This window comes from Rhodococcus sp. 15-725-2-2b, assembly GCF_002259075.1.
In the GTDB taxonomy this organism is placed as follows: Bacteria; Actinomycetota; Actinomycetes; order Mycobacteriales; family Mycobacteriaceae; genus Rhodococcoides.
On the sequence record NZ_NPFL01000007.1, the window covers coordinates 55721 to 113391 of the forward strand.

General features: G+C 65.1%; 50 protein-coding genes (2 of these 50 running past the window's edge). 23 read left to right on the forward strand and 27 right to left on the reverse strand.

Going from position 1 to position 57671, the window contains the following annotated elements:
- The 3 genes in view from CH306_RS10100 to CH306_RS10110 are tightly spaced (at most 5 nt apart) and all read right to left on the reverse strand, a layout consistent with a single transcriptional unit that may run on beyond the window.
- A protein-coding gene (locus CH306_RS10100) for an acyl-CoA dehydrogenase family protein (RefSeq protein ID WP_094631921.1) crosses the window boundary here: on the reverse strand, positions 1 to 1130 show its 5' portion. It extends 37 nt beyond the left edge of the window; the window shows 1130 of its 1167 coding nt (coding positions 1–1130); its start codon is at positions 1128 to 1130; its stop codon lies off the left edge, out of view.
- The gene (locus tag CH306_RS10105) at positions 1127 to 3121 is read right to left on the reverse strand and encodes an acetyl/propionyl/methylcrotonyl-CoA carboxylase subunit alpha (RefSeq protein ID WP_094646588.1); all 1995 of its coding nucleotides are present in this window, start codon (positions 3119 to 3121) and stop codon (positions 1127 to 1129) included. The genes CH306_RS10100 and CH306_RS10105 overlap by 4 nt, the downstream gene beginning before the upstream one ends.
- 5 nt (positions 3122 to 3126) lie before the next feature.
- The gene (locus CH306_RS10110; RefSeq protein ID WP_094646501.1) at positions 3127 to 4704 is read right to left on the reverse strand and encodes a carboxyl transferase domain-containing protein; all 1578 of its coding nucleotides are present in this window, start codon (positions 4702 to 4704) and stop codon (positions 3127 to 3129) included.
- Positions 4705 to 4818: 114 nt separating this feature from the next.
- Here CH306_RS10110 and CH306_RS10115 point away from each other — a divergent pair, with 114 nt between their 5' ends.
- Positions 4819 to 5421 (forward strand): SACE_7040 family transcriptional regulator, encoded by a 603-nt coding sequence (locus tag CH306_RS10115; protein WP_094646502.1) that lies wholly within the window; start codon positions 4819 to 4821, stop codon positions 5419 to 5421.
- An 80-nt stretch (positions 5422 to 5501) separates the two neighbouring features.
- Here CH306_RS10115 and CH306_RS10120 read toward each other — a convergent pair whose 3' ends face one another.
- Positions 5502 to 6554 (reverse strand): DUF3068 domain-containing protein, encoded by a 1053-nt coding sequence (locus tag CH306_RS10120; protein WP_176459415.1) that lies wholly within the window; start codon positions 6552 to 6554, stop codon positions 5502 to 5504.
- Positions 6555 to 6740: 186 nt separating this feature from the next.
- Here CH306_RS10120 and CH306_RS10125 point away from each other — a divergent pair, with 186 nt between their 5' ends.
- The 3 genes from CH306_RS10125 to CH306_RS10135 are packed head-to-tail and all read left to right on the forward strand — an operon-like array spanning position 6741 to position 10408.
- Positions 6741 to 8102, forward strand: a complete 1362-nt coding sequence (locus tag CH306_RS10125) for an MFS transporter (protein WP_094646503.1) — start codon at positions 6741 to 6743, stop codon at positions 8100 to 8102.
- 27 nt (positions 8103 to 8129) lie between these two features.
- Positions 8130 to 9254, forward strand: coding sequence for a HoxN/HupN/NixA family nickel/cobalt transporter (locus CH306_RS10130; protein ID WP_094646504.1), 1125 nt, complete (start codon positions 8130 to 8132; stop codon positions 9252 to 9254).
- Positions 9255 to 9307: 53 nt separating this feature from the next.
- The gene (locus CH306_RS10135) at positions 9308 to 10408 is read left to right on the forward strand and encodes an alpha/beta hydrolase family protein (RefSeq protein WP_094646589.1); all 1101 of its coding nucleotides are present in this window, start codon (positions 9308 to 9310) and stop codon (positions 10406 to 10408) included.
- Here CH306_RS10135 and CH306_RS10140 read toward each other — a convergent pair.
- The 4 genes from CH306_RS10140 to CH306_RS10155 are packed head-to-tail and all read right to left on the reverse strand — an operon-like array spanning position 10405 to position 14880.
- Positions 10405 to 11220 (reverse strand): SDR family oxidoreductase, encoded by an 816-nt coding sequence (locus tag CH306_RS10140; protein WP_094631926.1) that lies wholly within the window; start codon positions 11218 to 11220, stop codon positions 10405 to 10407. The genes CH306_RS10135 and CH306_RS10140 overlap by 4 nt on opposite strands.
- On the reverse strand, positions 11217 to 12818 hold the full coding sequence (mhpA, locus tag CH306_RS10145) for a bifunctional 3-(3-hydroxy-phenyl)propionate/3-hydroxycinnamic acid hydroxylase MhpA (RefSeq protein ID WP_094646505.1): 1602 nt from the start codon (positions 12816 to 12818) through the stop codon (positions 11217 to 11219). Before mhpA ends, CH306_RS10140 begins: the two co-directional genes overlap by 4 nt.
- Positions 12815 to 13750: a fumarylacetoacetate hydrolase family protein gene (locus tag CH306_RS10150; RefSeq protein WP_032395480.1), complete on the reverse strand. Its 936-nt coding sequence runs from the start codon at positions 13748 to 13750 to the stop codon at positions 12815 to 12817. The genes mhpA and CH306_RS10150 overlap by 4 nt, the downstream gene beginning before the upstream one ends.
- A complete protein-coding gene (locus CH306_RS10155; RefSeq protein WP_032395479.1) occupies positions 13747 to 14880 on the reverse strand; it encodes a VOC family protein in 1134 nt (377 codons plus the stop codon). The genes CH306_RS10150 and CH306_RS10155 overlap by 4 nt, the downstream gene beginning before the upstream one ends.
- A gap of 124 nt (positions 14881 to 15004) precedes the next feature.
- Here CH306_RS10155 and CH306_RS10160 point away from each other — a divergent pair, with 124 nt between their 5' ends.
- The gene (locus CH306_RS10160) at positions 15005 to 15658 is read left to right on the forward strand and encodes a TetR/AcrR family transcriptional regulator (RefSeq protein WP_032395478.1); all 654 of its coding nucleotides are present in this window, start codon (positions 15005 to 15007) and stop codon (positions 15656 to 15658) included.
- Positions 15659 to 15677: 19 nt separating this feature from the next.
- Here the strand turns inward: CH306_RS10160 and CH306_RS10165 are convergent, their stop codons facing one another.
- The 4 genes from CH306_RS10165 to CH306_RS10180 are packed head-to-tail and all read right to left on the reverse strand — an operon-like array spanning position 15678 to position 20081.
- A complete protein-coding gene (locus tag CH306_RS10165; RefSeq protein WP_094646506.1) occupies positions 15678 to 16511 on the reverse strand; it encodes an SDR family NAD(P)-dependent oxidoreductase in 834 nt (277 codons plus the stop codon).
- Complete coding sequence (locus CH306_RS10170) at positions 16508 to 18043, reverse strand: flavin-containing monooxygenase (RefSeq protein WP_094646507.1); 1536 nt, start codon at positions 18041 to 18043, stop codon at positions 16508 to 16510. Before CH306_RS10170 ends, CH306_RS10165 begins: the two co-directional genes overlap by 4 nt.
- A 17-nt stretch (positions 18044 to 18060) precedes the next feature.
- The gene (locus CH306_RS10175; RefSeq protein ID WP_256981122.1) at positions 18061 to 19149 is read right to left on the reverse strand and encodes a PDR/VanB family oxidoreductase; all 1089 of its coding nucleotides are present in this window, start codon (positions 19147 to 19149) and stop codon (positions 18061 to 18063) included.
- A 17-nt stretch (positions 19150 to 19166) separates the two neighbouring features.
- Positions 19167 to 20081 carry a metal-dependent hydrolase gene (locus CH306_RS10180; RefSeq protein WP_032395475.1) on the reverse strand — a complete coding sequence of 305 codons (915 nt, stop codon included), beginning with the start codon at positions 20079 to 20081 and terminating at the stop codon, positions 19167 to 19169.
- 113 nt (positions 20082 to 20194) lie between these two features.
- Between CH306_RS10180 and CH306_RS10185 the strand changes: the two genes are divergently transcribed.
- The gene (locus tag CH306_RS10185; RefSeq protein ID WP_045198105.1) at positions 20195 to 20767 is read left to right on the forward strand and encodes a TetR/AcrR family transcriptional regulator; all 573 of its coding nucleotides are present in this window, start codon (positions 20195 to 20197) and stop codon (positions 20765 to 20767) included.
- A 12-nt stretch (positions 20768 to 20779) separates the two neighbouring features.
- Here the strand turns inward: CH306_RS10185 and CH306_RS10190 are convergent, their stop codons facing one another.
- The gene (locus tag CH306_RS10190) at positions 20780 to 21391 is read right to left on the reverse strand and encodes a TetR/AcrR family transcriptional regulator (RefSeq protein ID WP_094646591.1); all 612 of its coding nucleotides are present in this window, start codon (positions 21389 to 21391) and stop codon (positions 20780 to 20782) included.
- A 138-nt stretch (positions 21392 to 21529) separates the two neighbouring features.
- On the opposite strand from CH306_RS10190, the gene CH306_RS10195 reads away from it, so the two are divergent.
- From CH306_RS10195 to CH306_RS10210, 4 genes are read left to right on the forward strand one after another with little or no spacing between them, the layout of a single operon-like run.
- A complete protein-coding gene (locus tag CH306_RS10195; RefSeq protein ID WP_094646508.1) occupies positions 21530 to 22957 on the forward strand; it encodes a flavin monoamine oxidase family protein in 1428 nt (475 codons plus the stop codon).
- On the forward strand, positions 22939 to 23418 hold the full coding sequence (locus CH306_RS10200; protein WP_094646509.1) for an SRPBCC family protein: 480 nt from the start codon (positions 22939 to 22941) through the stop codon (positions 23416 to 23418). The genes CH306_RS10195 and CH306_RS10200 overlap by 19 nt, the downstream gene beginning before the upstream one ends.
- The gene (locus CH306_RS10205; protein ID WP_094646510.1) at positions 23415 to 24350 is read left to right on the forward strand and encodes a carbohydrate kinase family protein; all 936 of its coding nucleotides are present in this window, start codon (positions 23415 to 23417) and stop codon (positions 24348 to 24350) included. The genes CH306_RS10200 and CH306_RS10205 overlap by 4 nt, the downstream gene beginning before the upstream one ends.
- On the forward strand, positions 24350 to 25012 hold the full coding sequence (locus CH306_RS10210) for a class II aldolase/adducin family protein (RefSeq protein ID WP_094646511.1): 663 nt from the start codon (positions 24350 to 24352) through the stop codon (positions 25010 to 25012). Before CH306_RS10205 ends, CH306_RS10210 begins: the two co-directional genes overlap by 1 nt.
- A 4-nt stretch (positions 25013 to 25016) precedes the next feature.
- On the opposite strand, the gene CH306_RS10215 is transcribed toward CH306_RS10210, so the two are convergent.
- The 7 genes from CH306_RS10215 to CH306_RS10245 all read right to left on the reverse strand — a co-directional run bounded on the left by CH306_RS10215 (position 25017) and on the right by CH306_RS10245 (position 34362).
- Positions 25017 to 26507 carry an aldehyde dehydrogenase family protein gene (locus tag CH306_RS10215; RefSeq protein WP_094646512.1) on the reverse strand — a complete coding sequence of 497 codons (1491 nt, stop codon included), beginning with the start codon at positions 26505 to 26507 and terminating at the stop codon, positions 25017 to 25019.
- The gene (locus tag CH306_RS10220; RefSeq protein WP_094646513.1) at positions 26504 to 28051 is read right to left on the reverse strand and encodes an acyl-CoA synthetase; all 1548 of its coding nucleotides are present in this window, start codon (positions 28049 to 28051) and stop codon (positions 26504 to 26506) included. Before CH306_RS10220 ends, CH306_RS10215 begins: the two co-directional genes overlap by 4 nt.
- Before the next feature lie 132 nt (positions 28052 to 28183).
- Complete coding sequence (locus CH306_RS10225) at positions 28184 to 28813, reverse strand: TetR/AcrR family transcriptional regulator (RefSeq protein WP_306436613.1); 630 nt, start codon at positions 28811 to 28813, stop codon at positions 28184 to 28186.
- Positions 28814 to 28841: 28 nt separating this feature from the next.
- Positions 28842 to 31016, reverse strand: coding sequence for a 3-hydroxyacyl-CoA dehydrogenase NAD-binding domain-containing protein (locus CH306_RS10230; RefSeq protein ID WP_094646592.1), 2175 nt, complete (start codon positions 31014 to 31016; stop codon positions 28842 to 28844).
- 35 nt (positions 31017 to 31051) lie between these two features.
- Positions 31052 to 32260 carry an acetyl-CoA C-acetyltransferase gene (locus CH306_RS10235; RefSeq protein WP_094646514.1) on the reverse strand — a complete coding sequence of 403 codons (1209 nt, stop codon included), beginning with the start codon at positions 32258 to 32260 and terminating at the stop codon, positions 31052 to 31054.
- A 37-nt stretch (positions 32261 to 32297) separates the two neighbouring features.
- Positions 32298 to 33491 (reverse strand): acyl-CoA dehydrogenase family protein, encoded by a 1194-nt coding sequence (locus CH306_RS10240; RefSeq protein ID WP_094646515.1) that lies wholly within the window; start codon positions 33489 to 33491, stop codon positions 32298 to 32300.
- Positions 33492 to 33663: 172 nt separating this feature from the next.
- A complete protein-coding gene (locus tag CH306_RS10245; protein ID WP_045198123.1) occupies positions 33664 to 34362 on the reverse strand; it encodes a FadR/GntR family transcriptional regulator in 699 nt (232 codons plus the stop codon).
- 194 nt (positions 34363 to 34556) lie between these two features.
- Between CH306_RS10245 and CH306_RS10250 the strand changes: the two genes are divergently transcribed.
- The 7 genes from CH306_RS10250 (at position 34557) to CH306_RS10280 (ending at position 43767) form a co-directional block, all read left to right on the forward strand.
- Positions 34557 to 35927 carry an SLC13 family permease gene (locus CH306_RS10250; protein WP_094646516.1) on the forward strand — a complete coding sequence of 457 codons (1371 nt, stop codon included), beginning with the start codon at positions 34557 to 34559 and terminating at the stop codon, positions 35925 to 35927.
- Positions 35928 to 36139: 212 nt separating this feature from the next.
- Positions 36140 to 37339 carry a CaiB/BaiF CoA transferase family protein gene (locus CH306_RS10255; protein WP_094646517.1) on the forward strand — a complete coding sequence of 400 codons (1200 nt, stop codon included), beginning with the start codon at positions 36140 to 36142 and terminating at the stop codon, positions 37337 to 37339.
- The gene (locus CH306_RS10260; protein WP_094646518.1) at positions 37336 to 38853 is read left to right on the forward strand and encodes a carboxyl transferase domain-containing protein; all 1518 of its coding nucleotides are present in this window, start codon (positions 37336 to 37338) and stop codon (positions 38851 to 38853) included. The genes CH306_RS10255 and CH306_RS10260 overlap by 4 nt, the downstream gene beginning before the upstream one ends.
- Before the next feature lie 49 nt (positions 38854 to 38902).
- Positions 38903 to 39655, forward strand: a complete 753-nt coding sequence (locus tag CH306_RS10265; RefSeq protein ID WP_094646593.1) for an IclR family transcriptional regulator — start codon at positions 38903 to 38905, stop codon at positions 39653 to 39655.
- A gap of 66 nt (positions 39656 to 39721) precedes the next feature.
- A complete protein-coding gene (locus CH306_RS10270) occupies positions 39722 to 40897 on the forward strand; it encodes a 4-hydroxybenzoate 3-monooxygenase (protein WP_094646519.1) in 1176 nt (391 codons plus the stop codon).
- A gap of 140 nt (positions 40898 to 41037) precedes the next feature.
- The gene (locus CH306_RS10275) at positions 41038 to 42240 is read left to right on the forward strand and encodes an MFS transporter (RefSeq protein ID WP_094646520.1); all 1203 of its coding nucleotides are present in this window, start codon (positions 41038 to 41040) and stop codon (positions 42238 to 42240) included.
- Positions 42241 to 42282: 42 nt separating this feature from the next.
- Entirely contained in the window at positions 42283 to 43767 is a 1485-nt protein-coding gene (locus tag CH306_RS10280; RefSeq protein ID WP_094646594.1) for an amidase, read from the forward strand.
- Here the strand turns inward: CH306_RS10280 and CH306_RS10285 are convergent.
- Complete coding sequence (locus CH306_RS10285; protein WP_179273019.1) at positions 43764 to 44816, reverse strand: NAD(P)H-binding protein; 1053 nt, start codon at positions 44814 to 44816, stop codon at positions 43764 to 43766. The two genes, CH306_RS10280 and CH306_RS10285, sit on opposite strands and share 4 nt — an antisense overlap.
- 86 nt (positions 44817 to 44902) lie before the next feature.
- On the opposite strand from CH306_RS10285, the gene CH306_RS10290 reads away from it, so the two are divergent.
- A complete protein-coding gene (locus tag CH306_RS10290) occupies positions 44903 to 45703 on the forward strand; it encodes an alpha/beta fold hydrolase (RefSeq protein WP_094646522.1) in 801 nt (266 codons plus the stop codon).
- Positions 45700 to 46848: a PP2C family protein-serine/threonine phosphatase gene (locus tag CH306_RS10295; RefSeq protein ID WP_094631960.1), complete on the forward strand. Its 1149-nt coding sequence runs from the start codon at positions 45700 to 45702 to the stop codon at positions 46846 to 46848. The genes CH306_RS10290 and CH306_RS10295 overlap by 4 nt, the downstream gene beginning before the upstream one ends.
- Here CH306_RS10295 and CH306_RS10300 read toward each other — a convergent pair.
- From CH306_RS10300 to CH306_RS10320, 5 genes are all read right to left on the reverse strand, one after another.
- Positions 46825 to 47184 (reverse strand): STAS domain-containing protein, encoded by a 360-nt coding sequence (locus tag CH306_RS10300; protein WP_032395449.1) that lies wholly within the window; start codon positions 47182 to 47184, stop codon positions 46825 to 46827. The two genes, CH306_RS10295 and CH306_RS10300, sit on opposite strands and share 24 nt — an antisense overlap.
- 67 nt (positions 47185 to 47251) lie before the next feature.
- The gene (locus CH306_RS10305) at positions 47252 to 48583 is read right to left on the reverse strand and encodes an MCE family protein (protein WP_045198138.1); all 1332 of its coding nucleotides are present in this window, start codon (positions 48581 to 48583) and stop codon (positions 47252 to 47254) included.
- A gap of 130 nt (positions 48584 to 48713) precedes the next feature.
- The gene (locus CH306_RS10310) at positions 48714 to 49169 is read right to left on the reverse strand and encodes a hypothetical protein (RefSeq protein ID WP_094646523.1); all 456 of its coding nucleotides are present in this window, start codon (positions 49167 to 49169) and stop codon (positions 48714 to 48716) included.
- A gap of 61 nt (positions 49170 to 49230) precedes the next feature.
- Entirely contained in the window at positions 49231 to 50496 is a 1266-nt protein-coding gene (locus CH306_RS10315; protein ID WP_256981123.1) for a DUF6745 domain-containing protein, read from the reverse strand.
- Positions 50497 to 50624: 128 nt separating this feature from the next.
- The gene (locus tag CH306_RS10320) at positions 50625 to 51608 is read right to left on the reverse strand and encodes a sugar-binding transcriptional regulator (protein WP_094631965.1); all 984 of its coding nucleotides are present in this window, start codon (positions 51606 to 51608) and stop codon (positions 50625 to 50627) included.
- A gap of 121 nt (positions 51609 to 51729) precedes the next feature.
- On the opposite strand from CH306_RS10320, the gene CH306_RS10325 reads away from it, so the two are divergent.
- The 3 genes from CH306_RS10325 to CH306_RS10335 are packed head-to-tail and all read left to right on the forward strand — an operon-like array spanning position 51730 to position 55801.
- A complete protein-coding gene (locus CH306_RS10325; RefSeq protein ID WP_094646524.1) occupies positions 51730 to 52584 on the forward strand; it encodes an MIP/aquaporin family protein in 855 nt (284 codons plus the stop codon).
- On the forward strand, positions 52581 to 54098 hold the full coding sequence (gene glpK / locus CH306_RS10330; protein WP_045198146.1) for a glycerol kinase GlpK: 1518 nt from the start codon (positions 52581 to 52583) through the stop codon (positions 54096 to 54098). Before CH306_RS10325 ends, glpK begins: the two co-directional genes overlap by 4 nt.
- Positions 54095 to 55801: a glycerol-3-phosphate dehydrogenase/oxidase gene (locus CH306_RS10335; protein WP_032395443.1), complete on the forward strand. Its 1707-nt coding sequence runs from the start codon at positions 54095 to 54097 to the stop codon at positions 55799 to 55801. The genes glpK and CH306_RS10335 overlap by 4 nt, the downstream gene beginning before the upstream one ends.
- A 5-nt stretch (positions 55802 to 55806) precedes the next feature.
- Here CH306_RS10335 and CH306_RS10340 read toward each other — a convergent pair whose 3' ends face one another.
- Positions 55807 to 56367 carry a TetR/AcrR family transcriptional regulator gene (locus CH306_RS10340; RefSeq protein WP_094646525.1) on the reverse strand — a complete coding sequence of 187 codons (561 nt, stop codon included), beginning with the start codon at positions 56365 to 56367 and terminating at the stop codon, positions 55807 to 55809.
- A gap of 122 nt (positions 56368 to 56489) precedes the next feature.
- Here CH306_RS10340 and CH306_RS10345 point away from each other — a divergent pair, with 122 nt between their 5' ends.
- Positions 56490 to 57671: the 5' portion of an FAD-dependent oxidoreductase gene (locus CH306_RS10345; protein WP_094646526.1), read on the forward strand. Its footprint extends 252 nt past the window's final position; the window shows 1182 of its 1434 coding nt (coding positions 1–1182); the start codon lies at positions 56490 to 56492; its stop codon lies beyond the right edge, outside the window.

The following is a 57671-nucleotide window of genomic DNA, read 5'->3' on the forward strand; positions in this document are numbered from 1 at the left end:
ACCTCGGTTGTACCCTCACCGATTTCGAGGATCTTGCTGTCGCGGTAGTGACGGGCGACGACGTATTCGTTCATGAAACCGTAGCCGCCGTGGATCTGCGTGGCGTCGCGCGCGTTGTCCATGGCCGCTTCGGAGGCGACGAGCTTGGCGATGGACGCCGCCTTCTTGAACGGCTTGCCCGCCAACATCAGTGCTGCCGCGTCGTAGTACGCGGTGCGCGCGGTGTGGGCGCGTGCCTCCATGCGCGCGATCTTGAACGAGATCGCCTGATTGCGCGCGATCGGAGCGCCGAACGCCTCACGTTCCTTGGCGTACTTCACGCTCTCGTCGACGCAGCCCTGCGCGGCACCGACCGATACCGCGGCGATCGCGATCCGGCCCTCGTCGAGGATGTGCAGGAAGTTCGCGTACCCGCGACCTTCCTGCCCGAGCAGGTTCTCCTGGGGTACGCGCACATCGGTGAAGCTGAGCGGATGCGTGTCGGAGGCGTTCCAGCCGACCTTGTTGTATGCCGCTTCGGCGACGAACCCGGGGGTGTTCGTGGGAACGAGGATCGACGAGATCTGCTTGCGTCCGGTCGCCTCGTCGACGCCGGTCACCGCGGTGACGGTGACGAGCTCGGTGATATCGGTGCCGGAGTTGGTGATGAATTGCTTGCTGCCGTTGATGATCCAGTCGCCGCCGTCACGCTTGGCGGTGGTCTTGGTGCCGCCCGCGTCGCTGCCGGCACCGGGCTCGGTCAGACCGAACGCGGCCAAGGCCTTGCCTGCGGTGAGCTTGGGCAGCCACTGCTCCTTCTGCGCGTCGTTGCCGAAGCGGTACACCGGCATGGCACCGAGCGAGACGCCGGCTTCGAGCGTCATCGCGACGCTCTGGTCGACCTTGCCGAGCTCCTCGAGGGCAAGGCAGAGGGCGAAGTAGTCGCCGCCCATTCCGCCGTACTCCTCGGGAAACGGCAGACCGAACAGGCCCATCTCGGCCATCCCGGTGACGACCTCGTACGGGAACGAGTGCTCGGCATCGTGTTTCGCCGAGACCGGGGCCACGACCGTCCGGGTGAAGTCGGCGACGGACTTCACCAGTTGCTGGTACTCGTCGGGCAGATTCGCGGATGACAGGTGATCGGTCATGGCTGGTCCTCTTCGGTGGGTGTGGGAACGATTCGGGCGAGGATCTGATCGACGCGGACCTGATCGCCCACTGCGACAGTGAGTTCGACCGTGCCGTCGATCGGGGTGGTCAGAGTGTGTTCCATCTTCATCGCCTCGACGACGACCACGGCGGTGCCCGCGGTGACCGCACTGCCGGTGGTCGTTCCGATCGCGATGATCGAACCCGGCATCGGCGAGAGGATTTCGGCGTCACCGGAGTGCGCATCGTCCTCGCGGACGCTCGCCTCGGCAATCCGATCGATGCGCCAGGTGCCGCGAGAACTGGAAATCCAGGTGGCCGAGCCGCTTCGGGCGAAGGTCATCGACTCGCGTAAACCGTCGATCACCAGATTCACGGAATCCTCGGTGGCCGTTGCCCGGAGGGTGCGCGGCAATCCGTCGTCGACGACGACCGTCGCCGCGTCGAGTGATCCGGCGATGGACACGTGCGCCGTCCGACCTCCGGACGCGACGCGACGGTGGAACGAAGCCTTCGCGCCGACTCTCCAAGCCGATGGTGTTGCCCAGATATCCTGTCCCGCAGCCTGCCACGCGTCGAGCCACTGCACGGCGGTGGCGGCGATCAGCGCCTCGTCGGTCGCCTCGGCCGCTGCGAAGTCCTCGACGCGACGGTCGAGCAGTCCGGTATCGAGATTGCCGGCACGAACATCGTTGTCGGCGAGCAGGAACCGGGCGAACTCGATATTGGTGACGACGCCGAGTACCGCGGTGTCGGCCAGTGCACGATCGAGGCTGCGCAGTGCGGTTGCTCGATCGGGTCCGTGAGCGATGACCTTCGAGAGCATGGGGTCGTAGTTGCTACCCACCTCCGTGCCGACGGCAAGACCGGAGTCGACTCGAATCCCCGGCGCCGACGGCTCGCGCAGTCCGACAACGGTGCCGCCGGTGGGGAGGAATCCGCGGCCGGGATCCTCGGCGTAGACGCGGGCCTCGATCGCATGTCCGGTGAGCGTGATGTCGTCCTGCGCGAGAGTCAGGGGCTCGCCCGATGCCACCCGCACCTGCCATTCGACCAGGTCGAGGCCGGTGACCATCTCGGTGACCGGGTGCTCGACCTGCAGGCGAGTGTTCATCTCCATGAAGAAGAACTCGTCGGGGCGGTCGGCCGAGACGATGAATTCGACTGTGCCGGCACCGGAGTAGTCGACACTGCGGGCGGTGTTGCAGGCCGCCTCACCGATGCGTGCACGGGCTGCTTCGTCGAGCAAGGGGGACGGTGCCTCCTCGATGACCTTCTGGTGCCTGCGCTGCAGGCTGCATTCGCGTTCGCCGAGGTGGATGACGTTGCCGTGTTCGTCGGCGAGAATCTGCACCTCGATGTGCCGAGGCCGCAACACGAATCGCTCGAGGAAGAGGGTGTCGTCGCCGAACGACGACGCCGCTTCCCGGCGGGCGCTGGTCAATGCGGCGGGTAGGTCCTCGGCACGCTCGACCAGACGCATACCTTTTCCGCCGCCACCGGCGGAGGGTTTGACCAGCACCGGGAATCCGACGTCGGGAGCACCGGCGATGAGGTCGGCGTCGGTGAGGCCGGGACGGGAGATACCGGGGACGACGGGGACCCCGAAGGCGCTGACCGCGGCCTTGGCGGCGATCTTGTCGCCCATCACTTCGATGGCTTTCGCCGGCGGCCCCAGAAAGGCGATTCCGGCTTCGGCACAGGCGGATGCGAACTCGGAGTTCTCGGAGAGAAATCCGTATCCCGGATGAATGCCCTGCGCTCCTGTGGCTTTCGCGGCCGCGATCACCTTGGCGATGTCGAGGTAGCTCTCGCGAGCGTTGGCGGGACCGAGGCGTACCGCGGTATCGGCCTCGTGGACGTGGCGGGCGTCGACGTCGGCGTCGCTGTAGACGGCAACGGTGCGAATCCCCATGCGGCGCAGCGTTCGCGCCACCCGCACGGCGATCTCGCCGCGATTGGCGATCAGAACGGTGTCTATCGTGGTCATGTCCGTCACATCCTGAAAACGCCGTAGGAGACCGGCTCGAGCGGTGCATTGGCGCACGCTGCGAGGGCCAGTCCGAGTACCTGCCTGGTATCGGCCGGGTCGATGATGCCGTCGTCCCACAGGCGGGCCGTCGAATAGTAGGGGTTGCCCTGGCTCTCGTACTGCTCGCGAATCGGAGCCTTGAACGATTCCTGGTCCTCGTCGCTCCACGGTTTTCCCGCCGCATCGAGTTGTTCGCTGCGCACCGTCGCGAGCACCGACGCCGCCTGCTCGCCGCCCATCACCGAGATTCGCGCGTTGGGCCACATGAACAGAAAGCGCGGTGAATACGCTCTGCCGCACATCGAGTAGTTCCCTGCACCGTAGGAACCGCCGATGACGACGGTGATCTTGGGGACGCGGGCACACGCCACCGCGGTGACCATCTTCGCGCCGTGTTTTGCGATGCCGCCTGCCTCGTAGTCGCGGCCGACCATGAAGCCCGAGATGTTCTGCAGGAAGACGAGCGGGATACTGCGCTTGTCGCACAGTTCGATGAAATGTGCGCCCTTCATGGCAGATTCGGCGAACAGCACACCGTTGTTGGCGATGATGCCGACGGGATGACCGTGAAGGTGGGCGAACCCGGTGACGAGTGTCTTGCCGTATTCGGCCTTGAACTCGTCGAATTCGCCGCCGTCGACCACCCGGGTGATCACCTCACGCACGTCGTACGGCGTGCGAGGATCGGTGGGTACGACGTCGTAGAGCTCGGTCTGGTCGGCTACCGGGTCACGCGTCGTGACGACGTCCCACGGCCGGGGTGTGCGGGGCCCGAGCGTGGAGACGATGCGGCGTACGCGATGCAATGCGTCTCGGTCGTCCTCGGCGAGGTGGTCGGTGACGCCCGAGATCTTCGAATGGAGATCACCACCGCCGAGTTCTTCTGCCGTGACGACCTCGCCGGTCGCTGCCTTCACCAGTGGCGGTCCGCCGAGGAAGATGGTGCCCTGGTTCTTGACGATGATGGCCTCGTCGCTCATCGCCGGCACGTAGGCGCCGCCTGCTGTACACGAGCCCATGACGGCGGCGATCTGCGCAATTCCTTTGGCGCTCATGGTCGCCTGGTTGAAGAAGATGCGGCCGAAGTGATCGCGATCGGGGAACACCTCGTCCTGGCGTGGCAGGAACGCGCCGCCCGAGTCGACGAGGTAGATGCACGGCAGGGTGTTCTGTAGGGCGATCTCCTGCGCGCGCAGGTGCTTCTTCACCGTCATGGGGTAGTAGGTGCCGCCCTTGACGGTGGCGTCGTTGGCGACGATCACGCATTCGCGACCGGAAACGCGTCCGATGCCGGCGATCACTCCCGCGCCGGGGCACTCGTCGTCGTAGAGACCGTTGGCAGCCAGTGGTGCTATCTCCAGGAACGGGCTGCCTGGATCGAGCAGCTCGTCGACGCGGTCGCGGGGGAGCAGTTTGCCGCGCGCGATGTGTCGTTCCCGGGATTTCTCGCTACCGCCGAGCGCCGCCGCGGCGAGCCGTGCGGCCAGCTCGCTGGTGAGCAGCTCGTGATCTGCCCGGTTGGCAGCAATATCGATTGCCATGAGGTGCACGCCTTAGGGGTTGGACGCCGGTGTCACAGGAGTTCAGTTAATGGTTGATAACTGACGTCATAGTAAACTACGATTAACCGAGAGTCCAGGGTCGAGGGGGAGTCAGTGCAGGAGTTGGAGGCGAAGCCCACCACGGTGCGTGAGCAGCGCAAGGCCGAGCGTCGGCAGCAGTTGCTCGACGCCGCGGCGTCACTGTTCGCCGAACGCGGATTCACCTCGGTGCGCCTCGAGGATCTGGGCGCGGCAGTCGGTGTCAGCGGACCCGCCGTCTACCGTCACTTCCCGAACAAGGAGGCCGTGCTCGTCGAGCTGATGGTCGGGATCTCGGGGTATCTGCTCGACGGTGGCCGTGCGGTGGTCGATCGTGGTGGGGCTGCCGTGGACGCGTTGTCCGCGTTGGTCGAGTTCCACCTCGACTTCGCCTTCGACACACCGGCCTTCATCAGAATCCAGGATCGCGACCTGCAGAGTCTGCCCGAGGGCGCTCGACGCAAGGTACGCCGAATGCAGCGCGAGTACGTCGAACTGTGGGTCGAGGTCCTGTGCGCCGTCGACCCGACGTCGAACGAAGCCGACGCTCGCACTGCGGCACACGGCGTGTTCGGTCTGATCAATTCGACGCCTTACAGCGCGGGGCGCAGTCCGTCACGTACTGCCAGGCCCGTCTTGCGAGCAATGGCGCTGAGGGCGTTGGGGCTTCCTGCCTGACGCACCGACCTGAGTGTCCACAATGTGCCCACACGATCGCGATCCCGCTTTCGGATCCGAATTGTGGACGCCGAGCGCACCTACACCGACGCGCGCTCGGATTCGTCCGCCTGCTGTGGGGTGGGCTCGGGCGAACGCGCGCGACGGGATCCGATCACTCCGGCGGCGACGGCACCGACGAGACAGGCTCCACCGACCGCGTATCCCAGGAGTGGTCCGCGAGACGTCAACCAGGCCAGGCTGTTCGCAGCGTCGCGTGCCGAGGCGACCTGCTCCGAGCGACCCGTCTCGTCCAGAGCGAGTGACGCCTTGAAGATGGTGACCTCGGGGACCTTCGGATCTCTCGCGAAGTACTGGTACGGGGTTTCTCTGCCCCACACCAGGCTTCCGCTTCTGGGTTCGACGTAGATGTCGCGAACGTTGGAGTACCACCGCTTCATCGTGATCGGTTCGTCCCCGTCGCCCAGTCCCCACTTCGATGCCGGGAGGGTCACCGAGTTGATCGGTGACTGCGTCGTGGTCGACAGGTCGGCTTCGGTCACGATCGATCGGAAGTGATAGATCGGCAGACCTTCCATGGTGATCTCCTCGACGAAGTTCGCCTCGAAGCTCGTCCACGCCGTCGAGTCGTAGACCGTGTACGTGATCGGCTGGGTATCGAAAGGGAAGCGATGCTGTAATCCAGTGCGCGGCAGCGGAATAGCAGGTGAGTCGACGTTGGTCTGCAATGATCCCGCCGGCTCGACGGGTAGGCCGGTGCGTCGGTCGCTGGTCACTCGATCCACCGAGGCGGTCAGCAGGCCTTCATCGCCGTCGCGGTCGGCGCGTCGCACCGTGGCTCCGACCTGGAAGGTGACGCGGTCTGCGTCGGAGGGATCCTCCACGGTGATGTACCGCTGGAGAACGAGGGGAACATCGGTTGCGATCGACAAGGGCCCCGGGCCGGCGATCGTCTTCGAGTCGAGGACCTCGCCGCCCGCTCCGTCTGCCGTGGTGGCCACTGTGGTGGCGGCGATGTCGAGGGGAGTGACCGCCAGACGGTCGTACACGAGGGTGGGCAGAAGAAGCGCAACGACGATCGCGAAGGATCCCAGACCTGCGAGCAGGCACATCGCGATTCTCACCCGTGACATGAACTTCGTCCCCACTGTTTTCGGCTTCGGCCACCTCATCCTGCCGTGACGAAAGCGTCGAATGTCCGCTTCCGCGTTGTGAACTGTCAGCACGTTCGAGGGAAATGACAGAGACATCAACCGATGTTGAGATTGTGCCCGGCGGTGCACACTGGTTTCGAACGACGCTGAATCGAGGGACGACGCATGGCGACCGGTATCGATCCAGGCCCAGTGGTCGATCGCGGCAGCCGTTGGCGAACCATCGGGACACTGCGGTCCGGGCCCGGGTCTGCTCTTCTTCCCTTCGGCTGGGGACCGGCAATCGTGTTGGTCCTCGTGGCCTTCGTGGACCGGATCGAATTCAGCCTCGTTGCCGCCGTTCTCCCTCAGCTTCAGGCCGAATGGGGTTTCGGCGACGCGGTGGCGGGATCGCTGCCCAGTGCATCCGCGATCGCCGCGGGCGTTCTGGCGATACCGGCTGCGTACTTCGCCGATCGTCACGATCGCGGCAGGATCGTGACCTGGGTCGTCGTTCTGTGGTCTCTGGCGACGCTGGGTTCCGCGCTTGCGCCCACGTTCCTGATCTTCTACCTCGTGCGGGTCGGTCTTGCCGCGGCGGAGGCGGTGGACAACCCGGCGAGCGCGAGCCTGCTTGCCGACTTCTACCCGCCCGCAACACGATCCACCGCGTTCGGTTGGTGGCGAACCTCGGCGTATCTGGGCGGTGCGGGCATCGTTCTGGGTGGTGTGCTGGCGGACTGGCTGGGCTGGCGCGGGGCGTTCATGGTCATGACGATCCCGGGACTGTTTGTCGCAGTGCTCGTCTCACGTCTGAAGGAACCGGAACGCGGATACGCCGACAGGTTGGCGGCCCGCGCGGACCCGAGCCTGGAGGCTCCCACGCCGTCCGGCCCGCTTGCCGCCCAGCTCCGCCGACTGCTGCCCATCCGAACGCTGTGGTTCACCGGTGCGGCTCTGACGGTCATGAGCCTGTCGATCGGTGGCCTGACCTTCTGGCTTCCGAGTCTGCTGCAACGCCGGTACGGCCTGTCCGAATCGGCCGCCGCGACGGCGGGCGGTGGAATGACGCTTGTGGGAATCGTTCTCGGCACGCTCGTCGCGGCGATGGCAACCCGAAGGGCCGTGATCGGGAACAGCCTCGCCCAGTGGCGAGTAGTGCTGGGTGGTGGTGGAATTCTCCTCGGCAGTGTGTTCATGTCGATTGCGCTCGGCATGAACGCCACGGTGGTGTTCGTCGTACTTCTCACCGTCTTCGCCTTCTTCTCGGCTTTTGCCCTCCCCACGCTCACCGCATGTGTCGCCGACGTGGTCCCGGCCCGGGATCGGGGTCTGGGATTCGGCATGCTTCAGATCGCCGCGACCGCGGGCGGTGCCGTCGGGCCGCTTCTGGTCGGCGTGGTGTCCGACGCGGCCGATTCACTCACCGTCGGCCTGGTTCCGCTGCTACCGCTGTTGGCCGTCGGCGGGATCTTGGCCCTCCTTGCCTACTGGTCCGTCGAACCCGATGCGCGACGCGTCCTGGCCGCGGCCGCGCAGGAAGAGTAATTCGTTGTCGTCGGCCACAATGTCTCCATGACGATTGAGCTTTCGCGCGCCGAGGTCGGCCGACGGCAGAGTCGATTCACTCTCGACGAGATTCCCCGCCTGTTGGCGATGGCCGGCTTCGTAGCCGCTCTGCACGTGATCGGATGGGGGCTGTTCACGTACTACGACTCCATTCCGAGCATCCACGGACTCACCGGGGCCGACGGCACCCTCGTGTACGCCGGAGCAGGCGTGTTGGCGTACACACTCGGACTCAGGCACGCCTTCGACGCCGATCACATCGCGGCCATCGACGACACCACCCGCTTTCTGCTGCAGAAGGGCAAGCGGCCGTTGGCCGTCGGGCTCTTCTTCTCACTCGGTCATTCGACGGTCGTGTTCGTCTTCGTCGCCGCGATCGCCTTCGTCGCGTCCCAGGCCACGGCGTTCCAGGACGCATTCGCCGGAGTCGGCGGCATCATCGGCACGCTCGTGTCCGGAACGTTCCTGTATCTCATCGCAGCGTTGAACATCGCCGTGCTCGCGGGAATCGTCGGAGTCTGGCGACGCGCGAAACGAGGTGAGTTCACCGAAGCCGGCCTCGACGAGTTGCTGGCCAAGCGTGGGCTGATGAATCGACTGTTCCGCGGCCGCTACGACAAGCTGATCAACCACTCGTGGCAGATGTACCCGCTGGGTCTGCTGTTCGGGCTGGGATTCGACACCGCCACTCAGGTCGGTCTGCTTGCGATCGCAGGCACGACGGCCATGGCAGGCGGACTTCCGCCGATGGCGATCATCGCGCTGCCGGTTCTGTTCGCCGCGGGCATGACCACGATGGACACCATCGACGGCATCTTCATGTCCAAGGCGTACGGATGGGCGTTCGTGACGCCGGTGCGCAAGATCTACTACAACATGACGATGACGGGACTGTCCGTCTTCGTGGCATTGGTGATCGGCACGGTGCAGTTGTTGTCGCTGCTCGCCGAGCAGTTCGAGCTGACCGGCGGCCTGTGGGACGCGCTGGCCGTCATCGATCTCAATCTGGCCGGCCAACTCGTCGTCGGCACGTTCTTCGTCGTGTGGATCGGTGCGGTCGTGTATTACAAGGTGGCGCGCATCGACGAACGCGGTGGCTTCGCGCACTCGAACGGAATGGAGACCCAGTGACCTCTCGTCGTCGGATCGGTGCTCTCGCAGTTGCCGCGACTGTCGCGTCGAGCATGGTGACGGTGCTGCTGGCCGCACCTGCTTCCGCAGCACCGGCGATCACTCAGGAGATCGGCGACGTCGTCTCGACTCGTGATCTGCCGCAGGAACTGTGGGTTCCCGGCGCGGCCTCGGCCGAAGTGCTCACCTACGTCACCACCGACACGTTCGGCGACAAAGCGCTGAGCACCGGCACCGTCTTCCTGCCGCCCGGCACGCCGCCCGCGGGTGGTTGGCCGGTGATCTCGTGGGCCCACGGCACATCCGGTCTTGGGGATTCGTGTGCGCCGTCGATGATCGGTCCGGCGTACGCCGAGCGCGATCTGCCGTACCTGGGAAACTGGCTCGCGCAGGGTTACGCCATCGTGGCCAGCGACTATGCCGGCCTCGGAACACCCGGCTTGCCGACGTATCTCGACGGTCGAACCACGGCACACAACGTCGTGGACATGGTCAAGGCGGGCCGCAACCACAGCGAAGCCCTGTCGCGATCCTGGGTGGCCGTCGGCCAATCGCAGGGCGGCGGAGCAGCGATCTACACCGCGCGGTACGCAACGGAATTCGGCGGCCCCGAGCTCGACTACCGAGGGGCGGTCGGCACCGGTACTCCCGCGTACATCGAGAAATTGGTCTCGATCGGTGCACCGGGCGTTCCGCCGGTGGAGCTGCCGTCGGGACTGACCGCCTACGTCGCGTACATCGGCGCATCACTGCGCTACGCGCATCCCGAGCTCGGACTGGACAACATCCTGACCCCGCTCGGAAAGAAGTACGCAGACCTGGCCGAGACGGAGTGCGTATCGGACTTCGAGGAACAACTCGACGGTGTGACGATCGGCGACTTCTTCACCGCGCCACTGACGAGCCTGCCCAATTTCACGGCCGTGCTCGACGATTACATGGCGATGCCCGAAACAGGATTCGACAAGCCCTTCTTCATGGGAAACGGTCTCCAGGACATCGACGTTCCGTTTCCGACCACCGCGGCCTACGTCGCGCGTCTGACCGCCAACGGTCAGCCGGTGACGTTCCGGGCCTACAACACCGACCACAGTGGAGCCCTCGTCCAGTCACAGGCCGACACGATCCCGTTCGTCGCAGGACTGCTTCGCTAGCCGACCGGGCGTTTGCCGGGCAATCCGTATGCGCGGGCCGTGAACTTCTCGAGCACGGTGCGTGGTAACAACCGCTTGGCGAGAAACACTGCGGGCGCATTGCTGCCGACGGCGTAGATCGGGAGGGTCTTCTTGTCCTCGACCGCTCTCAGCACGGTCTTCGCGACCGTCTCGGCCGTGATGCCCTGTGCCTCCTTGGCGTCGAGCTTCGCGATCACCGTGGTGAAATCGCGTAGGTAGGGCGAATGCGGTCCGCAGTACTTGGTGCGACGGGCGGACAGGCCGGTGGCGATCGAGCCGGGTTCGACTGTGGTGATGTCGATTCCGTACGGTTCGAGCTCGAACCGTGCCGCTGTGCTGAAGCCCTTGATCGCGGCCTTGGTTGCGGCGTACGAGGAACGGTAGGCCAGGGGGAAGCTCGCGAGCATCGAGCCGATGTTGACGATTCTGCCGCGGCCGCGCTCACGCATGGCCGGCAATACGGCCTGGGTCAACTCGATCGCGCCGAACACGTTGAGCTGAAACAGTCGAGTGATCGCCTCGATGGGGAGTTCTTCGAGTGGACCGCACTGGCTTTCGCCTGCGTTGTTGATCAGCACATCGATCGGGGAGTCGCCGAGTTCGTCCACGAACGCACGGATCGATTGCGGATCCGTCAGGTCCAGATCGCGGTAGTCGACGCCCGGGATCGGGGCGGCCACCTTCGAGCTGTTACGGCTGGTGCCGATGACGTGATAGCCGCGGGCGATGAGAGTTTCGGCGACGGCCTCGCCGATTCCCGACGTCGCTCCGGTGACAAGTGCAGTGTTCATCTACGCCTCTTTGTTGCTGTGCGGGTAGGTCTCGGCTTCGTCGCAACGTGTGCCGGGCAGTCTTGCCGACGAAAAGCGGTGGTCGGTACCTTGGTGTGCAGGGAAGGTACCGAGGTGCCCGACGCCATGACGGTGCGGTCCGGTCGGACTATGGCAGCGACAGCATGCCCGCTGCGCAGCCAGGCCCCGAGATCCGACGACGCCGCCACCTCGACGACGACGGCTCCGCGACGTTCGACCTCTCGACGGTGCCCGATGGACAAGGGCGTCGACGAGACGAACAGGAATTGGCCGGGCGCGAGGTCGTCCAGGCGCATTCCATTGTCCAATGTGCTGTTGGGGCAGAGCTTTCCGGCCAGAGTGCGAACCGGCACGGGCGAACGCAACACGTACTGCGATCGGCCGAGTGACGGCGTGGTGCTGGCGGTGACCTTCGCGCCGATGAACGGCAGATATCCCAGAGCGGGTGCGATGTTCGTGCGCATGATGCCGGTGAGTCGGCTGCCGCCGGTCATGGCCCATCCGATCGCGACCGCCAACTCGATCATCTGCTTGGCGTGCGTCTTTCGTTCCGTCTCGTAGCTGTCGAGCGAGGTTTCCTTCAGATGCCCGTCGCGCACGCCGACGATCTTCCAGACCAGGTTGCGCGCATCTCGGAGCCCAGCGCCCATCCCCTGCCCGATGAAGGGCGGCGTCAGATGCGCGGAATCGCCCAGGAGGAAAACCCGGCGATCACGCCACCGGTCGGCCACCTGTGCCCGAAAGGTGTACTCGGCGCAGCGAATCAGCTCCATCTCGGGCTCGTCCACAGACTCCAGCCACGGCGCGATCAGTGGACCGATCGACGCCAGGTCGGTGAAGGCGTCCATGGTCTCGTCGTCGTGCAGACGGAATTCCCAGCGATAGCGGGTCGGGCCGATGCGCATGTAGGTCGCCGATCGCTCGGAATCGCACACCTGGTGCACGCCGTCCCACTGATCGAGGTCCGCATCGGTGGCGATGTCGACCACCAACCATCGCTGTGCGAAGCCGAGATCGTGCATCTTCGAACCGATGGAGGCTCGAACGATGCTGTTGGCCCCGTCGCAGCCGAGTACGTAGTCGGCGGTCACCCAGTGTGGGGTCCCGTCCACGGTCGAGTCGTACCGGACCCGCACCGAATTCTTGAGATTCTGGACGTCGGTGATCTCGCAATTGCCGCGCATCTCCACGCACTCGAATTGTGAGATGTGTTTGCGCATCAGCTGTTCGAGATCGGGCTGATCGAACATGTTGGCCTGCGGGTACCCGTGCGGTCGATCGTCGGGATCCCGCTCGAACTCGGCAAGCGTGCGGATCTGTTTGTCGCACAATCGCAGTCCGCGACCAGGGCGCGAGATTCCCGCGAAGTCCTCGGCCAGGCCGATATCGCCGAGAATGCGGAACACCTCGTCGTCGAGATGGACCGCGCGAGGCTGTGGGTAGACGTCCTCCCACCTGTCCAACACGAGGCAGGGCACGCCGTACCGACCCAGCAGCAACGCAGCGGTCATGCCCGTCGGACCGGCGCCGACGATCACCACGGGAAAGTGGCGACCGTCGGACGTGTTTTCGGTCATCGGTAGGAGACCCGGGTGCGCTGGACTCCCAGATCGAGGGCTCCGTCGGGAGTGGAGCACGTCAGTTCGAGCACGTCACCGTCCTTCAGAAACGCCGGATTCTTGGCCTGCTTCTTGAAGAAGACCTTCCACTTGACCGACGGCGGAACCAGCGATCCGATCATTTCGATCGGCTTGGCGGGGGCCTTCAGTGCGGTGCCCCCCGGCGTACCGGTGAGCAGTAGATCGCCCGGATCGATCCGCTGAAACTTGCTCAGCGCCTTCAGCGATTCGACCGGACGGTAGATCATGTCGGCGACCGTACTGTCCTGTCGGACCGAACCGTTGACGCGCAAGGTCAATGCGAGGTCTCCGAACCGGTCGAACTCGCCGGCCTCGAGCAGTACGAGGCGCGGCCCGACCGGCGTGAAGGTGGGGTACGACTTGCCCTCGTAGAACTGAGTTTTGGGCAACTGGACATCGCGCGCCGAGACGTCGTTGGTGATCACGAGCCCGGCCACGTACTCGGCCACGTTGGACGCGTCGATCTTGGTGCCGACGGTGAGGGTCTTGCCGAAGACCAAGCCGATCTCGATCTCGTAGTCCAGCAGCTTGACGTGCGCGGGCTTGATCACGTCGTCGGTGGGTCCACTGATCGAGCCCGAGGTCTTGCGGAAGAACGTCAGCGGCACCGTCTCGGGGTTCATTCCCGAGTCCTTCACATGCGAGACGAAGTTCGTCATGTTCGCCATGATTCGGCAGGGCGCGGTGACCGGCGAGATCGGCGACAACGTCTCCACGGCAACGACATCGGTGGACTCGCGCGCCGACTCGATGGCCGCTCGATCGGCGAGTAGCTCGGCGGTGGTGGTGGCCGAGGTATCGATTCGGGACGCCCCGGCCGGGGTCTCCACCCACCAGGCGTCGGCGGTGCGCAGTACAGCGATGCTCATGAGGAAGCCACTTTCATCAGGCCGCGAAGGCGTTCGGTGTCGAATTCGTTGTCGGTGCGTAGCGAGGAGATGATCGATTTGAGCTCGTGCAGAGACGCTTTGCTCGGCGCGATCCCGAGGAAGTCCTTGGACGCAGGCGGCCCCCACTGAGCCAGGCCGGATGCGGTCATCGGTGCCCAGCCGGGCTCGAGGGAGCTGTCGAACATATCGCCGTCGCTGAAATGTTCCACCAGGAAACCGTCGGGATCCCGCCAGTAGTCGAAGATCTGGCTGCCCTGGATGTGCCTGCCGATACCCCACGAATGCCGGTACCCGCGCTGGGTCAGGTATTCCCCGCCCGCGGCGATGGCATCGAGATCCGACACCTGGTATGCCGAGTGTACGTACCGGTTGGACGGACCGAGAGTCATTGCGAGAGTGTGATGATCGGCCGGAGTGTTGCCACGATCGCAGCGGATGAAGCTCATCACCGGACCGCGATCACGCTGGCCGTCGTAGTAGAGGAAGTCGCTGACGATCAGTCCGAGATGATGCAGGTACCAGTTCAGGTTCTCGAGGTAGCCGGTGCGCTGGAGCACCACGTGTCCCAGACGTTGGACTCGGGCGGGCTGACGCGGAGGCCGCTGCGTCGCGTTGAGTCGGTAGCGCGGGTCGCCGAAGTTGTAGGTGTGCGCTGGCTGGCCGGGCAGCTCGGGATGCTCGGTGTACCCGGACACCACCTGGACGGGTTGTCCACCCGGGTCGGTGAGATTCACGGCGACACCGCCGAGTGTGTCGGGTAGTCGTTGGACGCGCTGCCCGGTTGCCTCGGCCAGCCTCATCAGGTCGGCATCGTCTGCGGCGGCGAAGGCTGCGCCCACGAAGCGTGTTCGCTTGCCGCGACGGATGATCACGCACGGTGCGCCGACGTGCGTACCTCGCAGATGGATCTCCTCCGGAGTGCGAAGCGAGACGGTGAAACCGAAGGCCACGGCGAACGCCTCGGCCTTGGTCAGATCCGGCTTGCGAAACTCCAGCCACGCGATGTCCCGAACCTTGATGATGGGATCCTTCGCGCGACCGGGGTGCTCGCCGGTGAGCGCGCCTTGGTCCACGTGCATGTCCTTGTGGCCGTCGACGTCCTGTGCCATTGAGCCTCCCTCGTTGGTGACAATATCGTCACCTATGACAGTGCCGTCAGTCAATAGTATTGACAGAATCGTCAGCCATGAGGAAGAGTCAGGCCGTCGACCAGCGCAGACAGAAGTAGGGACCATGACCGAAACCCCGAATCGACTCGAGCGCCGCAAGGCCCGCACGCGTGGAGCGTTGATCGAAGCGGCGCAGGGCTTCATCGCCCGCGGCGAACTGAACGCGCCGATCGCAGAGATCACCCAGGCCGCCGACGTGGGTATGGGGTCGTTCTACAACCACTTCGTCAGTCGAGAGCAGCTGTTCCAGTCGGCGGTCGACGGTGCCCTGGAGTTGCTGGGCGGCTACCTCGATTCGCTGACCGATGTCGACGCCGACCCCGCCGAGGCGTTCACTCGATCGTTTCGAATCTCCGGCCGACTCTTCCGCCTGCAACCAGAACTCAGCCGCGTGCTCATCCACTCCGGTCCCGAATTGATCACCTCGCAGCACGGTCTCGGTCCACGTGCGGCGAGGGACATCGTCGCCGGAGTCGATGCGGGGTACTTCCGGGTCGAGGACATACAGCTGTCCTTGGCTCTGGTGGCAGGCGCATTGCTCGGTCTGGGCCAGCTACTGCTCGAGCAACCTGATCGTGACGACAACGAGGCCGTGGATCGAATGGCGTACAGCGTGCTGCTCGCGCTGGGAATGTCCGACGCCGATGCGCGTGACCTGTGCGCCCGGCCGCTCCCGCCGATGAGTGACGTTCCCAGCGTGGACGGTGAGAGCGCATAGCCCACGCGCCTGCGGAAGGTCAGCGTGAGTGTGTCTCCTCCAGATCCCGGATGATCTGCGCAACCCGACGGTCCCGGACGAGCCTGCGTTCCAGAATCGGGTTGAGCATTCCCCGGAACCAGAAGTACGGAGTCCACACGGCAGGGGCGATCAATCGTGCCCGACGGGTCCGGACCGCGTGTACGAGCAACTCGGCGGCTCGCTGAGACGGCAGGCGTCGGCTCAGCGGCCACGGAAGAAATCCTCCGATTCGCCGACCGATCGGATCGTCGTCGAGGGTGTGCCGTGCCAGATCGGTGTCCACCACTCCGAAGTACGCGAGACCGGCCGATGCGCCGACGGCAGCAAGTTCGATGCGCAGAGCGCGGCCCAGCTGTTCCACGGCCGCCTTGCTCACCATGTACGCGGACCCACCCATCCCGGGAGTGAATGCAGCGCAGGACGATACGAGCAGTATGTGCCCGCCGCTCGCGACGATCTCGTCTGCGGCGGCCCGCACGATGTTGAGGACGCCGCCGAAGTTCACCGCCATCACCGAGTCGAAGACGGCGCGGTCGATCGACCTGATGGTGGCCGGCGGCGGGGTGATCCCGGCATTGGCGATCACGATGTCGAGGCGGCCGAACCTGTCGATCGTTGCCGCGACGCAGTTCGCCATCGCTGCCGGATCGGTGACGTCACCGACGAGCAGAAGTGTCCTTTCCGTACCGGTCGGATCCGTGGGAAAATCTCGATCCACCACCGCGACAGACGCTCCCGCCGCGCGCAATCTCTCGACCGTCGCGGCTCCGATTCCACGGGCTCCGCCGGTGACCAGTGCTACCTTTCCCGCGAGTTCGATGGTGCCGCTCATGCGAGCTCCTTGCTGGTCGCGAGCAGCGGATCTACCTCGGAAAGCGCACTGCGGCAGTGATAATGGCGCAGTTCGATGGTGGACATACGCCGGGTGAAGTTTCGTACCGAACCGGGCCAGTACGTCACGTTGCGTCCGGACGGGCTCAGGTAGTAGCTGCTGCATCCTCCCGAGTTCCACACCGATCCCGCGAGACGCTCGTCGGTGTGATCCGCGAATTCGATCTGTGCCCGCATGCTGACCTCGAGCGCCACCAGTGCGTTGTCGTCCATCGCGCGCAGTGCCGCAAGGATGTAGTTCACCTGAGCCTCGATGGTGACCACCTGGGAGGTGTACACCACCGAGTTGGGGCCGAGCAGCATGAAGAAATTCGGGAAGCCGTGCACCGTGGTGCCCCGGTACGACGACATTTCCCCGTCGGGCCAGTGGTCCGCCAACGACTTTCCGTCACGACCGACGATCCGCCGGAAGCCGGTGTGGCCGGACACGGTGAATCCCGTCCCGAGGACGATGGCATCGACCTGGTGCACGGTCCCGTCGGTGGTGACGATGCCCTCGGGCACGATCCGCGCGATGCTCGTGGTTTCGACGGTGACGTTCTCTCGGCACAGGGCGGGGTAGAACTTGTTCGAGAACGTCGGTCGCTTGCAACCGAATTCGTAACCAGGTGTGAGCTTCTCGCGAAGTACAGGGTCCTTCACCTGACGACGGAGATGCGCGCGCCCCAATGCCGTGAGCGGTGCGAGCAACGATCGATGGCCGATGAGTCCGGGAACCAACGCTTCCTGGAACAGATCGAACGTGCGGCGCATCGCCCGCTGGGCCCGGGGGAACTTCCTGAGTAGGGACCTGCCGGATTCGGAGATCGGTCGGTCGGGATGCGGAAGGATCCACGTCGGTGTCCGCTGGAACAGCGTCAGGTGCGCGGCCTCGGGGGCCAGACGCGGAACGAACTGCACCGCGGATGCTCCGGTGCCGATGACGGCGAGGCGTCGGCCCTGGGAGGAGTGCTGATGGTCCCACTTCGCCGAGTGGAACACGCTGCCCGAGAACGATTCCAGTCCTCCGATGTCGGGAGTTGCCGGTTCACTGAACGGGCCGAGTGCTCCGATGAGGATGCGCGCAGACCATGTTCCCTCGCTCGTCCGCACCACCCACTGGGCCTGTTCGTCGTTCCACGTCGCGTCGAGTACCTCGTGCCCGAAACGGATGCGATCGCGGATACCGAAACGATCGGTGCAATCGTTGAGATACGCCTCGATCTCGGGCTGAAGCGGGTAGAGCCGCGTCCAGTCGGGGTTGGGTGCGAACGAGAACGAATACAGCGCCGACGGAATATCGCACTGCGCACCGGGATAGGTGTTCACGTGCCACGTTCCACCGACCGCCGTATCGCGCTCGAAGATCAGAAAGTCGCTGCGGCCTTCCTGCTCGAGCCTGATCGCGGCCCCGAGGCCACCGAAGCCCGCGCCGATGATCGCGACGTCGGTGTGCGGTACGGGCGTGGCACTGTCGAATGGTGTTGCAGGCATGAGGGTATGGGCTCCTTCTACAGATCGAGGACGAGAGCTTCGCCGTCGACGGCAGCGCGCGAGACACACAGGGTGAGTGAGTTCTCGCGTTCGGACGGGCTCAGGACGCGATCTCGGTGCTCGACGCGTCCGGCGACGAGACCGACGACGCACGCTCCGCAGAAGCCTTGCCGACACGAGAACGGCTGATCCGGCCTGGACCGGCGGAGTGCGTCGAGAGCGGTCTCCTGCGCACCGACCTCGATGGTGTCTCCCGAGCGATCGAGCTTCAGCACGAACGGCATGCCGTCGACCACCGCTGCAGGCGCGAACAACTCGGTGTGGAATTCACGAACGGCCGTACTGGCGAGGGACTCGTCGCGGAGTCTGCCCGACAGCGCCGCGGGTCCGCAGACGTACATCGCGGAGTTGCCCATCCCGAGATCGACGATGTCCTCCGGAACCGGAAATCCGTCGACATCATCGGCTTTGACGATCACATGCCCGCGCGAGGTCAGTGCCAACTGCTGCAGTAGGGCAACGAACGGCAGACTCGCCCGAGAGCGACCGTGGTAGTACAGCGTCCACCGCGCCCCGTCCCGGACGGCGCGTTCGATCATCGCCCGGATGGGGGTGATGCCGATTCCGGCGGCCACGAAGAGGTAATGCTCGGCCTTCGCCATCGGAAAGGCATTGCGGGGACCTCGAACTCGCAGGACAGCGCCGCGGGAGAGCGCGTGGATCTCGGTGGACGCTCTACCGCCGGGGATCTTGCGGACGCTGATGCGGTAGTGATCACCTGACCCGGGTCGGCCGGCGAGTGAGTACTGCCGCACCGAACCGGACGGAGTGGTGACGTCGATGTGCGCTCCGGGTTGCCATGTCGGTAGTGGTGCACCGTCCCTGCGCGAGAGCAGCAGCGAGCGAACGTCCTCGGCCTCGTCGATCGTATCGTCGACGACGGTCTCGAATTCGTATCCGACGCTTCGTCGGGGCTGCGCCGGAGACAGGGCCGTCACGATCGCCGAATCGGTGACGAGCCTGGCGTAGAAACGGGACGCGGCACCGATGGCGCGAAGTCCCCGTCCCGGTGCCGTCACGGTGATCTCGCCGAGATGGCTGTGCACCGGAGGCACTGTGGTCGTCACTGCTGGGCCGCCAGCGCCGCGGGGGAGACTGCCAGGTACTGCACGGCCTTGTCGATGTCGCCCATCTTCGAGGGGTGGAAGCCGGGACGGATGTACAGGGCGAGCTGCACGAACAGGAACGACAGGCCCGGTATCAGGTGCTTGCGTGAGGCTCGTGCGAACGCGATCGGCCACGGGGCTCGCAGCCGCCGCGTACCGGTTCGTGGCGTGGCGACCGAATTCCGGTACAGGTACGCGGCGGTACTGAACCACAGCACGGCCAACCCAGCGCTGGCGATCACCGCGGTTCGGGCGCGGCGGAATGCGCCACCGTCGACGTACTGGAACGCGTCGAATGCGACATTGCGGTGTTCGAGTTCTTCCGCTCCGTGCCAACGCAGCAGATCCAGCATCGTCGGGTCGACTCCGATGCGGTCGAATTCGGCATTGTCGAGCAGCCACTCGCCCACCACTGCGGTGAAATGCTCTGCTGCTGCATAGATTCCGAGGCGCTCGTTCAGCCATGCCTTGCCTGCGCGGCCGGTGAGGCCGTGATCGCCGAACACCACACCCACGGCGAAGCGGATGCGCTGCAGAATCGGTTCGATGTCCACTCCGTGCGCGACGAGGTAGGTGCGGAAGCTTTCGTGGGAGGACGCGTGCGTGGCTTCCTGGCCGACGAATCCCACGACTTCCTCGTGCAGTCTGCGGTCGTCGATGTACGGCAGCGCGCGGGCGAACACGTCCGCCATTGCTCGTTCTCCCTCGGGCAGAACCAGGTGCATCACGTTCCAGAAGTGGGTGGCGTACCACTCGTGGGGGATGTACTGGAGTGGAACTCCGGACCAGTCGAATGTCACCGCGCGCGCCACTATCGCGTAGGACTCGTCCGTGTACTGCTCGTCCGAGTCGCCCGCCTTGTTCCGAGACATTCGAAACTCCGTTTCTTCGAGATCGTGCTGCTGCTGCCAGCGATGCTACATAGCAACATATTATGTTGCAATGTTGCACAGGATAGACGGTGGACGGCCGATAGGATCGAGCGATGCATCCAGATGGGGACGACGGGCCGATTCTCGATGCCGCCTTGGAACTGTTCGGTGAGGTCGGAATTCCTCGAACCACCATCGGCGACGTCGCGAAGCGCGCCAAGATCAATCGCGTGACCGTCTATCGCCGTATCGGATCGAAGGACGAACTCGTTCGGGCCGTCATGGCGCGGGAGTCGTCGCGGCTGTTCGCGGCGGTGGCAGCTGCGGCTGCCGAACAGAGGTCACGTGCGGATCGGGCGGCACACGGATTCGCCACGACCATCGACTCGGTGCGAACGAACCCTGTGCTCTTGAAGATGTTCGACTCCGAGAGCTCGCTGGTGCTCGAGCAATTGACCACCAACGCATCGGCACTGCTCGTGACCGCGATCAACGCTGCCACGCACATCACCAGGGGTGAACTGGAATCGGACACCTTCGCCGTGCCGGACGCACCGGAAATTGTTGTGCGCGTGGTCCATTCGATCCTACTGACACCCTCGGCCGCCGCCCCGCTCGATACCTACGACGAGCTGCTCGCGTTCGCGCACCGCAGCATCGTGCCGCTTCTCGTAGGTGTCGACTAGCGGTATCCGGGCTCAACCTCGCGGCGCGTACGAGTCGAGCACGCGCAACAGGGCATCCTTCAGTTCCGCCCGATTGCCACCCGGTGTCGGCCTTGCGATCTCGTGCAGGGTGTAGCCGTCGATCAGGGCCAGGAAATGTCGAGCCGGTAGGTGTGGTTCGGCGATCCCGAATGCCCCCAACGCCGCTTCGGCCGCCTCCTCGATCATCCGCATGATTCGGTGCACCGAATCCGCCAGCTCGGGCCGTCTGCGCACGGCGAGGTACGCCTCGAACTGGACGAGGGAGTCGTCGTCCTCGGGGGAGGACAGCAGCGAGACGAGGTCCATGATCGCGTCGGCCAGATCGTCGCGAGTGAGCCCGCCTGCGTTCGCGACGTCCAGTAGAGCCGTGACCTTCGCCGTCACGTTCTCGGCGATACGAGTGATTGCGGCATCGATGAGTTCGCCGACCGAGCCGAAGAAATAGCTGGTGGTCGACGGCGGGAAGCCGGCGGTTTCGGCCACGGACCGAAACGAGACGCGTTCGAGTCCGCGTGTTCCGATCACGCCGATGGCAGCGTCGACCAGCGCGTCGCGGCGCTCCCGGCCGCGCGCGTATCGAGTCTTCCGGCGCTCTTCGGTCATGGCTGCAACGTTAGTCGGAGTGCTGTCTTCCACCTCCATCGCTGCGCTCTCCAGCAGGCACTTTTCGTCAATCCTGGCCGGATGGCCAATATTGGGTTACTGTCGCCGCTACATCGAACAGCCCGGAAAGGAGCACCCATGACCGAGATGTCGCAGGCCCCGCACGTGGACGTAGTGGTCGTCGGCGCAGGACTCGCGGGTCTGACCGCCGCCAGGGAACTGACGGCCGCAGGATTGACCGTGCAGGTCCTCGAGGCCAGGAACCGGGTGGGTGGGCGCACGGTCAACCACGCACTCGGTGAGAACTCGGTCGTCGAGACCGGCGGGCAGTTCGTGGGTCCGACGCAGGACCATGTCCTCCGCCTGGCCGCATCGGTGGGCGTCGGGACGTTCCCCGCGTACGACACCGGATCGAGCATGTACGTCAAGAACGGAAACGCTCGACGCTTCGACGGCGGGGTGCCGCCGGATCTGGCGGCGCTACCCGACGTCGGTGTGCTCGTGGCGCGAATCGATCGGGCTGCCAACCAAATCCCCGTCGACCGACCGTGGTCGGCACCCCGAGCACGCGAGTGGGACACCCAGACTCTCGCCACCTGGGCCCGGAGGCACTCGGCCACCGCCGGTGGCGTGGAACTGCTCGACATCCTGCTCGGTTCGGTGTTCGGTGGCACGTCCGCCGACGCATCGGCGCTCTTCGGCCTGGCGTACGTAGCCGGGGCGGGAAACGAGTACACCCCCGGCACCGTCGATCGGTTGATGAGTGTCGCCGGTGGAGCACAACAGTGGAGATTCCTCGGTGGCTCACAGGCGATCTGCATCGAAATTGCGAAGCAGCTCGGTGACGCCGTCCGGCTCGACACCCCGGTTCGACGTGTGGAGCAGTATCCGGATCGCGTGGTGGTGTGCAGCGACACCGAATCATGGATCGCTCGATCGGCGGTCGTCGCGATTCCGCCCGTTCTGGTCACCCGAATCGACTGGAGCCCCGCGCTTCCCGCACCGCAGGAGGCGTTGTTCCAGCGAATGAACTTCGGCGGCCTGGCCAAGTGCGAGGCCGTGTACCCCGAACCGTTCTGGCGCGCGAGCGGGCTCTCCGGCCAGGCGCTCTTTCGCGACAGCGACGTACCGGTGTCCTCGATGTTCGACAACTCACCACCCGACGGAAGCCAGGGAGTGCTGATGGGATTCGTCGGCACCTGGGGTGCACGCCACCGCGGCGGCCGGAACTGGTCGGACGGCACCGACGCCGAACGACGCGGCGAGGTGCTGCGCGCCTTCGCTTCCGCCGTCGGGCCGCGCGCGCTCGAACCGACGGAATGGATCGAGCTCGATTGGACTCGCGAGCACTGGACCCGCGGCGGGCCCACCGCCGTTCTTGCCCCCGGAGTGCTGACCGAACTCGGCCGGTGGCGAGACACTGCGTTCGGCCGAGTGCAGTGGGCAGGAGCCGAACACTCCGACTACTGGAACGGGTACATGGACGGGGCTGTGCGATCGGGTGAAAACGCAGCAGCAGCAATACTTTCGACCGAAGGAGAGCTCTCGTGGAACAACGCTTCGTAGTCTCGGCCCATCGCACCCTCTCGGTGAGCCCCGAGGAAGTGTGGGCATTGACCGCCGACACCGGTCGGTACGCAGAGTGGGTCACCGACGTCCGGTCGGTCATCGCTCATCATGGCACCGCACGCACAGGTGGTGTGTACACGGAGGAGGTGGCGACGCTCGGCCGCTTCACCACTCACGCCACATGGACCGTCCGGGAGCTGGAACCGAACCGACTGCGAATCGATTCGGGTCAGGGTTTCGCGCTACTCGTCAACGTGGCGAACGTCTTTCGCTTCGCGCCGCTCGCCGGCGGTACCTCCACCGCGATGACCTTCGAATTCTGGTTCGATGTTGCACCGAGCTGGATGGGGCGTGTGGTGCGGCCCATCGCGACCGCCGGGATGTCCGCACGATTCGACGTCTCGATGTGCAACCTCGAGGCGCTGATCCTCTCCGAGCGAACTGCGACGATCCGATGAGAGCACCGGCGGAGGTCCTCACCCTGGGGGTGCACATACTCGACACTCTGGTGCGGCCGGTGACCGAGATTCCCGACGGTCAGGCGGCGGTCCTGGCGGAGCAGATCGCGATGTCGGCCGCGGGTACGGCCGCGGGAACGGCACTGGTGCTGTCCCGACTGGGTGCCGCGGTACACACCGCGGGAGTGGTCGGTGGTGATTCGGCAGGCACGTTCCTACTGCAGCTCCTCATCGACGACGGAGTGGACGTCTCCCTCGTTCACCGCATGGACGGGGTCCAGACCTCGGCATCGGTACTGCCGATCAGGCCGGACGGATCCCGGCCGGCTCTGCACGTGATCGGAGCCAACGGCTATCTGGCTCAGCATGTTCCGTGGAACATGTTTCACAACGTCGACTTCCTGCATCTCGGGGGGCCCGAGTTCTACGGACCGGACACCGCGTGCGACATCGCACGCCGCGCCCACGAGGACGGTGTCGTCGTCACCGTGGACAGCCTGGCCCCGTCCGTTCCGGAAGGGCTCGGTGCGTTCGCGGCCGCGCTGCCCCATGTGGACTACCTGTTGCCCAACGACGAGCAGGTCCTCGGCTGGACCGGCTGCGCCACTGTCGAGGACGGGTGTCGTCGACTGCTCGAGCTCGGAGCGTCCTGCGTGGTGGCCACCGCGGGTGCGTCGCCCACTCTCGTCGTCACGACCGACAGTGTCGTCGAGGTCCCCGCGTTCTCCGTGGACGTGGTGGACACCAGTGGATGCGGAGATGCGTTCTCGGCCGGGTTCGTTCGCGGACTGTCCCTGAGCATGAACGTCGTCGAGGCAGCCGAACTCGGCAATGCGACCGCGGCTCAGGTTGCGCAGGGACTCGGTACCGATTTCGGCACCTACGACCTCGAGTACGTTCGGACGTTCACTCGCACCTGCCGGACCGTCTGATGTCGGTCGACGTGGAGGAGCTACGGCAGTTCGTCGCCGAGACCGCCCGGAAACTGGGCCGCAAGGGCTTGGTTCTCGGCACCGCAGGCAACGTCAGCGCACGCGCGGGTGATGTGGTGGCGGTGACGGCGACCGGGCTGGTGTTGGCGGACGCGACGATCGAGGACGTCACACTCGTCGGTACGGACGGAATCGTCCGCGCAGGACCAGGTGAACCGACCTCGGAACTGGGTCTGCACCTCGGCATCTACGCGTCGTCCGACGTTCGTGCCGTCGTGCATACGCATTCCTCGGCGGCCGTTGCACTGTCGCTCGTCGCGGACGAACTGCCGCCCGTTCACTATGCGCAGCTGGCCCTCGGCGGCAGGGTTCCGGTGGTGCCGTTCGCGCCGTTCGGTACGGCCGAGCTCGCCGACCTGGTGGTGACCACGATGCGGTCGAGGTCGGCGGTGATCATGGCCCATCACGGATCGGTGGCCACCGGTCACGATCTCGCGGCCGCACTGTCGAACATCGAACTGCTCGAATGGCTGTGCGGGGTGTATCTGTCCGCTGCCGCAGTGTCGACGCCACGCGCCATGACCGACGCGCAGTTGGCGGCGACCCTCGACGAGGTGGTGCGACGGTCGTACGGCACCACCGCGCGGCGCGCAGAGGACTGACCGATCACCGACGGTGACGGAGCCCGAGCAGGCGGTCGATCAGCGGCATGACCCAGCGCTTGCGGTGGAGCGTCACCAGCTCGAATCCGGGGATGTCGAACAGCTTCGTGACGCGGCTGTGAGTGCGGCAGAACTCGGCGAACCCCTCGTCGCCGTGTACCCGCCCGAAGCCGCTGGCACCGACACCACCCATCGGAACAGATCCCATTCCGGCGAACGCGATTACCGAATTGACGGTGACCTGACCGCACACCAGCTGCGCCGCAATCTCTTTGCCCTGCCTGCGGGAGAACACCGAAGCGCCGAGAGCGTACCGATGATCGTTGCTCAGCTCGATCGCCTCGTCGATGCTGTCGACCTCACGGACGGTGACCGTGGGGCCGAAGGTCTCCTCGCGAACGGCCGAGCAGCTCTCGGGGGTGTCCACCAACACGGTGGGCCCGACGAATCGCTCGCCGATCGAGGACAGTCCGCCGATCAGTGCTCGACCACCCGCCGCCTCGGCGTCGGCGAGATGGCGTCGAACGATGTCGATCTGGCCGGGCATCGTCATCGGCCCGTAGGTGGCCGACGCATCACCACCGGGCCGGATGGAGCGCGCATGCTGCACGAGAGCGCCGGTGAATTGTGCTGCGACACTCCGCTCCACGTACACCCGCTCGACTCCGACGCACGTCTGCCCGCTGTTGCCGAATGCTCCCCAGGCCACCGCCTCGGCTGCTGCCGCGATGTCCGCGTCCGCAGCGATGATCACCGGATCCTTGCCGCCGCATTCCACGACCACCGGTGTCAACGTCTCGGCGCACGTGGCCATGATCTTCGAGCCGGTTCTCGTCGAGCCCGTGAACGCCATCTTGTCCACACCCGATCGGCACAGTGCGGCACCGGTCTCGCCGTATCCGGTCACCAGTGACAGAATGCCCAGTGGCAGAGACGGATTGGCTTCGTGGAACGCGCGGACGTATCGGGCCGCTACCGCGGGGGTGTATTCGCTCGGCTTGAACACCACGCAGTTACCTGCTGCCAGCGCCGAACCGATCGCGCTGTTGGGTGCATACAGGGGGTAGTTCCACGGACCGATGACGCCCACGACACCGAGTGCCACCGTCTCCACGTGAGCGGAGTAGTTCGCGAGCAGCAACCCGGGGCCGACTCGGCGCGACCGCATGAGCTTCGGTGCCTGCTTCTCCGCCCACGCGATGTGCTCGAGGGTCAGTACGACCTCGAGCAGTGCATCGTCGGCGGGTTTGCCGTTCTCGCGGTGAATGAGATCGACGAATTCGGTTCGATGACTCCAGATTTCGTGTCGCCATGCCCGCAGGTGTCGGGCGCGAGAACGTGGCGGCAGCGAGGCCCATGTGCGCTGTGTCTTTCGCGCGAGTCCGACCGTCCGCGCGACGGACTCCGCCCCATCGACGGGGAACGAGGCGACCGGACCGTCGTCGATGGGGGAGAAGGAATCGAACGTGGTTCGCGCCTGGACCTGGCTGGTCACAGGGACGCTCCGAGCGCGTCCTTCGCCACGTGGGCGTCCCGCAGTTCGCGCTTGAGGATCTTTCCCGCGCCGCTCATGGGCAGCGCGGTGACGAACTCGATGGTGCGCGGGGTCTTGTATCCGGCAACGTAGCTGCGGGTGTGATCGCGAAGTTCTTCGACCGTCGGCGAGGTGCCATCGGCCAACACGACACAGGCGTGGACGCGCTCGCCCCATTCGCCGTCGGGCACACCGATCACGGCGCAGGCCAGGACGGCGGGATGGCGGCTCAGTGCGCTCTCGACCTCTGCGCTGTAGACGTTCTCGCCGCCGGTGATGATCATGTCCTTGAGTCGATCGACGACGAACAGGAATCCGTCGGCGTCGAGGTAGCCCACATCGCCGGTGTGCATCCAACCGTCGCGAACGGCCGCGGCGGTCTCGTCCGGCTTGTTCCAGTAGCCCAGCATCACGTGTCCACCGCGAACACAGATCTCGCCGACGGATCCGGTGGCCAACTGCTCGTCGTCGGGGCCGAGAATCCGGATCTCCGAGTGCGGGGCCGCGCGACCGGCCGAGCCGATGCGTTCTCCCACATGGTGTTCCGGCCAGAGCAGCGATGCGACCGGTGCGAGCTCGGTCATGCCGTAGGCCTGAGTGAGACGGGCCTGCGGGAGGCGTGCCAGGGTGCGCTCGAGGACGCCTGCGGAGATCGAGGATCCTCCGTACAGCACACGACTGAGCGAGGAGGTGTCGAACTCGCTCAATGCGGGGTAGTCGACCAGAAGCTGAATCATCGTCGGTACCAACAACACATCGGTGATCGAATGCTCGGCGATCGCGCCGAGGACGGCGGTCGGCTCGAAGAACGGAACCATGACGTGGGTACCGCCGAGCATGACCTGCCCCACCCACGCGGCCAGATCGGCGAGGTGGAACATCGGAGCGGCATGGAGCAGGATCGATGCGTCGTCGAGCAGCTGTCCGGTCGCCACCGTTCCCAGGCCGGAGGTGACGAGGTTCGCGTGCGAGAGCATGACGCCCTTGGGGAAGCCGGTGGTGCCGCCGGTGTAGAAGAGTCCTGCGAGTGCGTCGCCGCTACGGCGGGCGTCGGGGACGGGATCGTGGGACGAGACCAGGTCCTCGTACGAGACCATGCCCTCGGGGGTGGTGCCGTCTCCGCAGTAGACGATGGTCTGCAGGCCGGCACATGCCGGGCGCAGTGCCGGGACCATCGCACCGAAGGTGTCGTCGACCAGCAGGACCTTGGTGTCGGAGTCGTTGAGTGCGTACGCGACCTCCACGGGCGACCATCGGATGTTCACGGGGTTGAGCACGGCGTCGGCCCACGGCACCGCGAGCAGGTACTCCGAGTAGCGGTCGCTGTTGAACGCCAGCATCGCAACTCGATCGCCGGACTCGACGCCGATGGAGTGCAGGCCTGCCGCCAGTCGTGCCACTCTGTCGATCTGTTCGGCGAAGGTACGAACGCGATCGCCGAACACCGTCGCTGCGCTGTTCGGAGTCGTTGCGGCGGAGCGATGCAGGCCTTGGGTGAGATACATGTCGAGTCCCTTGTGCGAGAGGGGGCGAGGGCGCCCGGGTGAATACCGTCACAGTTCCACCTTGTTGGCACTGTGTCAATAGTGGAGGTGTAGGGCGACCCGGCTGGCGATTCCGCGAAAACGGTTGTCTTGCTAACGTTCCCGAGCGTCGTCGAAGGAACGTGCGGTTGCGAGAACGGTGACGAGCACATCCGTCAGCAGAGTCTCGACCTGCTCGCGCGTCAGTGTGCCGCGCACCAACCACTCGCGGCCCGCTGCCTTGACCATGCCGCCGAACGCGCGCACCGCAGACGTCGCGATGCGACGGTCACCGCCTCTGCCCTCGAATGCCGTTGCATCGAGCACGCGTTCGGCAGCCAGATCGTCGGCCTCGTCGAGAATCTGCGCCACCTGTTCGTCCACACCCGAACCACTCGCCATCGACACCCATGCCGTGCCGTGTGTCTCGATCACCCCCACCAGCCAGTGCACACTGCCACGTGCCCGCTCCTCGAGTGAGCCCGTGGGCAGATGTACGTCCTCGATCGGCGGCACGGTGACCAGGAATCGAACACTCTCGAGGTACAGATCGCGTTTGCTGCCGATGTAGTGGTGAATGAGCCCGCGGGCGACGCCGGCCGAGGCGGCGACGTCCGACATCGACACCTCGGCGTACGGCTTGTCGCCGAACAACCGAACGGCGCTGGCCAGGATCTGTGTCCGACGCTCGTCCGGCTCGAGTCGATTCCACTTGGGTGTACTTGCAGCCGGCATGGTTCTCATGATCGCACCGAGCCGACTCCGTGAGGCGTCAGAGGTACCGCTCGGTGCGCGAGCGCAGTGACCTCGGCACGACGAACCGATCGCCGTACCGTGTCCGCAGTTGGTCGGCCCGCTCGACGAATCCCGGGAGTCCGCCGTCGAACTGGTTTACGAACTGCAACACACCGCCGGTCCAGGCCGGGAAGCCGATGCCCAGAATGGATCCGATATTGGCGTCGGCGACGGTTCGGAGGACGCCCTCGTCGAGACACGCGATCGAATCCAGGGATTGTGCGACGAGCATCCGATCCATCATGTCCTCGAACGGAATTCCATGATCGGGGCGGTGGTAGTGCTCCACCAGGCCCGGCCACAGCCCCGCCTTGGTGCCGTCCTCGGCGTACTCGTAGAAGCCGCGACCGCCCTTGCGGCCGGGCCGATCGAACTCGTCGACCAGCCGATCGACCAGAGCATACGAATTCGACACGATCCACGGTCGACCCTCGGCGCGGGCGGCCTGCGCCATGCCCTCGCGGATGTGCCTGGACAGGGTCAACGAGATCTCGTCCATGAGAGCCAACGCACCGGACGGGTAGCCCGCCTGGAGAGCGGCCTGCTCGACGGTGGCGGGGTGCACGCCCTCCGCGACCAGCGAGATCGCCTCGTCCATGAACCGGCCGATGACGCGAGTGGTGAAGAAGCCGTGACTGTCTCCGACGACGATCGGCGTCTTGCCGATCAGACGGACGAAGTCGAATGCGCGGGCCAGAGTGGAATCACTGGTGTGTTCTCCCACAACGATTTCCACCAACGGCATCTTGTCCACCGGAGAGAAGAAGTGCGTGCCGACGAAGTCCGAGGTGCGCGAGACTCCCGTCGACAGCTCGGTGATGGGCAGGGTCGAGGTGTTCGAGCACAGCAGTGCGTCGGCGGTCAGATACTTCTCGACGGCCTCGAACGCGCCCTGCTTGACGGCGGGATCCTCGAACACGGCCTCGACGACCAGATCGCACCCCTCGGCATCGGCCGCGTCGGAACTGGGTGTGATCAGAGCGAGCACCGCATCGGCGTCGGCCTGGGTCGTGCGCCCCTTCGCGACGGCCTTGCCGAGAATCGAACGCGCGTAATCCTTTCCACGCTCGGCGGATTCGATCGAGATATCACGCAGTACGACGGGAACCTCGGCCGACGCGACGACGTAGGCGATGGCGGCACCCATCATCCCGGCACCGATCACCAGCACCTTCTCGGGTACCCGGTGCAGTTCGCCGCTCGGACGAGAGCCGCCCTTGTTGATGGATCCGAGATCGAAGAACATCGATTGGATCAGATTGCCCGAGACCGGACCGCAGGCGAGTGCCGTGCAGTGTCGGGTTTCCACGATCGACGCCGACTCGAAGTCGAGCACCGACCCTTCCACCGCGGCAGCAACCACCGCGATGGGTGCGGGCATGGGTGCACCCTTGACCTGCTTGCGTACGGTGGCCGCGAAGGCAGGCAGCTGAGCAGCCAACGCGGGTGAGGCCGCGGTGCCGCCGGGAATCTCGAACCCCTTCCTGTCCCAGGGCTGTACTGCAACGGGATTGGCGACGATCCAGGCACGTGCGTTCGCCATCATCTGCTCGTGGGTGTCGACGACCTCGTCGATCAGTCCGATCTCGAGTGCCTTGGCCGGCCGGTAGCGTTGGCCCTGGCCCACCACCTGTGTCAATGCGCCGACGATTCCGAACATCCGCACCGTTCGGGTGACGCCGCCCGTGCCAGGGAGCAGACCGAGGGTCACCTCGGGAAGGCCGAAGCGAGAGTTGCTTCTGTTCACGGCAATTCGGTGATGGCAGGCCAGCGCGATCTCGAAGCCGCCACCGAGCGCGGTGCCGCCGAGTGCAGCGACGACGGGCTTGCCCAGCTTCTCGAGCCGACGGAACTTGTCCTTGGTGAAGTCGAGGGCATCGGCGATGCGTGCATGGTCTGCGGGGCCCGCGTCGCGCAACAACTCGAGGTCACCACCGGAGAAGAACGAATCCTTTGCCGAGGCGACGATGATGCCGTCGTAGTCATCGACGTTGGCTTCGAGCCAGTCGACGGTCCGACCGAGCGATTCGCCGAACGCGGTGTTCATGGTGTTGGTGGACTGCGTCGGGTCGTCGATCGTCACCACGAGTACGCGGTCGGTCCCGATCTCGCCGGTGATCGTCGACGTCGTCAGTGCAGCAGAGGTATTCATCGTGTCCTCGGGTCGTTGTTCGAGCGCGGGGGTGGTCACAGGCGCTCGATGATGGTGGCGACGCCCATTCCGGCACCGATGCAGAGCGTGATCAGCGCATAGCGCTCGCCGCGGCGCTCGAGCTCGTCGAGAGCCATTCCGGTGAGCATTGCTCCCGTTGCGCCCAGTGGGTGGCCCATCGCGATCGCGCCGCCGTTGACGTTGATGCGCTCGTGGTCGACGTCCAGCTTCTTCGCGTAGTTGAGCACCACCGAAGCGAATGCCTCGTTGACCTCGAACACCGCGATGTCGTCGAGACCGAGTCCCGCCGCGGCCAACACCTTGTGGGTGGCCGGAACCGGGCCGGTGAGCATCAGCGTCGGGTCCGATCCGGCGACGACCCCGGCCACGACGCGTCCGCGTGGGGTCAATCCGCCTGCGCGACCGGCCTCTTCGGAGCCGATGAGAACCATCGCGGTGCCGTCGACGATGCCGGAGGAGTTGCCTGCGTGGTGTACGTGATCGATGCGCTCGACCTCGGTGTACTTCTGCATCGCGACGGCGTCGAACCCGGCGAGCGAACCCATCTGTGCGAACGATGGTGTCAGGGCGGCGAGGTCGGCAGTGGTGGTCTCGGGTCGCATGATCTCGTCGTGATCGAGCATCAGCCGGCCGTTCGTGTCGAAGACGGGGATGACCGACTTCTCGAAGTGACCCATCGACCAGGCATGCGCCGCTCGTTGCTGGCTACGTACCGCGTAGGCGTCGACCTCGTCCCGATCGAACCCCTCGATCGTCGCGATGAGATCTGCGCTGACTCCCTGTGGGACGAAGTAGTTGCCGTAGTTGGTCAGCGGGTCGCACGGCCACGCGCCGCCATCCGCCCCGAGCGGCACACGAGACATCGATTCGACGCCACCGGCGACGATGAGCCGATCCCATCCGGACCGAACACGTTGCGCCGCAGTGTTGACGGCCTCGAGCCCCGATCCGCAGAAGCGGTTGAGCTGAACGCCGGCCACGCTGTCCGGTAGGCCGGCCGCCATCGCGACGGTTCGGGCGATGTCGCAGCCTTGATCGCCGACTGGGGTGACGACACCGAGCACGACGTCGTCGATCAGGGCCGGATCGAGCTGGGAGTGTCGAGAGAGCAACGTGGACAACGTGTTCGCGGCCAGATCGACCGGCTTGACGGTGTGCAGTGAGCCGGAGTTCTTGCCGCGGCCACGTGGACTGCGCACTGCGTCGTAGAGGAATGCCTCCATGATGGTGCCTTTCTGGGGGCTACAGAATTACCGAGTTCTACAAGGAACGGGAAATGAGGTCTTTCATGACTTCGTTGGCACCGGCGTAGATGCGGGCGATGCGGCCGTCGACGAACATGCGGGCGATGGGGTATTCCTCCATGTAGCCGTACCCACCGAAGAGCTGCAGGCACCGGTCGACCACCTCGAACTGTCGGTCGGTGGTCCAGTATTTGACCATTGCGGCCGTGGTGACGTCGAGTGTGCCCGAAATATGCTGTGCCATGGCGTCGTCGACGAAGGTGCGCACGACGCGGCCGATGGTGGCGCATTCGGCGAGCTCGAACTTGGTGTTCTGCAGATCGAACAGTGTCTTGCCGAACGCGCTGCGCGACTTGGTGTACTCGACGGTCTGCGCGACGGCGGCGTCGATCATCGCAGCGGCGGCGATGCCGCAGATCAGGCGTTCCTGGGGGAGCTGCTGCATCAACTGCGCGAAACCGCGACCCTCATGACTTTCCTGGTCGTTCCTGCCGGCTCCACTCCCGCCCCCGAGCAGATTCGCGGCGGGAATGCGAAGGCCGTCGAAGGTGAGTTCGGCTGTGTCCTGGCCCTTCTGGCCGATCTTGTGCAGCACGCGTCCGCGGTGAAAACCTTCGGTGTCATCGGAGACCTCGGCGACGAGCAAGGACAGTCCCCGGGCTCCCGCGGACGGATCGGTCTTGGCGGCGATGATGAGCAGATCGCAGTGAGCTCCGTTGGAGATGAAAGTCTTTCCGCCGGTCACCACGTAGTCGTCGCCGTCACGCACGGCGCGGGTTGTAATGCCTTGCAGGTCCGATCCGGTGCCCGGTTCGGTCATGGCGATGGCACCGATCCACTCGCCCGAGCACAGTTTCGGCAGCCACCGCTGCTTCTTCTCCTCGGACGCGTAGGCCAGGATGTAATGCGGAACGATGCCGCTGTGCACGCCGAGCTGCATGGCCGAGTCGCCGGCGCGGACCTGTTCTTCGAATAGCACTGCCTCGTGGCGGAAGTCGCCGCCGCCTCCGCCGTATTGCTCGGGTACCGACATGCCGAGCAGCCCGAGGCTGCCTGCGGTGCGGTAGACCTCGCGGCTGGGGCGTCCGGCCGCCGCGAATTCCTCCCGGTGCGGTGCGACCTCTTTCTCGAAGAATCCTCGGGCGAGCTGGCGCACGTCGGCGAGCTCGGTGGCGAGGTCGTCGGTGGAGCGGTCTGCGAGTGCAGTCATGGGGGTCCTTGGCTCGAAGCGCGACTGTAGTTTATTGGCGCTGTGCCAATAATGATGGCGCGACGATGTCGTGGATGTCAACCAATGGGTGTTGCCCGAGCTGCCGAACTCGAAGTTGTGGACGGATTCCGGTCAGAATTCATCCATGACTTCGAGCTCGGCGGGGAGTTCTCTAGCCGTCGACCGATCGCAGTAGCGCGACGTCCGAGACGAGTCGGATGTGGTCGGCCATTGCCCGGCCCGCCTCGGCCGGATCCTGATTGCGCACGGCCTCGGCGATGCGTCGATGATGCTCGAGCGAGGCCTGGGGGCGGTCGGACTGCGACAGTGACTCGATGCGGGTCTCGCGAATCAGCTCGGCGATTTCGCCCATCAGGCGAGCGAGCAGCGGTGAGTGCGCGGCCTCGGTGATGGCGTGATGGAAGAGCTCGTCGCCGGAGTCTCCGCGATCGCCGTCGGTGATCTCGGTGGCCATCACGGACACCGCGTGGTCGATGGCTGCCATCTCGTCGTCGCTGCGCCGCGTTGCGGCCAGTTCGGCGAGCTTGACCTCGAGTGCCTCTCGGGCTTCGATCACCTCGGGCAGTCGATCGGCGTGCTCGCGCAAGGCGCGAATTGCCATGTCGCCCACGGGTCGTCGGACGAGTACCGCCCCATCGCCGTGGCGCACGGCGAGGATGCCCTGCACCTCGAGTGCAACGAGGGCCTGACTCAGCGACGCTCTGCTGACTCCCAGGTGGCCGGCGAGTTCGCGCTCGGGTGGAAGTCGATCGCCAGGGTTCATGTCGCGATCGGCGATGTGCTTGCACAGCTGCTCGACGATGACCTCGTACAGCCGTGGTCGGGTCACGGGGCGAATTTGCTCAGCCACTGTGTCACTCGCTCTCTGTTCCTCTGGACCTCCACCCTAGCCGCCGCCCACGTGGTAACGGCAGACACATTCGGGGTTGACAAGTGATCCACTTCACTGGTTGAGTCCCTATTGACTCAGTGGCCAGTCCAATTAGCCACTGGAGATCCTGGGCAACCGCTCGGGTGACACCACAGACGGACCGGAGACCTTCGATGTCGACCGAGTTGATACCCATCCTTGCGCTCGTCGTCATGTTCCTCGCCGCAACCGTGTTCCCCGTGAACATGGGTGCGTTGGGGTTCGTGGCGGCGTTTTTCGTCGGAACACTTGCCGTGGGCATGGGGGCCGACGACATCATTGCCGGCTTCCCGAGCAGTCTCTTCCTCACGCTCGTCGGCATCACCTACCTGTTCGCCATCGCGCAGAACAACGGCACGGTCGACCTGCTGGTCCGCGGAGCCGTTCGACTCGTCGGTGGCAGGGTGGCGCTCATCCCCTGGGTGATGTTCGGCATCACCGGCGTCCTGACCTCCATCGGGGCGCTCGGGCCTGCCGCGGTGGCCATCGTGGCCCCGATCGCGCTCGGCTTTGCCGCGCGCTACAAGATCAACGCGCTGCTCATGGGCATGATGGTCATCCACGGCGCGCAGGCGGGCGGATTCTCGCCCATCAGCATCTACGGCGTCACGGTCAACAACATCGCCGCCAACGCAGGACTCGTCAACAGTCCGCTCACACTCTTCCTCGGCAGCCTGTTCTTCAACGCCGCGATCGGTGCGCTGCTGTTCATGTTCCTCGGTGGCCGCTCCCTCATCGGACGCAGCGTGCACGACGAGGACGGCAGTCGTCCCGACGGCGACTCGGGCGGCGTCGGCGGCTCGGGTTCTCGGACGGTCATGCGCGGCTTCGGCTCCTCGACGCCTCGTCCGTCCGGTCAGACGGTCACGGTCGAGAATGCACCGCCCTTGGCCACCGCGGTCAAGGCCATCACCTTCGATCAGATTCTCACGCTCGTCGGCCTGGCCTCGCTGGCCCTGTTCGCCCTCGTGCTCGATCTCGACGTCGGCTTCATCGCGATGACGGTGGCCGTGGTTCTCGCTCTCGCATCGCCCAAGGCGCAAAAGGGTGCGATCAACCAGATCAGTTGGTCGACGGTTCTGCTCATCGGCGGCGTACTCACGTTCGTCGGGGTCCTGCAGGAAGCCGGAACTGTCGAATACGTCGGCGATTCGGTCGCGAGCATCGGTATCCCGCTCCTGGTGGCGCTGCTGCTCTGCTACATCGGTGCCATCGTCTCGGCCTTCGCGTCGTCCACCGCGATCCTCGGCGTCACCATCCCGCTGGCCGTCCCGTTCCTGCTCGCGGGTGAAGTAGGCGCTATCGGAGTCATCGTGGCCCTGTCCATCGCCTCGACCATCGTCGATGTCAGCCCGTTCTCCACCAATGGAGCCCTGGTGCTCGCCAACGCCCAGGACATCGACCGAGATGTGTTCTACAAGCAGATCCTCAAGTACAGCGCTCTGGTTGTGGTCATCGGTCCACTGGTCGCCTGGGGATTGCTGGTGGTACCCGGCTGGATGTAGCTCGACAGTAGCTCGGATGCGGTTCTCGATGATGGCGGCACGTGTGTTCGACGTGCCGCCATCACGCGTCTGAGCTGGGCAAAGTCCCGGAAATCGTTACTTGACTTCTCTGGGGTTCGCTGGTCCAATGGAATTGGCTAGGCCACTAGCCCAGTCATCCAATCGGACTTCGGGTCCGGCTCCCACCTCGCTTCGACGTAAGGATCAATTCGATGCCCCTCAACACGACAGGCAGAACCGGACCGCTCGAAGGCACCGTGGTGGTCGATCTGACCCGTGCCCTGGCCGGCCCGCACGCGGCCATGATGCTCGGCGACCTCGGCGCAGACATCATCAAGGTCGAGACCCCCAAGGGCGGCGACGACACCCGAGTCTGGGGTCCCCCCTTCGTCACTCCGCGCGACGCCGAACGTGAGTCGACCTACTTCCTCTCGGCCAACCGCAACAAACGATCCATCGCACTCGATCTCAAGACCGACGACGGCCGAGAAGCGTTGGAGCACATGATCGAACGAGCCGACGTGCTGCTCGAGAACTTTCGCACCGGAGTGCTCGACCGCCTCGGCTTCTCGCCCGAACGCATCGCCGAGATCAACCCGCGCACGGTCGTGCTGTCGATCAGCGGATTCGGTCACGACGGCCCCGAGGGTGGCCGCTCCGGCTACGACCAGATCGCCCAGGGTGAGGCCGGGCTGATGTCGTTCACCGGCTCCGGTCCCGAGGACGTCCAACGCGTCGGCGTTCCCATCGCCGACCTGCTGGCCGGAATGTACGGGGCCTTCGGCGTTCTCGCCGCACTGCGTGAACGCGACCGCACCGGACGCGGCAAGGTCGTCCGTACCTCCTTGCTCGCCAGCGTCGTCGGAGTACACGCCTTCCAGGGCACCAAGTGGACCGTTGCCGGCGAGATCGGCACGGCGCAGGGCAACCATCACCCATCGATCTGCCCGTACGGATTGTTTCCGACCTTGGATGGCGCAGTGCAGATCTCCGTCGGTAGCGAGGGCCTGTGGCATCGGTTCTGCGAGGGCTTCGGTATCGACCCCGATCTCGAAGGCATGGCCACCAACCCACAACGCGTCGACAGTCGCGACGACGTCATCGAACTCGTCTCCAAGATCTTCCGCACCTACGACACCGAACCGCTGCTGGCCCTTCTCGACGAGATCGGTGTTCCCGCAGGCAAAGTGCGCAACGTGCAGGAGGTGTACGAGTGGGAGCAGACCAAGTCTCAAGGCCTGCTGGTCGACGTCGAGCACGCGACGTTGGGCACGGTCACTCTTCCGGGGCCGCCGCTGCGCTTCTTCGAATCCGACGGCACCGAGGTCACCGAAACCAATCATCTGGCTCCGCCGGTACTCGGTGCCGACGACGAGCTCGTCCGCGACTGGCTGAAAGAAGCGATCCGATGACCAGAATGACCGCCCTCGAACTGCTCGATCTGGTGATCGATCCCGGCAGCTTCGACTCCTGGGACACCCCGACCGCGGACTACGTCATCGACGACCAGTACGCGAGCGAACTCGCGGCGGCCCGCGAGAAGACCGGTCTCGACGAATCCGTCCTCACCGGGTCCGCGACGATTCGGGGCCGCAAGGTCGCAATCCTGCTCGGCGAGTTCGCATTTCTGGCCGGCTCGATCGGGGTTGCGGCGGGTGAACGGCTCGTCACCGCCGTGCACCGGTCGACGGACGAGCGGCTGCCGCTGCTCGCGTTGCCGACCTCCGGCGGAACCCGCATGCAGGAGGGTACCGTCGCGTTCCTCCAGATGGTCAAGATCACCGCCGCGATCACCGCGCACAAGGCGGCGAACCTGCCGTACATCGTCTACCTGCGGCACCCCACCACCGGTGGAGTCTTCGCGTCCTGGGGATCGCTCGGACACGTCACCGTCGCCGAGCCCGGTGCCCTCGTCGGCTTCCTCGGGCCTCGCGTCTACGAGGCCCTCTACGACGCGAAATTCCCCACGGGCGTGCAGACGTCGGAGAACCTCCAGGCCCACGGGCTCATCGACGCCATCCGCCCGCCCGAGCAGCTCGGCGAAATCGTCGATCGGGCGCTGCGCATCATGACCGACATCCCGTCGTGTCGGCCCCGCACCGTCGAGGCGCTCGAATGGACGATCGAGGACGTGCCCGCGTGGACGTCGATCCTGGCCTCCCGTAGGAACGATCGTCCCGGCGTGCGCGAGTTGCTGTTCAGCACCGCAGCAGATGTGCTGCCGCTCAACGGAACCGGGCAGGGAGAGTCGGATCCTGGCCTGATTCTGGCCCTCGTTCGGTTCGGCGACATGCCGTGCGTACTGCTCGGGCAGGATCGACGTGGGCAGACGACCAGGACCCCGCTCGGTCCCGCAGCGCTTCGCGAGGCCCGACGCGGTATGCGTCTGGCACAGGATCTCAAGCTTCCGCTCGTCACCGTCATCGACACCGCGGGCGCGGCGCTGTCGAAGGAGGCGGAGGAAGGCGGTCTCGCGGGAGAGATCGCTCGGTGCATCGCGGACATGGTCGACCTCGAAACACCGACGCTGTCGTTGCTGTTGGGGCAGGGGACGGGCGGTGGCGCTCTGGCACTGGTGCCCGCCGATCGCGTTCTTGCTGCTCAACACGCGTGGCTCTCGCCGCTGCCGCCCGAGGGTGCGTCGGCCATCGTGCATCGGGACACTGCTCATGCGGCCGAGATGGCCACCAAGCAGGGAGTACGGTCGCTCGATCTCTTCCGAGCCGGCGTCGTCGACATCATCATTCCCGAGCTGCCCGACGCGGCTGACGAATCGCAGCAGTTCTGCGACCGGGTGGGTGCGGTGCTGCACCGGGAGCTCGCCGACCTGATCGCCCAGGATCCGTCGATGCGGATGATCGCCCGCGAAAAGCGCTTCAACAGAATCGGCTTCGCGGCTTCGCCGCATGTGAGTGGAACTTCGTAGCAGGGGTCGAAGTTTCGCTCACGTGGGTGGGGCGGCTAGCGTCGTGCAGGTGGCAGGCAATGCGCGGGATCCGGGGGTCTCGGTGGCGTCTCGACTGCTGGCGTTGCTCGGCGTGTTCGACGAGCAGAAGCCTGCGTTGACATTGACCGAATTGGCAGACGGCGCAGGTCTTCCCATCGCCACGGCTCACCGCTTGGTGCACGAGCTTCTCGGCTGGGGAGCACTCGTTCGCGGCGACGACGGCAAGTTCGTGGTCGGACGTCGGCTGTGGAAGCTGGGTATGTTGGCCCCGGATCAATCCGACCTGCGCGAGATCGCGTCGCCTTTCCTGCACGATCTCTACGGAGCCACCCTCGCCACGGTGCATCTGGCCATTCGTGACGGCGACGAGGTGCTCTACCTCGACAGGTTGGCCGGACACGCGTCGGTGCCCGCGATCAGCCGGGTCGGAGCCCGTCTGCCGTTGTACGCGACCGGAGTCGGAAAGGTGTTGCTGGCCTACGCTCCGCGCGAGGTGCACGACCGAGTGCTCGGGAACTTGGCCCGCATCACCCCGTACACGGTGACTCACCCGGGAAAGTTGGACAGTGAACTACGCCGAGTGTATCGCGAGGGGTATGCGCAGACGGTCGAGGAGATGACACTGGGAGCGTGTTCGGTGGCCGTACCCGTCCGCGGCGAGAGCGAGACGGTGGTGGCGGCACTGGGAATCGTGGTTCCGAGCATCGGTCGAGATCGCGCCAGACTGGTTGCAGCTCTGCAGGTTGCGGCCCGAGGAATCGAGCGAACCCTACGGGGGTGAACGCGGGCTTTCACTGAGTGGAAACTACCTCTTGTCCGGAGGTCGTATGCGCGATGTACTCGATGCATGCGTACACAGGTCGCCATCATCGGTGCAGGGCCCGCGGGTCTGCTGCTGTCCCACCTGCTCGGGGAGCAGGGAATCGACTCCGTTCTGATCGAGTCGCGCACGCAGCAGTACGTGCTCTCGCGAATCCGCGCAGGCATCCTCGAACATTCGACGGTTCGGCTGCTCGACGACCACGGCTTGGGCGAGCGGTTGCATCGCGAAGGCCACGAGCACCGCGGAATCTATCTGCAGTGGCCGGAAGAGCGACACCACATCGACTTTCGCGATCTGGTGGACCGAAGCGTGTGGGTGTACGGGCAGACCGAGGTGACGAAGGATCTCGTTGCGGCCCGAGAGAAAGCGGGCCAACAGATCTACTACGACGTCTCCGACACCGCGTTGCACGACGTGGAGTCCGACGCCCCGTTCGTCACGTTCACCGACGCGTCGGGAACATCGATGCGGATCGACGCCGACGTCATCGCCGGATGCGACGGTTCCTTCGGTCCGAGCCGCGCGGCGATGCCGGATTCGGTGCGTAACACCTGGGAGCGAACGTACCCCTACTCCTGGCTCGGGGTGCTCGCCGACGTCGCACCGTCGACGGACGAGCTGATCTACGCCTGGCATCAGGATGGATTCGCGATGCACTCGATGCGATCGTCGACGGTCAGCCGGCTGTATCTGCAGGTTCCGAACGGCACCGACATCGCCACCTGGTCCGACGAGCGTATCTGGGATGCGTTGGCACGCAGGCTCGGTCATGGTCAGGACGGCTGGGAGCTGACACCGGGACCGATCACCGAGAAGAGCGTGCTGCCGATGCGCAGCTACGTGCAGACGCCGATGCGACACGGCAGACTCTTTCTGGCCGGCGACGCCGCGCACATCGTGCCGCCGACCGGAGCGAAGGGCCTCAACCTCGCGGTTGCCGACGTGGCCCTGTTGGCCCCGGCGCTGACATCGTTGCTGGGCAAGAACGACTCCCGTGCCGCCGATGCTTACAGTGACGACGCACTCCGACGCGTCTGGCGCTGCACGCACTTCTCGTGGTGGATGACGACGATGCTGCACACCGGCGACGACCCGTTCGACGCGCAGTTGCAGCTCTCCCAGTTGCGTTGGGTGGCCTCCAGCGAGGCAGGAGCAACGGGACTGGCGGAGAACTATGCGGGACTGCCTATCGGATTCTGAGCGGGTGGACTGTCGAACTCGAAGTTATGGACAGAATTCGGCCGGAATCCATCCATAACTTCGAGTTCGGCGGCGATCGCTGCGGCCGGCCCCTCGTTCGTTACCCTTGCGGAACAGCGAGAGAAACAGGGTAATTCACAGTGTCTGATATCGACGCGACCTCGGTGCGCACGACCACCGCGGTACGGGCCACCTACATCGCGTTCATCGGAGCCGGCTTCGCCTTCGCCAGTTGGGCATCGCGCATTCCGCAGGTGAGGGACCGGCTCGAGCTCACGTCGTCCCAACTCGGCATCGTGCTGCTGGCCATCGCCGTCGGGTCGTTGCTCGCCCTGCCGCTGTCCGGCATCATCATCAACCGCTTCGGGTCTCGGCTCACGGTGACTGTGATGTCTGTCGTCCTCGCGGCCGGTCTGACCATCATCTCCACCGGCTATCTCGTCGGTGTGGTGCCGTTGCTTCTCGGGCTGTTCGTGCTCGGATTCGCCAACGGCGCCTGGGATGTTGCCATGAACGTCCATGGCGCAGTGGCCGAACGACGGCTCGGGCGATCGATCATGCCGCGCTTTCACGCGGGTTTCAGCGCGGGCACCGTGGTGGGAGCCCTGATCGGAACACTGATGGTGGTGCTGAACGTCTCGGTGACGGTGCATCTGCTGGCGGTCGCAGCCGCGATCGTCGGAGCCATCCCGTGGGGAGTCCGTAACTTTCTGAACGAGTCCGACGCCGAACCCGAACAGCCCGCCCCCGACACCTTGCGGCCACATGCCCTCGCTCGGTGGAAGGAGCCGCGCACCCTGTTGATCGGTGTCGTGGCCTTGTCGTTCGCGTTTGCCGAGGGCAGCGGAAACGATTGGCTCAACATCGCATTGATCGACGGATACGACGCATCGGCCGTCGCCGGGACCCTGGCGTTCACCACGTTCCTGGTCGCCATGACCGCGGTGCGGTGGTTCGGCAACGGTCTGCTGGATAGGTACGGTCGCGTCGTCGTACTGCGAGGTCTCGCGGGCGTCTCGGTGGTCGGCGTGCTGTTGTTCGTGCTCAGTCCGATTGTGCCGCTTGCTTTTCTGGGCGCGTTTCTGTGGGGATCGGGCGTCTCCCTCGGCTTCCCGGTTGCCATGAGTGCGGCGGCCGACGAGCCGGCAGCTGCCGCCGCTCGCGTCAGTGTGGTCGCCTCCATCGGATACTTCGCCTTTCTCGGAGGTCCGCCCCTCATCGGCTTCCTCGGCGGGCACGGTGACGTACTTCGAGCGTTGCTCGTGGTCGCTGCGCTCCTGGCGTGTTCGTTGATCGTGATGGGGGCATTGCGGCCCCTCGCTGGGTCGAACTCGCGGCATTGATTCCGCTCCGAGGCCGACATGGCCTCGGATACTGTGGCCGGTATGCGCATCGACGAGTATCGCCAGTACGACGGCCTCGGTCTGGCCGGTCTCGTGGCCGCAGGAGATGTGACACCGCGCGAACTGCTCGATTGCGCACTGGCGCAGGTCGAATCGATCGATCCGCGGATCAATTCCGTGATTCGGGTGATGCGGGAGCAAGCCGACGACCAGCTGACGCGACCGTTGCAGGGCCCCTTCGCCGGCGTGCCGTTCCTGATCAAGGATCTCTCGCAGGACTACGCGGGCCTGCCCACATCGAGTGGATCGCGTGCGTTGACGAACCTGCCGATGCCCGAGCATTCCACGGTGGTGCAGCGCTGGCTCGATGCGGGCCTGGTGATCTTCGGTAAGACCAACACTCCGGAATTCGGGGCGAAGGGAATCACCGAACCGGCGGTGCACGGCGCGACTCGAAATCCATGGGATCGCAGCAGAACTCCCGGTGGATCGTCGGGTGGATCGGCCGCTGCGGTGGCGTCCGGCATCGTCCCGGTGGCGGGAGCCAACGACGGCGGCGGTTCCATCCGGATTCCGGCGTCGTGCTGCGGTCTGGTCGGACTCAAGCCGGGACGCGGACTGGTGCCGTCGGGCCCCACGTTCGGCGAACCCATGCACGGGGCAGCAGTGCAGGGTGTCGTGTCGCGGTCGGTGCGCGATACCGCCGCGATGCTCGACGTGCTGGCGGGCGGTGAGGCGACGTCCGGCTATCTGCCCGCGCGTCCGGACGGAACGTTCCTGTCCCGAGTGGGCAAGGACCCCAAGCCTTTACGCATCGGAATGTACGCTGTGACATCGGTCAATCCGTCGCCCCACCCGCAGGCCGTCGCCGCGATGGAGTCGGCTGCGAAGGCACTCACCGATCTCGGCCACACCGTCGAACTTCTCGACGCGCCACCGTACGACGACGCGAATCTCAACCGCGAATTCCTGCTGGCCTGGTTCACCTACCTGGCGTGGGAGATGGACGAGGTGAAACGCAGAACCGGTTGCGGCGACGACAGATTCGAGCGTGACACCCGCATCATGGCGGCGCTGGGCAGATCCGCCAGTGGTGTCGACTACCTCGAAGCAGTGGAAGGTCGCCATCTGCACGTGCGTGCGCTGGCCACCTTCTTCGAGACCTACGACCTGTTGCTCACGCCCACTCTCGCGGAGCTCCCCCCGAAGATCGGTGCCTTCGATCTCGCGAAGCCGTTGGAGCTGGCATCGGAGTTGTTGCTGCGCAGCCGAACTGCAGGAATCCTGCGCTACACCGGCATCGTGGATCAGATGATCGACGACAACATCTCATGGATTCCCTACACGCAGCTGGGAAACGTCACCGGGCGTCCGGCGCTGTCGGTTCCCGTGCACTGGACCCCCGAGGGTCTTCCGATGGGCGCGCACTTCACCGCGCCCCTCGGCGGCGAGGCATTGCTCGTCCAACTGGCCGGTCAGTTGGAGCGAGCCGTGCCGTGGGCCCACCGCTACGCCGATATCGGTTAGCGGGTCACTCCGAGCAGAGCCTTTCCGACGATGCCCGACGGGCGTTGCCGCACATGGCCGTCGACGATATCGACGACTCCGCCTGCCCACTCGGGATCGGTGTCGGCGGCAGCCTGGGGATCGGCGTGGGCATCGGTGCCCTCCTCGGCGGTGACGGTGATCGAACGCTCGAGGGCCTCTCGGACGCTCATCAGCGACGTATCGGGCTCGGCGAACACCTCTGTTGCTGCGTTCCCGCGGCGCACCACCATGTCGTGGGTGAGGCTGTCGACCAACGAGATCACCGTGCCGGCAGGCATGGCGGTGATCTTGGCGACGGCACGCCCCACCAGACCGGTCGGCAACAGCGGTACCGGAATCTGTATGCGACGCAGACCGGCGACGTTGCCGTACGCCTGCAGTAGTTCGGGGTAGCTCATCGTCTCGGTTCCGCCGATGTCGAACGTTCCCGGGCGTGCGGTGTCGCCGAGAGCGCGGGCGATGATGGCGACCACGTCGACGACGGCGATGGGCTGGACCTGCCTGCGCATCCACGTCGGGATGGGCGTGAGCGGCAGGCGCTCGGTCATCCGTCGCACCAACTCGAACGACGTCGATCCGGAACCGAGAATGATGGCCGCCCGCAGCGCGGTGGCATCGACGGAACTGTCGAGGAACGTCTCCTCTACCTGCAGGCGAGAGCGCAGGTGATCCGAGAGCGGCGTGCCGTCGTCGGGAATGAGTCCGGAGAGGTAGACGATCCGGCGCACACCGTTGCGTTCGGCCGCGGCGGCCATGGCCTGCGCGGCATGCCGATCCTTCTCGACGAAGTCGCCCTCGTCCATCGAATGCACGAGGTACACGACCGCGTCGACATTCTCGGTCGCGGTGTCGAAGGTCTCGTGCTCGTCGAGGTCGAAGTGCACGGCGGTGACGTGAGCGCCCCAGGCGAAGCGCGATTTCTTGCTCGGATCGCGCATCGCAGCGTGCACGTCGTGACCCTGTTCGAGCAGGACCGGGATCAGCCGAGACCCGATGTATCCGGTTGCGCCGGTGACCAGCACTCGCATGACTTTCTCGTTTCTGTAGAAACAGGCCATACCCCGTCGGAGCAGTCTCACTCCCCGGTGTCGGAAGCAGATGGCAGACTGTGCGGGTGAGTGCGCGCATCAGGAACAACGTCAGGGTCGTGGGGGCTGCCGACGGGCCCGTGGTGATGCTGGCTCACGGTTTCGGTTGCGACCAGACGCTGTGGCGTTCGGTGACCGATATCCTGGCTCCGAACTTCTCGGTCGTGCTCTTCGATCACGTCGGGTCGGGAGCCTCGGACCCCGCGGCGTGGGATGCCGACAAGTACGCGCCGCTGGAGGCCTACGCCCGCGACATCGTCGACATCGCCGAGGAATTCGATCTGCACGATGTGACGTTCGTGGGGCATTCGGTGGCGTCGATGATGGGTGTTCTCGCGGTCCAGGCGGCTCCCGAGCGATTCTCCAAACTCTTTCTCCTGACGCCGTCCCCCCGATACATCGACGACGGTGACTACCGGGGTGGCTTCAGCCGCGAGGACATCGACGAGTTGCTCGAGTCGTTGGACAGCAACTATCTCGGGTGGTCCGCGTCGATGGCAACGATCGTGGTGAACGCACCGGATCGGCCGGATCTCGAGAACATGTGGACCGCGAGCTTCTGCCGAACCGATCCCGAGTGCGCACGGGTGTTCGCCCGTACCACCTTCCTGTCCGACAATCGCGCCGATCTGGCCGGGGTCGCCCTGCCCACGATGATCGTCGACTGTGCTCGGGATTCGCTGTCACCGCCTCAGGTCGGCAGATACGTCCACGAACACATCGCAGGCAGCACCCTGCAGACCCTCGACGCCAGTGGGCACTGCCCGCACGTCACCCAGCCCGAACAGACCGCCGAGGCGATTGCGACCTTCGTGAGATCGTCGTGATCCACGAACTCGACATCGAGGACCTGTACGAGAACGCGCCGTGCGGCTACCTCTCGGTGCTGCCGGACATGCGGATCGTGAGACTGAACTCGACGCTGGCGAACTGGCTGGGATTCGAGGTCGACGCCTTGATCGGTACCGACTTCACCCAACTCCTCACCGCTGGTGGCCGGATTCACTACGAGACCCATTTCGGTCCGATTCTGCGGATGTACGGCCAGCTCGACGGCATCGCGATCGATTTCGTGACGTCCGATCGGCGACGGCTGCCCGTGTTCATGACCGCGAACGTCAAGACCGACGAGACGGGTGCGCCGGTACTGATTCGCATCACCGCGCTCGACGCCAGGGACCGTCGCACCTACGAACGCGAGTTGCTCGAGTCCCGAACTCGAGCGGAGCTGCTGGCGAAGACCCTGCAGCGGTCGTTGCTGCCGCCTGCCCTGCTGCCGCCGTCGGGAATGACCGCTGCCGCGCACTATCACGCGGCATCGAGCGACGAGGTGGGCGGAGACTTCTACGATCTGTTCCCGCTGTCGGACGACCGGTGGGGATTCTTCCTCGGCGACGTGTGCGGCAAGGGTGCGTCGGCCGCAGCCGTGACGTCGTTGACGCGGTACACCCTGCGCGCGGCCGCGGTGTACGACCACGATCCGGTCGCTGTTCTGCACAACCTGGACTCGGTTCTGCGGCAGGAGTTCCGCGAGAACGATGCGCAGTTCTGCACCGCGGTGTTCGGGGTGCTCAGTCGCTCGGACGGAGGATTCGAGGTGTCGATGGCCAGCGGCGGTCACCCACCTCCGCTGGTGATGCGGGCCGACGGCAGCGCGCACTACGTACACATGACGGGTGGGCAACTCGTCGGAATTCTGCGTGCCGCCCGCTTCGTGCCTGCCACCGTGACGTTGAGCGCAGGCGACACCCTGATGCTCTACACCGACGGCTTGACCGAGGCCCGGGTGGGCACGGGTCGATACGACGACGAGGGCGCGCTGCTCGAGTTCGCGACAGCCCACGCCCCGGCGACGGCAGCGATCATCGTCGAGGATCTGCGAGTCCTACTGAACAGCTTCGGCGACGGATTGGCCGACGATGCAGCAGTGATGGCGCTGGGGGTGTCGTCAGTCGAGAGCGGCGAGGGCTGACGCCAGATCTGCGTGCAGCGCGAATTCCTGATCGAGACCCATCAGTTTGATCGGGCGGCTGGTGGTCGGCCCATCGGCGACGACCGAGAAGGCGACGCTGTCCCCGTGGTTCTTCTGCGTCGATGCCAGCACCGTCATGGCAGCCGAGGCCAAGAACGAGACCTTGCTCAGATCGATGATCAACGCGGCAGGCGTGGTGGAAATCTGGGCGTCGATCGCGTTCGACAACGCGGGGGCCGTGGTGACGTCGAGTTCACCGGCGACAGCGATGACGGCCGCGCGGCCGTCGTTGCTGGACTGGATGGAGAATCCGGCGGTGTTCGTATCGGCTGACATCTGCACTCCTGAATCGTTACCCGCCGCGCTCGTCGACGGGGCATGCGGACCATTCAATCAGTTGGTCCTACTCGAACGTGACCTGCGTTCCTCTGAGCGCGGGAGCGCCGACCGTCGTGGTCCAGGACGGCACCGCGGCGGGGTCGATTCCGGTGGCCCCGCCGTAGACGACGGCCAGGGTCTGCTGCTCGGTGACCGAATTCGCATACGAGGCGGGCACGGGGGAGAGCTGCGGTGCAGGCAGCGTCGGAATGTCCTGGTCACCGGGGTTTCGAGTCGGCACCTGGTACGAGCCGTCGTTCGCGGAGCCGCCCGGATACTGCGGGAAGTACTCGCCGGTCGAGCGCTCGATGGGAGTAGGGCAGGTCGGGCCGCGGTTCTGCTCGAACAATCTCGGCTCGTCCTGGTTCGGTAGGTACCGACCCTTCGGGTTGACGAACGGCATCGAGACGTTGATGCCGGGGTACTCGTCGCCGACTCCGGTGACGATCCGTCCACGCCTGGCCCCCTCGGCGAACTGGGCGACGGTGCAACCGAGCGCGGGCGAGAATTCGGCGAGGACTTCGAGGGCCTCTCGCGAGTTCGCGGCCAATCCGATGACGTTCGCGGAGTTGGCGTCGAGGAAATCGGCGGTGGTGGACGAGGCCGAGGTCACCGAGGCGTACAGCGATTCGAGGGCCGGGCGCTTCTCGACGACGGTATTGCCGGTGGTCCGTAGGTTGTCCAGTGCGTTGATCAGCTCGGGAGCGGCATCGGCGTAGGTCTGCGAGAAATCGGCGAGCCCGCGCAGGTCTTCCTGGATTGCGGGCAACTCCGTGTTGAGGCCGGCAAAAATGTTCTCGAGTCTGTCGATCGTGAGACCGAGCTGCTCACCACGCCCGCTCAGTCCCTGAGCCAACGCACCGAGGGTGTTCGACAGGTCCTCCGGCGGCACCGCCTGGAGCAGCGGCAACAGGCCGTCGAGTACCTGCCCGACCTCGATGGCGTTACCGCTGCGATCCTGCTTCAGCACGGTGCCCTCGGTGATCGCGGACGCCGGCTTACCCTCGGGCAGGACCAGTGCGACGTACCGCTCCCCGAACAACGTCTTCGGCAGCAGTCGCGCAGTGGCGTTCGACGGAATCATCTCGGCCATGTCCGGCTCGATGGCCAACTCCGAGGTGACGACGCCATCGGCCGTCGTCGCCGAGCGGACTTCGCCGACGATCATGCCGCGAACCTTCACATCCGCATTGCGGGGAAGCGCGTTGCCGACGCTGTCGGTCTCGAGCGACACCGTCACCACGTCCTCGAACGTCTTGTTGTACGAGGTGACGCTCCACCCGACGAACATGACGATGAGCAGGACAAGGGCGATTCCGAGGAGTCGGTTCTGGACCGGCGAGGGGGAGCCGGTCATGCGACCGTGGAGACGACAACAGCAGCCATGTCGCGAACCTTAGTGGTACACAACGTCACACTTACTACCGAAGATCGGTTTGTGAGATGGACCTAGCACTTCGGCAGAAATGTGATGGGCACCACTATCCTCAGTCGGCAACCAAGTGGGTCGAATGGAACCAGCCGCCCTGTCCGCGTTCTCGCTGCCGGCCGATGACGTATGTCCCCGGCGCGATTCCGGTGGCTCCGTGTTCGGGATGAATGAGGTATGCCGTCTGCGAGTTGGTCAGGATGCCCAGGGCCAGACCTCGGACGTCGTGCACGGGACTGGCCCACGAGCAGACGCCACCGTCGGCCACCAGGCTGTGGGGGTTACCGCCTGCGGCGCTGCGCAGTAGTTCGATTCCCGTCAACGGCACCTTCTCGCGTCGCGTCTGGCCGGTGGGGACGACTATGCCGTCGAGCAGTACGTACGGAACGACGATCAGATCGCCTTGAGCTTGCAGGCCGTCGATGACGGGCACGGAGATCTCCTTGTCGAGATAGTCGAATACGTCGAGGCCGGTGAGGTCGGTCAGTGCGGACAGTGTGATGTTCGAGTTCATGTGAGTCACCTTGGGTGTCGTCGGGGTGTGTGTAGCCGGCATGTGGTGTCGCGGTGAGGTGTCAGGTTCTGCGGAGTAGCCGGCCGTAGTCGGCTCCGGCCAGGCCGTAGGTCCAGCCCGCGGCGTCGACCGCGGACGAGAACGCGCCGGGGACGCGAAGTCCGTAGCGTCGGCGCTCGCCGTCGCGTTCACGAGAGCCGTTGACGGCGAGAAGGATTCGCCCCTCGCTGCCCCAGCCCGCCGGGGTGGCGAACAGTTGCAGGGCGCAACCGGGATTGCCCGGATCGGCGTCGGTGTCGACCAGTCGCAAACCGGCTCGGTCGAGATAGTTGTCCCAACCGATTCGTTCGATGGCGCTCCGTCGGATCTCGACGTTGCGTTCGACGGTGATGCGCTCGACCGTCGGATCGTGGATCACCCACTTGGGAACCACGGTCCCGTTCAGGACATGGACACCGCTGCCGTCACCGAACTCGACTGCTGGAGAAGACGAATTGTGCAGGCGCACTTCACCGTGCACCGGATTGGGAACCGGCTCGGTGTGCACTGCTGTGGGGCGTTCGGACATCACTGCGACGTCGTCGAACGCCCACCACCATCCCGTCGATTCGACGAGGGCCGATTGAATGTCGAGAAGCTCGTTGTCCTCGCGCTCGAACGCGGCGAGGTGAAAGGTGCGATAGATGTCGTAGTAGGCGACGCGATGCGCTTCCTGCTGGCCGTACCAGGTGATACTGCCGAACGAGTGCTGAGCGAGGCTTCTCGTCGCAGAAGCGACACCGTCGAACAGACTGGTGCGCAACGAATCCCACACTGTCCGGCGAATGATGGGATCGGGACTGATGCCGGCTCGGGCCGCGTCCTCCGGTGAACGTGTTGCAACGGTCATCCGCGCTTCTCGATCGCTCGGCATGTTCGGATTCTGGTGGAAGTACCACCGCGGCCATTCGATTCTTCGCTTGTCGATTCGCTCGTCCATTCGTCGACGGGAATTCGACAGCAACGATGCGATGCGTGCAGGTGCCTTCTCGGCTTTTGCTGCGGTCGTGGGGATTTCGTTCACCAGTTGCTCTGCCGTGACGAAGGACGCGGCGGCAGCGGGGGACGGTACCCACACGAACTCGGGCGCGTCGAAACCGGCTCTTCGATACAAGTGTGCCACGGCTGATTCCGCCGCGGTTCTATCGGAGGGGCCGGCCTTCAGGCCGTAGCGGAGCCATCGATCGCGCTGCGCGCAGACCGCACTGATGCTCTCGGCGTAGTCATCGGGATTGTCACTGAATGTGCCGCGACGGGGAAATGTCGACGGCATCGGCACGGCGCTCACGTGAGGGAGGCGGTGTCCGCCTTTCCGGTTGTCATGAAGAAAAGAGTGACACGAGAATCGGATGAGCGCAAGAGGGCACCCATGTGCACGAAACTTCGACCCCTGCTACGAAGTTCCGCTCACGTAGGTCAGCCGCGTGAGCGAAGGATCAACTGGGCCGCGCTGATGTCGTCGATGACGAGGTCGGTGATCAATCCGCCGCGCAGCGCTGCGGTGAGGGCATCGAGTTTGGACGCTCCGGCGACGATGCAGACTCGGCGCGGAACCACCTTGAGCCGATCCAGGCTCGGTCCACTCGATCTGTCGTTCAAAGCAATTCGGTCGTGGCTGCCATCGGAGCGCAGGAACACGGTGGCGATGTCGCCCACGACACCGTCCCGTTGGAGCTCGGCTCGATCCTCGCGCTCGAGGTAGCCGGAGCTGTAGACGTGACTCGGAACGGCACCGCTCATGACGCCGATGCTGAACACGGCGAGGTTCATCCGATCCTGTAGTTCGAGTACTCGCTTGATGCTGCGTTCGCGCCACAGGTGTCGGCGGGTTTCGGGGTAGTCGAAGAAGGCGGGCACCGGAAATCCCTGCGCGACAGCACCGTAGGCGTCGGCAAAGGTTCGGACGATGTCGGTGGCGTAGGAGACTCCGGTGGTTCGGGTGTTCGCTGCGCCGTTGAGCTGCACGACGGTGGAGTTGTGGGTTCGTTTGGGTGCGAGCTTGCGGCTGACGGCGCTGACGGTGGTTCCCCAGGCGACGCCCATCACCATGTCGGATTCGAAGAACGATGTCAGCAATCGGCCCGCGAAGGTGGCGACGCGATCGAGGCGCTGCAATTCGTCGACGGTTTCCGACACGGGGACGACATGTGCACGAATGTCGTACAGATCGGCGAATGCACGCTCGATTCGCGGTGCTTGACCGAGCGGGGTGGAGATCTTGATTTCCACCAGTCCCGATGCCCGCGCGAACGTGATGAGTCGTGAGACCGTCGAGCGAGATACGCCCAGCTCACGGCCGATCGCCGCCATCGTCATGTCCTGGAAGTAGTACAGGCGCGCTGCCTGGGTGGCATGGCCGGTCCGCAGATCCGATTCGGGCGCAATGCGTGGGTCCGTCACCGTCGCAGTGTACGACCGATTTGCACATATGTGCATCAGCTGTGCAACGCAGTGCAGGCCGTCTACCGTGGCAAACAGCACGCAATGTGGCGTGCATCACCAACTTTGCGGAGGCTACACAATGGCTCGTAAGGAACCGGAATGGGGACTGCCGGCGCACATGGCTGCCGAGTTCGCCGGAACCATGATTCTCATTCTGTTCGGCGCCGGCGTCGTCGCGCAGGTGGTCTCGGGCGGTGAATCGGGAAGTCTCGGAGACCACGACTCGATCGCCTGGGCATGGGGCCTGGGGGTGATGTTCGGCATCTACGTCGCCGGTCGAATCACCGGCGCGCACCTCAACCCCGCGGTCACGATCACGTTCGCACTCTTCCGCGGATTCAGCTGGAAGATGGTTGCGCCCTACATCCTCGCGCAGACCGCAGGTGCCTTCGTGGCCGCGCTGCTGGTGCGCTGGAACTACAACGACATGATCAATGCAGTCGACCCCGGGCACACCACCGCCACCCAGACGATCTTCTCGACGCTTCCCGGCAACGGAACGTTGCCCGTCAGCGTCTCCTCGGCACTGATCGACCAGATCATCGGCACCGCGATCCTGCTGTTCCTCATTGTGGCAGTGACCGATTCGCTCGGCACCGCGCCGATGGCCAACATGGCTCCACTGATCGTCGGCCTCATCGTGGTCGCCATCGGCTTCGCATGGGCCACCAACGCCGGATACGCGATCAATCCGGCCCGAGATTTCGGACCTCGCCTGGCGTCGTACATCACCGGATACGGTGGAGCCTGGCGAGATCAATACGGCGGCCTGTACTTCTGGGTCCCGATCGTCGGACCTCTCGTAGGCGGACCGATAGGAGTGTTGTTGTACGACCTGCTCATCGGTAAGAACCTGCGCAAAGACGAAGGTTCGACGCCCGAGCCGCCATCACGACTCCCAGCAGACACCCAGACCACAGGAGAGAAGCCATGACCGAGTTCGCAGGAAAGTACGTCGCCGCGATCGATCAGGGAACCACGTCCTCACGCTGCATGATCTTCGATCACGCCGGTACCGTCGTCGCGGTCGATCAGAAGGAACACAAGCAGATCTTCCCGCAGGCCGGCTGGGTCGAGCACGACGCGTCGGAGATCTGGGACAACGTGCGCGCCGTCGCGGCCGGTGCCATGGCCGCTGCCGATCTGACGCGCGAGGACATCGCCGCAGTCGGCATCACCAACCAGCGTGAGACGGCGCTGGTGTGGGAGCGCGCGACGGGCAAGCCGATCTACAACGCCATCGTCTGGCAGGACACCCGTACCGATCGGATCGCCACCGCACTGGGTGGGGGCGACGCCAACAAGTACACCGCGAAGACCGGGCTGCCCCTGGCGACCTACTTCTCCGGACCCAAGGTCAAGTGGATCCTCGACAACGTCGACGGAGCACGCGCCAAAGCCGAAGCGGGAGAACTGTGTTTCGGCAACATGGACACGTGGGTGCTGTGGAACATGACCGGCGGAACCGACGGTGGGCTGCACTACACCGATCCGACCAACGCCTCGCGTACCCTGCTCATGGATCTCGACACGTTGCAGTGGGACGAGCAGATCTGTGCGGACATGGACATCCCGATGTCGATGTTGCCCGAGATTCGCTCGAGCTCCGAGGTGTACGGCACCGGCCGTGAGCGCGGTCCGTTCCGCGGGGTACCGATTTCCGGCATCCTGGGCGACCAGCAGGCAGCCACCTTCGGGCAGGCCTGCCTGTCTCCCGGCGAGGCCAAGAACACCTATGGCACAGGCAATTTCGTGCTCCTCAACACCGGCACCGAAAAGGTCATGAGCAAGAACGGCCTGCTGACCACGGTCTGCTACAAGATCGGCGACCAGCCGACGGTGTACGCGCTCGAGGGTTCCATCGCCGTGACGGGTTCGCTGGTGCAGTGGCTGCGCGACAACCTGGGCATGATCTCCTCGGCCGCCGACATCGAGACCGACGCACGGTCGGTGGACGACAACGGCGGTGCCTACTTCGTCCCCGCGTTCTCCGGTCTCTTCGCCCCACACTGGCGGTCGGACGCCCGCGGTGCCATCGTGGGACTGACGCGATTCGTCAACAAGGGACACCTGGCCCGCGCCGTCCTCGAGGCCACCGCGTATCAGACGCGTGAGGTGATCGAGGCCATGAACGCAGACTCCGGCGTCGATCTGGAGGTACTCAAGGTCGACGGCGGCATGGTGGTCAACGAGCTGCTGATGCAGTTCCAGTCCGACATCCTGAACGTCGACGTGGTTCGGCCTGTCGTGGCCGAAACCACCGCTCTCGGAGCGGCATACGCGGCCGGCCTCGCCGTCGGGTACTGGGAGAGCGAGGACGACATCCGTCAGAACTGGGCCGAGGACAAGACATGGACGCCGTCCATGGACGAGAACCAGCGGGCGAAGCTCTACGCCGGCTGGAAGAAGGCAGTAACACGTACTCTCGATTGGGTTGATGAAGAATGAGTTCCACCACAACGGCTTTGAGCCCGCAGTCGCGCGCCGACGCGCTGGCGAGGATGGAAGCCGAAGAGCTCGACATCCTGGTGATCGGCGGCGGCGTCGTCGGCGCGGGCACCGCACTCGACGCCGTCACACGCGGCCTGAAGGTCGGTCTGCTCGAAGCGCGTGACTACGCGGCCGGCACGTCCAGCCGCTCGAGCAAGCTCTTCCACGGCGGTCTGCGCTACCTCGAGCAGTTCAACTTCGCGTTGGTGTTCGAGGCGCTCAAGGAGCGTTCGCTGGTACTGAACAAGCTCTGCCCGCATCTCGCTCGTCCGGTGCCGTTCATCTATCCGCTGGAGAAGGTGATCGACCGCCCGTACGTCGGGCTCGGCATCGGCGTGTACGACGTCATGGGTGCCGGACGCGGCGTGCCGAGTCATCACAAGCACCTCGGCAAGAAGAAGACTCTCGAGTCCTTCCCGTCCGGCAAGCGCTCGGCGATCCGCGGTGCGGTGAAGTTCTACGAGGGTCAGGTCGACGATGCTCGGCACACGATGATGCTCGCCCGTACGGCGGCCGCCTACGGTGCGTTGTGCGCCAACAGCACTCGCGTCACGGGCTTCCTGCGGGAGGACGACAAGGTCGTCGGCGTCGTGGCGAGCGACCTCGAAACGGGCCGCTCCTTCGAGGTACGGGCCAAGCAGGTCATCAATGCCGCCGGTGTCTGGACCGACGAGGTGCAGCAGATGGTCGGTGGGCGTGGACAATTCCAGGTTCGCGCGTCCAAGGGTGTGCACCTGGTGGTGCCGCGCAATCGCATCAACAGTGCCACCGGCATCATCACGCGAACCGAGAAGAGTCTGCTGTTCGTCATTCCGTGGGGAAGTCATTGGATCATCGGTACGACCGATACCGACTGGAAGCTCGATCTGGCTCACCCGGCCGCGAGCCAGAGCGACATCGACTACATCCTGGGCCACGTGAACAAGCTGCTCGCCGATCCGTTGGACCGCACCGACGTCGTCGGTGTGTACGCGGGATTGCGACCGTTGCTGTTCGGTGAATCCGATTCCACCAGCACACTCTCGCGTGAGCACGCGGTGTCCAGTCCGGTGCGCGGATTGACGGTGATCGCGGGTGGCAAGTACACCACCTATCGCGTGATGGCCAAGGACGCAGTCGATTCCGCAGTGCACGGGCTCGAGCGGACGGTACCGAAGTGCGTTACCGAGGACATTCCGCTCGTCGGTGCCGATGGCTACCTCGGGGCGTTCAACTCCCGTGCCCTGACGGCCGAGCGCACCGGTATGCGTGTCTCACGCGTCGAGCACCTGCTGGGTCGGTACGGCACTCTGATGGGTGAGTTGTTGGACTTGATCGACGGCAACCCCGAGCTCGGCGAGCCTCTCGAGAGTGCGCCGGAGTACCTGAAGGCCGAGGCCGTGTATGCCGCGAGTCACGAAGGCGCGCGGCACCTCGAAGATATTCTGACGCGTCGTACCCGCATCTCCATCGAGGTTCCCGATCGTGGTGAAGCGGCGGCCGACGAGGTGGCCCGGTTGGTGGCACCCATCCTGGGATGGGACGACCAGCACGTTGCCGAAGAGATCGAGCACTATCGGCTTCGCGTTCTGGCAGAACGGGATTCGCAGCAACAGCCCGATGACGACACTGCTGATGCAGCCCGTCTCGGGGCACCGGACGTGCGTGCCGGGGTGAGCTGACCTACTCAGTCGAGTGGTTCGGTGAGGTAGCGCCGCAGCGTCGGTCCTACCCACCGAACCAACTGCTCGTGGGTCATCTCGGCCAATGGAGGTACCGCGAGGATGTAGCGTGCGAACACCAGACCGAGTACCTGGGTTCCCACCAGGGCAGCCCGCTCCGCATACCGATCTGGCGAGACTGCGGCCAGCGCCGGCGCGACCTGGGTGGCGAACACCTGCTGCATGGTCGTTGCCGCCGCGGCATTGGTAGCCGCAGCGCGCATCAGGGCGAGGAACGTTCCGTCTTCCTCCCAGACCTGGAAGAACCTGGGCATCAACACTTCTGCAATGCGCTCCGGTGGGACGTGGGTCAGATCCGGAATGTCGAGTTCGAACGTGGCGGCCTCGGCGAACAACGCTTCCTTGGTTCGGAAATACCTGACGACCATCGCCGCGTCGACGCCCGCGGTGGCGGCGACGGATCGCATGGTGGTGCGGTCGTAGCCGTCGGCCGCGAATTGGGTGCGGGCTGCGTCGAGAATGCGAGCTCGGGTGGCGGTCGCGGATCGAGGTTGTCGTTCGGTCATCTCCGTAGCCTAAGTCAACGACCGTTGACCACAGTGCTCGACGGGTCTATCGTCGGAAGTCAACAGTCGTTGACCAAGAATTCGCTGACCCAGGAATTCGCTGACCACAGTGGGAGTGCGTCATGAACCATTCGGACGTGATCGTCGTCGGTGCAGGTCCGGCGGGCTGCATGCTGGCGGGGGAACTCGCGCGTGCGGGCCGCTCGGTGACGGTGCTCGAGAAACACGATGCACAATCACCGCTGTCGCGAGCTTTCGGAGTACATGCCCGCACGCTGGAGATTCTCGACAGTCGTGGTCTGGCCGAGGACCTGCTCTCCACCGGAGCGCACGCGCCGGGACTGAAACTCTGGAACGGACTGTCCCTCGACCTCGGCGCACTACCGTCGCAGTTTCCGTATCTGCTGGTCACGCCACAGACCAACGTGGACTCTCGACTCGAGGAGTACGCGCGGGCATCCGGTGCGCGGATTCTGCGCGGGGTCGAGGTCACCGGTCTCGAGCAGAATGCCGACGGAGTAGTGGTGCGCGGGACGGTGGCCGACGGCAGCGCGCAGGAGTGGACGGCGTCGTATGCGGCCGGAACCGACGGAGTGCACAGTATCGTCCGCACGTCGATCGGACTCGACTTCCCCGGCAGGGAATTGCTGCGGTCGATCATGCTCGCGGATGTCCGGTTGGTCGATCCGCCCAACGGTCTGATCAACATCGGCGCAGGCAAGGACTGCTTTGCGTTCGTCGCGCCGTTCGGCGACGGGTGGTTTCGAGTGATCGCCTGCGACCGTACCGACACCGCAGACGTAGCTGCATCCGTCGACGAGACGCGGCTTCGTGACGTGGTGCGCCGCGCACTCGGAACCGACTACGGCTGGACCGACGTGCGATGGAGTTCGCGCTTCTCCTGCGACGAGAGGCAAGTCCGGCGCTACCGAGTGGGCCGGGTATTCCTGGCCGGCGATGCGGCGCACGTACATTCGCCTGCCGGGGGACAGGGCATGAACACCGGAATCCAGGACGCGATGAACCTCGGCTGGAAGCTGGCAGCCGTCCTCGGCGGTGCCGACCAGAAGATCCTCGACACATATCACGACGAGCGGCATCCAGTGGGAAAGCTGGTGTTGCGCAGTAGCGGCGTGACGATTCGCATGTTGTTGCTGCGCTCGGTGGTAGCGCGGACGTTGCGCAACATCGTCTCCGCACGGGTGCTTCGTAGACAACGTGCCGTCGGCAGGATAGCCGGGATGTTTTCCGGTATTTCGATCTCGTATGCTTGCCGACGTGGCGAGCACCCGCTGGTTGGCCGG

Excerpts from the sequence above, each read along its gene's own strand:
- CH306_RS10205 (WP_094646510.1), top strand. The coding sequence starts at position 23,415 with ATGAGAGCACCGGCGGAGGTCCTCACCCTGGGGGTGCACATACTCGAC.
- CH306_RS10340 (WP_094646525.1), bottom strand. The coding sequence starts at position 56,367 with ATGACCGAACGACAACCTCGATCCGCGACCGCCACCCGAGCTCGCATT.
- CH306_RS10260 (WP_094646518.1), top strand. The coding sequence starts at position 37,336 with ATGACCAGAATGACCGCCCTCGAACTGCTCGATCTGGTGATCGATCCC.
- CH306_RS10305 (WP_045198138.1), bottom strand. The coding sequence starts at position 48,583 with ATGACCGGCTCCCCCTCGCCGGTCCAGAACCGACTCCTCGGAATCGCC.
- CH306_RS10310 (WP_094646523.1), bottom strand. The coding sequence starts at position 49,169 with ATGAACTCGAACATCACACTGTCCGCACTGACCGACCTCACCGGCCTC.
- CH306_RS10325 (WP_094646524.1), top strand. The coding sequence starts at position 51,730 with ATGGCTCGTAAGGAACCGGAATGGGGACTGCCGGCGCACATGGCTGCC.
- CH306_RS10335 (WP_032395443.1), top strand. The coding sequence starts at position 54,095 with ATGAGTTCCACCACAACGGCTTTGAGCCCGCAGTCGCGCGCCGACGCG.
- CH306_RS10180 (WP_032395475.1), bottom strand. The coding sequence starts at position 20,081 with ATGTCTCGGAACAAGGCGGGCGACTCGGACGAGCAGTACACGGACGAG.
- CH306_RS10185 (WP_045198105.1), top strand. The coding sequence starts at position 20,195 with ATGCATCCAGATGGGGACGACGGGCCGATTCTCGATGCCGCCTTGGAA.
- CH306_RS10300 (WP_032395449.1), bottom strand. The coding sequence starts at position 47,184 with ATGTCAGCCGATACGAACACCGCCGGATTCTCCATCCAGTCCAGCAAC.
- CH306_RS10230 (WP_094646592.1), bottom strand. The coding sequence starts at position 31,016 with ATGAATACCTCTGCTGCACTGACGACGTCGACGATCACCGGCGAGATC.
- CH306_RS10240 (WP_094646515.1), bottom strand. The coding sequence starts at position 33,491 with ATGACTGCACTCGCAGACCGCTCCACCGACGACCTCGCCACCGAGCTC.
- CH306_RS10195 (WP_094646508.1), top strand. The coding sequence starts at position 21,530 with ATGACCGAGATGTCGCAGGCCCCGCACGTGGACGTAGTGGTCGTCGGC.
- CH306_RS10120 (WP_176459415.1), bottom strand. The coding sequence starts at position 6,554 with ATGTCACGGGTGAGAATCGCGATGTGCCTGCTCGCAGGTCTGGGATCC.
- CH306_RS10125 (WP_094646503.1), top strand. The coding sequence starts at position 6,741 with ATGGCGACCGGTATCGATCCAGGCCCAGTGGTCGATCGCGGCAGCCGT.
- CH306_RS10270 (WP_094646519.1), top strand. The coding sequence starts at position 39,722 with ATGCGTACACAGGTCGCCATCATCGGTGCAGGGCCCGCGGGTCTGCTG.
- CH306_RS10225 (WP_306436613.1), bottom strand. The coding sequence starts at position 28,813 with ATGAGAACCATGCCGGCTGCAAGTACACCCAAGTGGAATCGACTCGAG.
- mhpA (WP_094646505.1), bottom strand. The coding sequence starts at position 12,818 with ATGACCGAAAACACGTCCGACGGTCGCCACTTTCCCGTGGTGATCGTC.
- CH306_RS10250 (WP_094646516.1), top strand. The coding sequence starts at position 34,557 with ATGTCGACCGAGTTGATACCCATCCTTGCGCTCGTCGTCATGTTCCTC.
- CH306_RS10220 (WP_094646513.1), bottom strand. The coding sequence starts at position 28,051 with ATGTATCTCACCCAAGGCCTGCATCGCTCCGCCGCAACGACTCCGAAC.
- CH306_RS10155 (WP_032395479.1), bottom strand. The coding sequence starts at position 14,880 with ATGGCACAGGACGTCGACGGCCACAAGGACATGCACGTGGACCAAGGC.
- glpK (WP_045198146.1), top strand. The coding sequence starts at position 52,581 with ATGACCGAGTTCGCAGGAAAGTACGTCGCCGCGATCGATCAGGGAACC.
- CH306_RS10170 (WP_094646507.1), bottom strand. The coding sequence starts at position 18,043 with ATGCCTGCAACACCATTCGACAGTGCCACGCCCGTACCGCACACCGAC.
- CH306_RS10165 (WP_094646506.1), bottom strand. The coding sequence starts at position 16,511 with ATGAGCGGCACCATCGAACTCGCGGGAAAGGTAGCACTGGTCACCGGC.
- CH306_RS10285 (WP_179273019.1), bottom strand. The coding sequence starts at position 44,816 with ATGCGAGTGCTGGTCACCGGCGCAACCGGATACATCGGGTCTCGGCTG.
- CH306_RS10210 (WP_094646511.1), top strand. The coding sequence starts at position 24,350 with ATGTCGGTCGACGTGGAGGAGCTACGGCAGTTCGTCGCCGAGACCGCC.
- CH306_RS10140 (WP_094631926.1), bottom strand. The coding sequence starts at position 11,220 with ATGAACACTGCACTTGTCACCGGAGCGACGTCGGGAATCGGCGAGGCC.
- CH306_RS10110 (WP_094646501.1), bottom strand. The coding sequence starts at position 4,704 with ATGGCAATCGATATTGCTGCCAACCGGGCAGATCACGAGCTGCTCACC.
- CH306_RS10105 (WP_094646588.1), bottom strand. The coding sequence starts at position 3,121 with ATGACCACGATAGACACCGTTCTGATCGCCAATCGCGGCGAGATCGCC.
- CH306_RS10235 (WP_094646514.1), bottom strand. The coding sequence starts at position 32,260 with ATGGAGGCATTCCTCTACGACGCAGTGCGCAGTCCACGTGGCCGCGGC.
- CH306_RS10190 (WP_094646591.1), bottom strand. The coding sequence starts at position 21,391 with ATGACCGAAGAGCGCCGGAAGACTCGATACGCGCGCGGCCGGGAGCGC.
- CH306_RS10255 (WP_094646517.1), top strand. The coding sequence starts at position 36,140 with ATGCCCCTCAACACGACAGGCAGAACCGGACCGCTCGAAGGCACCGTG.
- CH306_RS10280 (WP_094646594.1), top strand. The coding sequence starts at position 42,283 with ATGCGCATCGACGAGTATCGCCAGTACGACGGCCTCGGTCTGGCCGGT.
- CH306_RS10150 (WP_032395480.1), bottom strand. The coding sequence starts at position 13,750 with ATGAGCATCGCTGTACTGCGCACCGCCGACGCCTGGTGGGTGGAGACC.
- CH306_RS10160 (WP_032395478.1), top strand. The coding sequence starts at position 15,005 with ATGACCGAAACCCCGAATCGACTCGAGCGCCGCAAGGCCCGCACGCGT.
- CH306_RS10130 (WP_094646504.1), top strand. The coding sequence starts at position 8,130 with ATGACGATTGAGCTTTCGCGCGCCGAGGTCGGCCGACGGCAGAGTCGA.
- CH306_RS10135 (WP_094646589.1), top strand. The coding sequence starts at position 9,308 with ATGGTGACGGTGCTGCTGGCCGCACCTGCTTCCGCAGCACCGGCGATC.